General features: G+C 46.5%; 42 protein-coding genes, 1 pseudogene and 1 other annotated feature (1 of these 44 only partly in view). Of the genes and pseudogenes, 34 read left to right on the top strand and 9 right to left on the bottom strand.

The window, feature by feature from the left end:
• Window positions 1-100: 100 nt before the first annotated feature.
• The gene (locus IEX62_RS20085) at window positions 101-931 is read right to left on the bottom strand and encodes a ZIP family metal transporter (protein WP_188777599.1); all 831 of its coding nucleotides are present in this window, start codon (window positions 929-931) and stop codon (window positions 101-103) included.
• A 532-nt stretch (window positions 932-1,463) separates the two neighbouring features.
• Here IEX62_RS20085 and IEX62_RS20080 point away from each other — a divergent pair.
• The 5 genes from IEX62_RS20080 to IEX62_RS20060 all read left to right on the top strand — a co-directional run bounded on the left by IEX62_RS20080 (window position 1,464) and on the right by IEX62_RS20060 (window position 9,086).
• The gene (locus IEX62_RS20080; protein ID WP_188777595.1) at window positions 1,464-2,879 is read left to right on the top strand and encodes a cytochrome ubiquinol oxidase subunit I; all 1,416 of its coding nucleotides are present in this window, start codon (window positions 1,464-1,466) and stop codon (window positions 2,877-2,879) included.
• Complete coding sequence (gene cydB / locus IEX62_RS20075; protein ID WP_188777593.1) at window positions 2,866-3,882, top strand: cytochrome d ubiquinol oxidase subunit II; 1,017 nt, start codon at window positions 2,866-2,868, stop codon at window positions 3,880-3,882. Before IEX62_RS20080 ends, cydB begins: the two co-directional genes overlap by 14 nt.
• Before the next feature lie 271 nt (window positions 3,883-4,153).
• Window positions 4,154-6,088 carry an ABC transporter ATP-binding protein/permease gene (locus IEX62_RS20070; protein ID WP_188777591.1) on the top strand — a complete coding sequence of 645 codons (1,935 nt, stop codon included), beginning with the start codon at window positions 4,154-4,156 and terminating at the stop codon, window positions 6,086-6,088.
• The gene (cydC, locus tag IEX62_RS20065) at window positions 6,085-7,920 is read left to right on the top strand and encodes a thiol reductant ABC exporter subunit CydC (protein WP_188777589.1); all 1,836 of its coding nucleotides are present in this window, start codon (window positions 6,085-6,087) and stop codon (window positions 7,918-7,920) included. Before IEX62_RS20070 ends, cydC begins: the two co-directional genes overlap by 4 nt.
• A gap of 500 nt (window positions 7,921-8,420) precedes the next feature.
• Window positions 8,421-9,086 (top strand): spermidine synthase, encoded by a 666-nt coding sequence (locus IEX62_RS20060; RefSeq protein WP_188777587.1) that lies wholly within the window; start codon window positions 8,421-8,423, stop codon window positions 9,084-9,086.
• 411 nt (window positions 9,087-9,497) lie between these two features.
• Here IEX62_RS20060 and IEX62_RS20055 read toward each other — a convergent pair whose 3' ends face one another.
• Complete coding sequence (locus IEX62_RS20055) at window positions 9,498-9,962, bottom strand: hypothetical protein (RefSeq protein WP_188777585.1); 465 nt, start codon at window positions 9,960-9,962, stop codon at window positions 9,498-9,500.
• Between the two features lie 409 nt (window positions 9,963-10,371).
• Here IEX62_RS20055 and IEX62_RS20050 point away from each other — a divergent pair, with 409 nt between their 5' ends.
• Together IEX62_RS20050 and IEX62_RS20045 are read left to right on the top strand one after the other, a co-directional pair.
• Window positions 10,372-10,698 (top strand): hypothetical protein, encoded by a 327-nt coding sequence (locus tag IEX62_RS20050; RefSeq protein ID WP_188777583.1) that lies wholly within the window; start codon window positions 10,372-10,374, stop codon window positions 10,696-10,698.
• A 222-nt stretch (window positions 10,699-10,920) separates the two neighbouring features.
• A complete protein-coding gene (locus tag IEX62_RS20045; protein WP_188777659.1) occupies window positions 10,921-11,937 on the top strand; it encodes a cation diffusion facilitator family transporter in 1,017 nt (338 codons plus the stop codon).
• 111 nt (window positions 11,938-12,048) lie between these two features.
• On the opposite strand, the gene IEX62_RS20040 is transcribed toward IEX62_RS20045, so the two are convergent.
• Complete coding sequence (locus IEX62_RS20040; RefSeq protein ID WP_373289170.1) at window positions 12,049-12,408, bottom strand: ArsR/SmtB family transcription factor; 360 nt, start codon at window positions 12,406-12,408, stop codon at window positions 12,049-12,051.
• A gap of 517 nt (window positions 12,409-12,925) precedes the next feature.
• On the opposite strand from IEX62_RS20040, the gene IEX62_RS20035 reads away from it, so the two are divergent.
• From IEX62_RS20035 to IEX62_RS20010, 6 genes are all read left to right on the top strand, one after another.
• Window positions 12,926-13,282, top strand: a complete 357-nt coding sequence (locus IEX62_RS20035; RefSeq protein ID WP_188777654.1) for an ArsR/SmtB family transcription factor — start codon at window positions 12,926-12,928, stop codon at window positions 13,280-13,282.
• Between the two features lie 426 nt (window positions 13,283-13,708).
• Window positions 13,709-15,007 (top strand): arsenic transporter, encoded by a 1,299-nt coding sequence (locus IEX62_RS20030; protein WP_188777581.1) that lies wholly within the window; start codon window positions 13,709-13,711, stop codon window positions 15,005-15,007.
• A gap of 144 nt (window positions 15,008-15,151) precedes the next feature.
• Window positions 15,152-15,430 (top strand) — a binding site (T-box leader).
• Window positions 15,431-15,533: 103 nt separating this feature from the next.
• Window positions 15,534-17,264, top strand: a complete 1,731-nt coding sequence (locus IEX62_RS20025) for a glutamine--tRNA ligase/YqeY domain fusion protein (RefSeq protein ID WP_188777579.1) — start codon at window positions 15,534-15,536, stop codon at window positions 17,262-17,264.
• An 808-nt stretch (window positions 17,265-18,072) separates the two neighbouring features.
• Complete coding sequence (locus IEX62_RS20020; protein ID WP_188777577.1) at window positions 18,073-20,418, top strand: heavy metal translocating P-type ATPase; 2,346 nt, start codon at window positions 18,073-18,075, stop codon at window positions 20,416-20,418.
• Window positions 20,419-21,061: 643 nt separating this feature from the next.
• On the top strand, window positions 21,062-21,718 hold the full coding sequence (locus IEX62_RS20015; protein WP_188777575.1) for a flagellar brake protein: 657 nt from the start codon (window positions 21,062-21,064) through the stop codon (window positions 21,716-21,718).
• Between the two features lie 487 nt (window positions 21,719-22,205).
• A complete protein-coding gene (locus tag IEX62_RS20010; protein WP_188777573.1) occupies window positions 22,206-22,655 on the top strand; it encodes a C40 family peptidase in 450 nt (149 codons plus the stop codon).
• Between the two features lie 259 nt (window positions 22,656-22,914).
• Here the strand turns inward: IEX62_RS20010 and IEX62_RS20005 are convergent, their stop codons facing one another.
• Together IEX62_RS20005 and IEX62_RS20000 are read right to left on the bottom strand one after the other, a co-directional pair.
• Window positions 22,915-25,551 (bottom strand): FAD-dependent oxidoreductase, encoded by a 2,637-nt coding sequence (locus IEX62_RS20005; RefSeq protein ID WP_188777571.1) that lies wholly within the window; start codon window positions 25,549-25,551, stop codon window positions 22,915-22,917.
• Window positions 25,544-25,840, bottom strand: a complete 297-nt coding sequence (locus IEX62_RS20000) for an ArsR/SmtB family transcription factor (RefSeq protein ID WP_188777652.1) — start codon at window positions 25,838-25,840, stop codon at window positions 25,544-25,546. Before IEX62_RS20000 ends, IEX62_RS20005 begins: the two co-directional genes overlap by 8 nt.
• A 274-nt stretch (window positions 25,841-26,114) precedes the next feature.
• On the opposite strand from IEX62_RS20000, the gene IEX62_RS19995 reads away from it, so the two are divergent.
• The 10 genes from IEX62_RS19995 to IEX62_RS19945 all read left to right on the top strand — a co-directional run bounded on the left by IEX62_RS19995 (window position 26,115) and on the right by IEX62_RS19945 (window position 36,247).
• Window positions 26,115-26,345: a DUF896 domain-containing protein gene (locus IEX62_RS19995; RefSeq protein WP_188777650.1), complete on the top strand. Its 231-nt coding sequence runs from the start codon at window positions 26,115-26,117 to the stop codon at window positions 26,343-26,345.
• A 261-nt stretch (window positions 26,346-26,606) separates the two neighbouring features.
• Window positions 26,607-27,239, top strand: a complete 633-nt coding sequence (locus IEX62_RS19990; RefSeq protein ID WP_188777569.1) for a GNAT family N-acetyltransferase — start codon at window positions 26,607-26,609, stop codon at window positions 27,237-27,239.
• A 120-nt stretch (window positions 27,240-27,359) separates the two neighbouring features.
• On the top strand, window positions 27,360-28,409 hold the full coding sequence (locus IEX62_RS19985) for an LLM class flavin-dependent oxidoreductase (protein WP_188777567.1): 1,050 nt from the start codon (window positions 27,360-27,362) through the stop codon (window positions 28,407-28,409).
• A 146-nt stretch (window positions 28,410-28,555) separates the two neighbouring features.
• The gene (locus IEX62_RS19980) at window positions 28,556-28,855 is read left to right on the top strand and encodes a B-box zinc finger protein (RefSeq protein WP_188777565.1); all 300 of its coding nucleotides are present in this window, start codon (window positions 28,556-28,558) and stop codon (window positions 28,853-28,855) included.
• 77 nt (window positions 28,856-28,932) lie between these two features.
• Window positions 28,933-29,862 carry a prolipoprotein diacylglyceryl transferase gene (locus tag IEX62_RS23870; protein ID WP_229685970.1) on the top strand — a complete coding sequence of 310 codons (930 nt, stop codon included), beginning with the start codon at window positions 28,933-28,935 and terminating at the stop codon, window positions 29,860-29,862.
• 116 nt (window positions 29,863-29,978) lie between these two features.
• The gene (locus IEX62_RS19965; RefSeq protein WP_188777563.1) at window positions 29,979-31,391 is read left to right on the top strand and encodes a radical SAM protein; all 1,413 of its coding nucleotides are present in this window, start codon (window positions 29,979-29,981) and stop codon (window positions 31,389-31,391) included.
• Between the two features lie 669 nt (window positions 31,392-32,060).
• Window positions 32,061-32,588: an SMI1/KNR4 family protein gene (locus IEX62_RS19960; RefSeq protein ID WP_188777561.1), complete on the top strand. Its 528-nt coding sequence runs from the start codon at window positions 32,061-32,063 to the stop codon at window positions 32,586-32,588.
• 223 nt (window positions 32,589-32,811) lie between these two features.
• Window positions 32,812-34,008: a GTP-binding protein gene (locus IEX62_RS19955; RefSeq protein ID WP_188777559.1), complete on the top strand. Its 1,197-nt coding sequence runs from the start codon at window positions 32,812-32,814 to the stop codon at window positions 34,006-34,008.
• Window positions 34,009-34,143: 135 nt separating this feature from the next.
• Complete coding sequence (locus IEX62_RS19950) at window positions 34,144-35,343, top strand: GTP-binding protein (RefSeq protein WP_188777557.1); 1,200 nt, start codon at window positions 34,144-34,146, stop codon at window positions 35,341-35,343.
• A 76-nt stretch (window positions 35,344-35,419) separates the two neighbouring features.
• Window positions 35,420-36,247 carry an AAA family ATPase gene (locus IEX62_RS19945; protein ID WP_188777555.1) on the top strand — a complete coding sequence of 276 codons (828 nt, stop codon included), beginning with the start codon at window positions 35,420-35,422 and terminating at the stop codon, window positions 36,245-36,247.
• A gap of 194 nt (window positions 36,248-36,441) precedes the next feature.
• Here IEX62_RS19945 and IEX62_RS19940 read toward each other — a convergent pair whose 3' ends face one another.
• A complete protein-coding gene (locus IEX62_RS19940) occupies window positions 36,442-37,077 on the bottom strand; it encodes a hypothetical protein (protein WP_188777552.1) in 636 nt (211 codons plus the stop codon).
• A gap of 172 nt (window positions 37,078-37,249) precedes the next feature.
• On the opposite strand from IEX62_RS19940, the gene IEX62_RS19935 reads away from it, so the two are divergent.
• Window positions 37,250-37,717 carry a DUF6678 family protein gene (locus tag IEX62_RS19935; RefSeq protein WP_188777549.1) on the top strand — a complete coding sequence of 156 codons (468 nt, stop codon included), beginning with the start codon at window positions 37,250-37,252 and terminating at the stop codon, window positions 37,715-37,717.
• A gap of 484 nt (window positions 37,718-38,201) precedes the next feature.
• Here the strand turns inward: IEX62_RS19935 and IEX62_RS19930 are convergent.
• A pseudogene (locus tag IEX62_RS19930) lies at window positions 38,202-39,923 on the bottom strand (alpha-amylase family glycosyl hydrolase); the annotation flags it as partial.
• Between the two features lie 732 nt (window positions 39,924-40,655).
• Here IEX62_RS19930 and IEX62_RS19925 point away from each other — a divergent pair.
• From IEX62_RS19925 to IEX62_RS19895, 7 genes are all read left to right on the top strand, one after another.
• Entirely contained in the window at window positions 40,656-41,576 is a 921-nt protein-coding gene (locus IEX62_RS19925) for a helix-turn-helix domain-containing protein (protein ID WP_188777547.1), read from the top strand.
• Between the two features lie 113 nt (window positions 41,577-41,689).
• Window positions 41,690-42,574 carry a carbohydrate ABC transporter permease gene (locus tag IEX62_RS19920; protein WP_188777546.1) on the top strand — a complete coding sequence of 295 codons (885 nt, stop codon included), beginning with the start codon at window positions 41,690-41,692 and terminating at the stop codon, window positions 42,572-42,574.
• Window positions 42,575-42,595: 21 nt separating this feature from the next.
• Window positions 42,596-43,429 carry a carbohydrate ABC transporter permease gene (locus tag IEX62_RS19915; RefSeq protein WP_188777544.1) on the top strand — a complete coding sequence of 278 codons (834 nt, stop codon included), beginning with the start codon at window positions 42,596-42,598 and terminating at the stop codon, window positions 43,427-43,429.
• A 6-nt stretch (window positions 43,430-43,435) separates the two neighbouring features.
• A complete protein-coding gene (locus tag IEX62_RS19910; protein WP_188777542.1) occupies window positions 43,436-45,208 on the top strand; it encodes a cache domain-containing sensor histidine kinase in 1,773 nt (590 codons plus the stop codon).
• A gap of 2 nt (window positions 45,209-45,210) precedes the next feature.
• The gene (locus IEX62_RS19905) at window positions 45,211-46,812 is read left to right on the top strand and encodes a response regulator (RefSeq protein WP_229685985.1); all 1,602 of its coding nucleotides are present in this window, start codon (window positions 45,211-45,213) and stop codon (window positions 46,810-46,812) included.
• A gap of 119 nt (window positions 46,813-46,931) precedes the next feature.
• Complete coding sequence (locus IEX62_RS19900; protein ID WP_188777538.1) at window positions 46,932-48,326, top strand: ABC transporter substrate-binding protein; 1,395 nt, start codon at window positions 46,932-46,934, stop codon at window positions 48,324-48,326.
• A 121-nt stretch (window positions 48,327-48,447) separates the two neighbouring features.
• A complete protein-coding gene (locus IEX62_RS19895) occupies window positions 48,448-50,463 on the top strand; it encodes an alginate lyase family protein (RefSeq protein ID WP_188777536.1) in 2,016 nt (671 codons plus the stop codon).
• A 179-nt stretch (window positions 50,464-50,642) separates the two neighbouring features.
• Here the strand turns inward: IEX62_RS19895 and IEX62_RS19890 are convergent, their stop codons facing one another.
• Window positions 50,643-51,077 (bottom strand): hypothetical protein, encoded by a 435-nt coding sequence (locus tag IEX62_RS19890; RefSeq protein WP_188777534.1) that lies wholly within the window; start codon window positions 51,075-51,077, stop codon window positions 50,643-50,645.
• Between the two features lie 83 nt (window positions 51,078-51,160).
• A complete protein-coding gene (locus IEX62_RS19885) occupies window positions 51,161-51,595 on the bottom strand; it encodes a hypothetical protein (protein WP_188777532.1) in 435 nt (144 codons plus the stop codon).
• Window positions 51,596-52,159: 564 nt separating this feature from the next.
• Here IEX62_RS19885 and IEX62_RS19880 point away from each other — a divergent pair.
• The 3 genes in view from IEX62_RS19880 to narJ are tightly spaced (each overlapping or abutting the next) and all read left to right on the top strand, a layout consistent with a single transcriptional unit that may run on beyond the window.
• Window positions 52,160-55,834, top strand: coding sequence for a nitrate reductase subunit alpha (locus IEX62_RS19880; protein WP_188777530.1), 3,675 nt, complete (start codon window positions 52,160-52,162; stop codon window positions 55,832-55,834).
• Window positions 55,824-57,404 (top strand): nitrate reductase subunit beta, encoded by a 1,581-nt coding sequence (gene narH / locus IEX62_RS19875; protein ID WP_188777528.1) that lies wholly within the window; start codon window positions 55,824-55,826, stop codon window positions 57,402-57,404. The genes IEX62_RS19880 and narH overlap by 11 nt, the downstream gene beginning before the upstream one ends.
• Window positions 57,397-57,671, top strand: the start of a protein-coding gene (narJ, locus tag IEX62_RS19870) for a nitrate reductase molybdenum cofactor assembly chaperone (protein WP_188777646.1). 304 nt of this gene lie beyond the right edge of the window; 275 of the gene's 579 nt are visible here — the first part of the coding sequence; its start codon is at window positions 57,397-57,399; its stop codon lies beyond the right edge, outside the window. The genes narH and narJ overlap by 8 nt, the downstream gene beginning before the upstream one ends.

Below are 57,671 nucleotides of genomic sequence, written 5' to 3'. Positions count from 1 at the left end.
TATAGTTAATTCTGATTCACTACCGCGCTAAAACATACATAATTTGATACGAATACGTTTAAATTGTAATCACACTAAACTACAATTCCATATACTCGTCTTATCCCAACGCCACGTCCAATACCATCATCACGGTAAATCCGATCATCAAGCTCATGGAAGCGAGGTCTTTATTACCGTTTTCCTGAGAGCCTGGAATGACTTCTTCGGCAACGACGAAGATCATAGCACCAGCGGCAAAGCAGAGGGCATAAGGTAATAATGGGGTAACAAGTGTGACAGCGAGAACGCCGATCACGGCAGCGATCGGCTCGACCATACCGGATAGCTGACCGTAGAAAAAGGCTTTACGACGGCTCATGCCTTCGCCACGCAGAGGCATCGATACGGCAAGTCCTTCCGGAAAGTTTTGAATGCCGATACCGATAGCCAGCGCGATAGCTGCGGCCAGCGATTGACCGGAGGTGCCATTGGCGACAGCACCGAAGGCGACGCCAACCGCTAAGCCTTCCGGTATATTATGTAATGTAATCGCAAAGACGAGCAGGGTGCTACGGCGTCGATTACGCGTCCCCATACCTTCTGGTGCATGTCCATCAGTCGTCGGATGCAGTGTAGGGTGGAGGTGGGGAATCACTTTATCCGCTGTCCACAGAAACAACCCACCCAGCATAAAGCCGATCGCTGCCGGAATCCAGCCGGGAAGCGAGCTGTTTTGCTCTGCCATTTCCAGTGCAGGTGCGATGAGCGACCAGAAGCTAGCTGCGATCATCACACCTCCAGCAAAGCCGAGCATACTATCGAATACCTTCTGATTCAGCTTTTTCGATGTGAATACTAGCGCTGCTCCGAGTGCAGTCATTCCCCATGTGAACAGAGTGGCGAGAAAAGCTTGGAGCATCGGCGACATGCCTGTAAAAAATTCAACCATATGTACAATCACACCCCTGTCCTTTGGCTAAAAGTAATCACTTATTAGTAATAGATTGCTGTATCGAAAAGCAGTATGGCGGTCTATATCACAGTTATAATGAGCAATCGTTTTTTCAGCGACAAGTAATCTAATGTATCGTAGCTTCTCCAGTTTACCTGTTCCAGCCTATACTATGTATACATTGTAAAATAAAACCTCCATACCCATTACACCTCTCATTATACTCTGAAAACCTCTCATCACCGCAGTAGAGATTTAATCATTTATTGGCTGCGCCATTATGCTCCATCTCTTACACCGACATAACTGAAAGCGCCATCCAACGATAAATTTGTGACTTCAATCACTTTTTGTCACTTTTTGTTTGATTTTTAGATATATTTAGTGATAAAAATCACAATCGACGAGTAACATTTTTGCGAAACTAGGAATAGATTTTGGCGGGCGGCAGTATACATACAGGATTCATGCTTGCGACCGCAAACCAGATAGCTTACTCAATAATTTAGGGGAGAAAGGACGTATTCGTATGGATGTTATTATGTTGTCACGCATTCAATATGCGCTTACAACGGTGTTTCACTTTTTCTTCGTTCCGGTGTCGATCGGTCTTGTACTGCTCGTAGCCTTACTGGAAACGATGTATGTGATCACGAAGAATGAAGAGTACAAAGTATTGACAAAGTTTTGGGGGAAGCTGTTTTTAATTAACTTTGCCGTTGGGGTGGTCACCGGGATTTTACAAGAGTTCCAGTTTGGGATGAACTGGTCGAACTATTCACGCTTTGTCGGAGACGTGTTCGGCGCTCCGTTAGCGGTAGAAGCTTTGCTTGCTTTCTTTATGGAATCGACCTTTATTGGGCTATGGATTTTCGGCTGGGAGCGTTTATCGAAAAAGGTACATCTAGCGTGTATATGGCTCGTCGCACTTGGAACGATGCTGTCGGCGCTATGGATTCTAGCAGCCAATTCATTTATGCAGCATCCAGTCGGCTTCCAGATGAACAATGGACGTGCGGAAATGAATGATTTTCTGGCGCTACTGACTAACGGTCAGCTACTGGTGGAATTCCCGCATACCGTGTTTGGTGCGTATTTGACCGGTGCATTTCTTATGGCAGGAGTGAGTGCGTATAAGCTGCTGCGCCGTAAGGATGTACAGTTGTTCCGTAAATCGTTCAAAATCAGCATCATCGTGGGACTGATCTCCTCGCTGATCGTTGCTTTTAGCGGTCACGATCAAGCGCAATATCTGGTACAAACACAGCCGATGAAGATGGCAGCCGCCGAGGGCATCTGGCAAACGACACCGGAAAAGGCACCATGGATGTTATTTGGTGGTATCGATACGGACAGTCGGAGTAATAGCTATGAAGTGAATTTTCCACTCAACGGATTATTAAGCTATCTATCCTATGGCAAATTCACCGGCTCTGTTACGGGCATGAATGAGTTACAGGCACAATATGAGCAGAAATATGGAGCTGGTGATTATATTCCTCCGGTGAAAACGACCTTCTGGAGCTTCCGCTTTATGGTTGCAGGTGGTGGATTATTGATTCTGCTATCGCTGTATGGAGCATGGATGCTGGCGCGTCGCAAAATGGACAGCATGCCACGCTGGTATCTGTGGGCGATGACGTATGCAATTGCATTGCCGTTCATCTCCAATACGACAGGCTGGTTAATGACGGAGGTTGGACGTCAGCCGTGGTCAGTATTTGGTTTGATGACCACAGCGGATAGTATATCGCCGAACGTATCGGCGGGCTCGGTATTATTTTCGATCATTACATTTACGCTTATCTATTCAGTGCTTGGTGCGGTGATGGTGTACCTGTTCGTGAAGGTGATCAAAAAAGGGCCACGAGATGAGCAAACTCATCATGATCATCACGGAAATGATCCATTTGAAATGGAGGAATTGAAGCATGCTGTCTCTTAATGAGCTGTGGTTTGTATTAATCGCTGTGCTGTTTGTGGGCTTCTTCTTTTTGGAAGGCTTTGACTTTGGTGTAGGCATGTCCACACGCCTGCTGGCACGCACGGATGGGGAGAAGCGATTGCTGATCAATTCGATTGGCCCATTCTGGGATGGTAATGAGGTGTGGTTGCTGACTGCGGGTGGTGCCATGTTTGCGGCTTTTCCAAACTGGTATGCTACGCTGTTTAGCGGATTTTACATTCCATTTGTCGTGCTACTACTGGCACTGATCGCGCGCGGGGTTGCCTTTGAATTCCGTGGTAAAGTCGGCCACCGGACATGGACAGCGGTATGGGATTGGTGCATCTTCCTCGGAAGTCTGCTGCCGCCGCTCTTATTCGGCGTTGCCTTTGCAACGATGCTCAAAGGGCTACCTATTGATAGCGATATGCAGATGTACGCTGGCTTCTTCGATGTGATCAATCCGTATTCGCTCGTTGCTGGCTTAACAACGGTCGTGCTCTGTCTGCTGCATGGATTAATGTTCTCTGCATTACGCACAACAGGACAGCTGCGTGAGCGTGCTCATGCACTGGCACATAAGCTGATGATTCCGCTGGCGGTGTTATTCGTGCTAACGGCTGTGCTGACAGCGGTATATACAGATGCATTTCGTGTGCGTGGAGCGGTATTAATCGCGATGGCAGCGGTAGGCGTGGTGCTATTCGTACTGGCAGGCTATTTTATTTCCAAACGTCGTGAAGGCTGGGCATTTGGCATGACAGGTGGACTGATTGCGCTGGCGATCTCGGGTATCTTTGTTGCTCTGTTCCCACGCGTGATGGTGAGTTCACTTGGAGCAGCGTACGATCTGACGGTATACAATGCTGCTTCTGGGCCCTATTCACTCAAAGTCATGACGATCGTGGCGCTAACGCTGTTGCCATTCGTGCTTGGTTATCAGATTTGGAGTTATTTTGTTTTCCATAAGCGTCTGAATGAAAAGACACATCTGGAATACTAGGCAGTTAGAGATGGGAATGTAAGCAGGTTGGATTGTGAATGGTAAGGTATCGATAACCGTTGAATGATTGGAAAATGAGCAATTTTCATGCCAGTAGATCAATGGATGGAACCCTACTTCATGACTTGTCTATGCGCAATGTAGCTATAACGCGATGTACCACATGAATGAGGATATATCACAAGAATGAAAATGTACCACAAGAAATAAAGTGCTATATCAAGTGAAGATCAAACAGATAAAGCAAAAATATAGAGGGAGCTGGAGCGGTATGGGCAAGGATTTATGGAAGCTAGCGGGCATCAGACCGGTGATGGTCATAACCGCTGCGCTGACGATCGTACAGACGATTGTGATTGTGATGCAATCGGTGTGGCTGGCGCAGGCGGTAAGTGGGCTGTTTTCCGGTGATACGATTCAAAGCCAGCTCGGTCATATCGGTGGCTTTGGATGTGCGCTGATTGCTCGTCAGCTCTTGTCCATGCTGCTGCAAAAGCTCGCTTATGATTTTGCCGAGCGAACGGGACAGCAGCTACGGAGGGCGCTAATTGATAAGCTATTTGCGCTTGGCCCACGATATGCGATGGGACAGGGGACAGGCAATCTGGTCACACTCGTACGTGAAGGCATTGGTAAATATCGTACGTATTTGGAGCTGATCCTTCCACGGATGCTGTCCAATGGGCTAACACCGCTTTTAATCGGATTGTATGTGCTTCGGTTAGACTGGCTATCGGCAATCATTTTAGGACTGGTATTTCCAATTCTTATTGCGTTTATGATCCTGCTCGGGCTGGCAGCACAAAAGCAAATGGATCGGCAATGGGCAACCTATCGTGTATTATCGAATCATTTCGTTGATTCATTACGCGGGCTGGAGACGCTTCGCTTTCTCGGTCGCAGTCGTGCGCATGCAGCGACAATCGGGCGTACGAGTGAACAATATCGCAAAGCAACGATTGGTTCGATGCGTGTAGCCTTTCTATCTTCATTTGCACTCGATTTCTTCACGATGCTCTCGGTTGCATTTGTAGCTGTAAGTCTCGGCTTGAGACTTGTACATGGTGAAATGCTGCTGGAGCCAGCATTGACGATTCTGATTCTGGCACCTGAATTTTTCGTGCCGATTCGTTCATTAGGTGCTGATTATCATGCAACGATGGATGGTAAGGAGGCAGGCGAGGAAATTCAGCGTATTATGCAGCAGCCGATACCGGGGCAGTCGCTTGAGCATCCTATCACATGTAGTGAATCGACTGCTATCGTAAGGGATGCTTCATCAGGCGCTACCCTATGGAATGAGACAAGCACACTGGTCATTCAAGATGTATCGATCCACTATGGACAGGACTCAGATATGAGCTTAACAGAGGCTACGAATCGATCAGATCCTTCTATTTCGGCAAATAAAGCGCATCTTTATGAACAGCATCTTCCACAGCAAGCTGTACAAGCTACACATCAATCAGCTACTACAATCCAATCCGGTACTTTAGCTGTCTTAAAGGATCAATATACCGCATTATCAAATGTATCCTTCACCTGGCAGGGCTACGGCAAAATTGGCATTATCGGTGCAAGTGGAGCAGGTAAGTCAACACTGATCGATCTGCTGGCAGGCTTTCTTATCCCTGACGCGGGTACAGCTAGCTGGCATCCTACACAGGGATATGGAGGAGCGCTACATCATACAAGCTGGCGTACAGGAGCAGCCTATATTCCGCAGCATCCGTATCTATTCAGCGGTACATTACGCGATAATATTGCGCTATATGAACCGCAGGCGACAGATGAAGAAGTGCTTGAAGCCATGCAGCGTGCAGGTCTGGGTAAGCTGCTTCAATCGTTACCACAGGGTCTGGACGAGCAAGTCGGTGAAGGTGGACGCATGCTGAGTGGTGGGCAGGAGCAACGCGTTGCGCTCGCACGAGCTTTGCTTGGGCAGCGGCATGTACTTTTACTGGATGAGCCAACTGCACATCTGGATATCGAAACCGAGTATGAGCTGAAGCAGACGATGCTGCCTTTATTTGCGAATAAACTCGTCTTACTCGCTACGCATCGACTGCACTGGATGACCGATATGGATTGGATTATCGTGATGGATCAAGGACGGATCGTAGAGCAAGGCACGCATGCAGGATTATTGCAGCAGGGTGGCTTGTATTGTAGCTGGATGAACGAACAATGGGAGGGAAGCGCATGAGTCGTGGCGGCTGGATTATTCCGTATATCAAACAAAATAGCCTGCGTTTCGCTGGTATTATCGCGCTCGCAGCACTTACCTTATTATGTGCATCCATGCTGACGTTCACGTCGGGCTACCTGATCTCCAAAGCTTCATTACGTCCAGAAAATATACTGATGCTATATGTACCGATCGTAGGCGTGCGTACCTTCGGTATTGCTCGTTCCGTACTTCGTTATGTGGAGCGTCTGCTCGCTCACAGTGCGGTATTGCGCGTACTATCTGCTATGCGTGTACGCCTATATAATCAGCTAGAGCCGCATGCACTGCGATTACGCGGTCAATATCGTACAGGTGACTTACTTGGCGTTATGTCTGACGATCTGGAATCACTGCAAAATGTGTATGTACGCACCATTTTCCCAGCCATAGCGGCATTGATCGTTTATGGTGTACTGATTGGTCTGTTAGGCTGGTTTGATCCTGTCTTTGCAGGTATAATCGCGCTCTATGTATTGGTACTGGTAGCCGTTGTTCCTTTTGGCTCCTTATACATCAGTCGTAAATGGCAGCAGCAGCTCAAGCAGAAGCAAGCGAAGCTATACAGCCAGCTTACAGATAGCGTGATGGGGCTGGGCGATCTACTCATTAGCGGACGGCAGCATGAATTTGCCGAGCGCTACGCCGAACAAGAACGCGATGCAGCTCAGTATGAGCGCAAGCTGAGTCGACATAAACGGTATACTGCCCTCGTACTACAAACGGTCGTTGGCCTCATCGTTACACAAACGGCAGTCTGGGCAACCGGACAGGTGGCAGATCGCAGCATGGAGGCAACATTGCTGGCTGCCTGCGTACTCGTGATGCTACCGCTTACCGAAGCCTTTTTACCGATGACCGATGCGATTCAGCGTATTCCGTCATATGGTGAATCGGTAGCACGATTGGACAAGCTGAATGATGAGTGGAATGAAGGATCAGCAATGCCAGCAATGCGGAGCGATAGCGTTGCGTCTCCATCCGCTATAGGAGCGATCCAGCAAGTCCAATCTATAGCTTCAATATCAGCGCGATCTACATCTTCCATTCAAATGCAGCAGGTACAATACACGTATCCGGGTCAACATGAACCTGCCCTGCGTAATCTGAATCTAACGATTGAGCAAGGGAAAAAGATTGCGATTATCGGGCCAAGTGGTGCTGGCAAATCTACATTACTCAAGCTCATTCAAGGCGCCTACGAGCCAGCAAGCGGACAGGTACTGCTTCATGGTAAGCCGGTTGCTCAGTGGGCACAGGACATTCACCGATTCATCGCGGTACTGAATCAGAAGCCGTATCTGTTCGATACAACGCTACTTAACAATGTGCGTCTCAGTCGTCCAGAAGCTACAGCCGAGGAAGTTCAGCAGGCGATGCAGGCTGCCAAACTATCTAAGCTCATCGCAGCTCTGCCTCTTGGATACAACACACCGATGCAGGAAGCAGGGCGCCGCTTCTCCGGTGGAGAACGACAGCGGATTGCACTTGCTCGTGTATTGCTACAGCAGACACCTATCGTTATTCTGGATGAACCTACAGTGGGACTGGATTCAACTACAGAGCGTGAGCTACTGGATACGATATTAGGTAGTCTGGGCGACAAAACGATGATCTGGGTCACGCATCGATTGGTACGCGCGGAACAGATGGATGAGATTGTGTTTATCGATGAGGGTGAGATCATTATCCATGGATCACATCAGCAACTGTACGCGACATCTGAGCGGTATCGGCAGTTGTATCGTATGGATCATCCAATGATGGCAGACAGGGTGGAGCAGGAAGAGCGCTATGTGGTGCATGCTTGAGAGTACTTGAGAGTAGTGGTAATAGTAATGGAAGTCATGGATAAGTGATATTCCAGCTCTGGATATGAATCGGCTGGAAGCTAAGTAAGCATATCGTCTTCTGAACGATTATTAATTGTAGTTGTAGCATGTACAATATGATTCATGCTCATGATGATCAATAGTTCTATTTCGATGCGATATTATATTATGATTAATCAGCAGTATGTGTCGGATGAATAGGGCACATACTGCTGTTGCTATATAGGAATCAATCGCAGAAAATAATGCAGTATGAGTATGAGTATGAGTATGAGTATGAGTATGAGTATGAGTATGAGTATGAGTATGAGTATGAGTATGAGTATGAGTATGAGTATGAGTACACTTTTAAAAATGAAATATGGTCGCCCCTTTTTGAAACGTTTATGTGGGAGCTACTAGTAATTGGAGAAGCAACTGACATTTGTGCTACAATACATCCAATATATACACATTTCAAGCTAAGATGAGGTGGGAATATGTTGCATCTAAATCAACCGGAAATGATCGAGCGCTGTACTACGGCGCGTGGGGAATTGAAGTTGCAGCGTCGAAGTAACGATTATGAGATTATTAGCAATGGTACATTCCTTATGGCTACATATAATGGCGAGTCTGAGCGTCTGCTGGTAGACAGTGCAGTCGATGCATGTGCAAAAGAAGGCTGTCATGTGTTGATTGGTGGGCTGGGCGTCGGTTACTCGCTTGGTGCGGCAGTCCGTCATCCACTCGTTGGAGCGGTGACGGTAATTGAGATCGAAGAACGAATTATCGCATGGAACCAGCGCGAGCTTGCGCCCTTTTCTGGCAACGCGCTTGCTGACCGGAAAGCATCGGTGATTCATGCTGACTTGCTGGAATGGTTGCCACAGACAACCGAGCGCTTCGATGTAATCTGTCTTGATATCGATAATGGCCCGGATTGGACGGTATTCACTTCTAATAATGGCCTGTACGAGCAAAATGGTCTGGAGCTACTGCATGACCGATTAAAGCCCGGCGGTGTAATTTCATTTTGGAGTGCAGCTCATTCGGAAGCGTTTCAGACTCGTTTGGAAACTATATTTGATCATGTACAGATGATTGGTGTGAAGCAGCCTGATCGTCTGGAAGATGATGTGGTGTATATCGCTTCGCGGCGGTGAGGGGTTTGGATTAGATGTAGTATTGGCTTGGGATCGAAATAAAGGTTGGTAAACGGAAAGGTGCTTTTGCAATATGCATGTGGGGACGCCAATTATTGGCTTTAATAGCATTGTTTTAATGCAGGCAAACAGCCAATACAGCACCATCACGCAGGTCAAAGCATCTACAATAGCAATCATGGAGGCGGTCAAGCCCTCGCTCGACGGCTTCAACCGGAGCGTAAAAGATTTGAGATTCACACATAGTATCTTGTAATCAGAAAGCTTAGTATAGTCGATCTGCATTTTGACCCCTTTTACAAAAACATTAGTTCTTGTATGGGCTTAGATTATGTATTTTGTAGCTTAGATATTTATACATCAAAAAAGCGCTTGACAGTAAGACTATCAAAGCGCTTTTTTGTTTAACTATTAGTTTGCATAAACTTGAACAGTAGCACTTGCCTTTGAGGCTCCTACAACTTTAGCATAAACAGCATAGGTTCCTTCTCCAATAGAACCAAAATATAAGCTGCCTGTTGGAGAACTGCCTCCTCTTTTACCGCTTAAAGATTGTGTGGCTACAATTCTACCACTCTTTGTCTCTCTAATTTGATAAGTCATCGTAAAAGTTTGAGTACCACTAGCAGCATTTTGATCTACTGAAAAAGAAACAGGACCGTTAAGCGCTGTGAAAATGGCATACTGTCCACCTAATTGTGTATAGCTTGTACCAACATTACTAGAAGATAATGTTGGATATGCTTTTGCCACTATATTTTGCTCAGATTCTGTTGAAGCAGCTGACATAGAAGGAATGCTAAAAGAGAAAGCTAACACAGCAGCAGATGTAAACAAAGCAACTTTTTTTAAAGTTCTTAAAGATAACGTTTTCATAAATGCCTCCTAAGTAATTAATTAGTATGTACATGTACAACCCAATAATAACATATATAATCTATCTAATTCTAATTATTACAATAAAATACATATTATGTACACAATATATAAAAAAATAACCATACCAGATATATTGATATACTGCTTCAGCTTTAAATTTGTAAACTGTAATTTTATAATAGTAGATAGATTTGAGGATTAGTATTTTACTTGTCTTCAAGTTTTTCTTTTTAATCCTTCTTTTACACAATAGTGTAGGCCAGATATCCATTGCTATTTACGCCATAACAAGAAAAAAAGTAGAATAGCAAGTATAGATATACTTTCAACAGCATATATATATGGTAAATATCTATTAATTCATCATGGGACAATTTTATTCAAAAATCACTTAAAGGAGACTGTAATGGATTGGATATTGGATGTTACAACCTATGCTAAAATATATAGGGATCGAAAAGCACTTATCGAAGGTGTAATAGACACCTTGTTGTCTGAACTGATTGCACAATCTTCTGTATTTATAGATTATAATTTTAAACAAATCGAAGTTTCTCCTATGACTTGGCAAATAGAAGTAGAAGTTGATACGGTAGGTAAAATTCTTTTTGATATTTCCTATAGTGATATTAGAGACGAACAAACCGATAAATTCCCTGGATATATAAGATTACCTAATGTTCTAATTGAAGTTATTACCAATTCTATAAAGGAATCATTGAGACCATTTTAGTATTACTTCATTATGGTACTGGCTCATGGCTTAAAAGTCTGTGCTACTTACCATACAGAAGTGAATAGCCGTGCTGCTAAAAATAATCATTTTATTAAAATTAACAGTTAACTCTATTTATATCTCTACATAATTCATAGTTGCAGCCCTCTAACCTATCTTTTATACTAAACACATGAATAATTGCTCATATGTTAAAATAAAACACCTACAAAGGAGCTGATCCCCTTGTCATCCCATACCACGAACAACCACAACCATAATCACCCACACGATCAAGACAATGACCACAATCACACACACTCAGGCAAAGGCACACATAAGCACAGCCATAGCCACGGTCATGGCGGTCACAGCCATTCTCATGCCCACACAAGCAACAAAAAGTCGCTCACCCTTGCCTTTTTCCTGATCGCTGGCTTCATGATCGTGGAGGTTATCGGTGGCTTTGTTACGAACAGTCTTGCTTTGCTTTCTGATGCCGGGCATATGCTGAGCGATGCGGCGGCGCTGGGGCTTAGCTTGCTGGCAATGATCTGGGGACAGCGGAAGGCAAGTAATAGTAAAACGTACGGCTACAAGCGCTTTGAAGTGCTGGCTGCCTTTATTAACGGGATTGCCCTCGTTGTGATCTCACTGTACATTTTCTGGGAAGCTTTTCAGCGGTTTAGTCAGCCACCAGGTGTAGCCAGTACAGGGATGCTGATCATTGCGATCATCGGACTGCTTGTGAACATCGCGGCGGCGTATGTATTGATGAAGGGTGAGGGAGCGTCTAGCAATCTTAATATGCGCAGTGCGTTATTACACGTCATGGGCGATATGCTTGGCTCGGTAGGGGCAATCGCAGCAGCGCTACTCATTATGGCATTCGGCTGGAACTTGGCTGACCCGATTGCCAGTGTGATCGTTGCGGTACTCGTATTGATTAGCGCGTACCGGGTGACACGAGATTCAGTGCATATTTTGATGGAGGGTACGCCAGTCGATATCGATACCACACAGATGACAGCCGATCTGCAAGGCATCGAGCATGTGCTCGGTGTGCACGATCTGCATGTATGGTCGCTCACCTCGGAGCTTCCGCTGCTGAGCTGCCATCTGCGCATTAGCGATATGTCGCAAGGAACGGCTATTTTACAGGCAGCACGTACACTGCTGCAAGGACAATACGGCATTGGACATGTCACGATTCAGCTTGAAACGCCAGAGATCGCTTGTACCACCAATGAGCATTAGATGAGTGATCATCGACCACAAGAAAAGCTCCAAAGCATGGATGAACCGTGCTTTGGAGCTTTGTTGTGCATAACTATACTTTTTAGCGGCTATCCCTATAACATAAGCCGCTTAATTATGATTCAAATGCTGATACGTTTGCTTGAAAATCTCTTCTACATGATAATCATCCAGCGAATAAAATACCGTTTTGCCTACCTTACGTGGCTTCACGATACGCATATTGCGCAAATATCGCAGCTGATGGGAAACAGCGGATTGTGTCATATCCAGCACTTCGCATATATCGTGCACACACAGCTCCTGTTGGAGTAGCGCGTAGATCAAGCGCACCCGTGTCGGATCACCCAGTGCTTTGAACATTTCTGCCATCGATAAAGCCGTATTGTCGCTGACCAGCTCCTGCTTGATACGAGCAAGTTCCTGCTGTGAAGCTTCATTAGCATTCAGGCAGTGGCCACATTCTTCAATCAAGGCTTCCTGCTTCACGAAAATCACCTTCCTCGTATAACGTCGTAATGTAATTATACCAAAAATCGTTGTGATTACGAATAGCGGATTTTTTTAAAGTTTAATTTAAAATAAAAGAATAGGGAAGACGTTCAGTATTTCAAATGTTCACGAGCAAGGCTTACTGGATAAGCGAAGCTCGCCTGTTCTAAAAATAAAATGCCTTCAGCCCATCCCGTTCTAATTCTTGTCATTCATCTTGTAGCACTGATAATGATATCGGGCAAAATAACAGAAAATTAGGACATTGCTATCTTTTATCGAATTATAAGTATATTCTTATATTAAACTGTGACGATACGCCGCCAATTATGTACAATCAGATCATATTAGCCTGCGGCTGCTGTACGATATTCTTACAAATGACTGGAGTATCGACCTGGATCAGCAGTAGTAAATGGTTGATGATTGATCCTGCTCTGTAGCATCAGAGTAACTGGGAGGAAGCACAATGAAAATGGAAGTCGCCGCATCGGCAATGCATCATATAGAGGAAGTAGCCGAGCAAATGAAGCTACTCGGAGATAAAAATCGCCTGATGATGCTTGCGCTGTTACAGGAACGAGAATGGTGCGTGTGTGAGTTTGTAGAAATTTTTGATATTTCGCAGCCGGGTATCAGCCAGCATATGCGCAAGCTCAAATCCCATCGGATCGTAAAGGAAGAGCGTCGTGGTCAGTGGGTCTATTACTCGCTCAATATTGAGGATAAGCCACATATTCAAGCTGTGCTTCGTCATCTGCCTGCGCGAGAGGAGTTACTAAGTAACTTTGATAAGTTTGTCAGTTGCGGTCAGAGTGAACCGTCCTCGTCTGCGAATAATCCTACTGTCTAACGTATATGACAACCGGTTAACTTTTTGCTCTATCGTTTGTATTGTAGATCTCCGCAGGCACAGTCACAGGCTTGGTCTGTACGACTATGCCTGCTATATACTCGAAAATCATAATAATTTTAACATTGCTGATTCAAGGCAGTGCATTTAGGATGTAAATAATAGCATAGTGTATGAAGTGTGCAGTCTCCTTTAAACGGATAGACGCATTTCAAGCATTATGCGGTATACTTGAACTTGCCTGCATGATCGTTTGGATGATCGGGTAATTTCAGGCTGATAAAATAGCAAATAATAGCAGGTTTTGAGCATGAGGATTTGAAGCAACATGTCATACCCTATGCTTGCTGGATGACTAAGCTGGATGTACACAGTGTTAGCTAAAGCATACATGGAAGAGTGACAGATGATCTGGAGGATGTCAACGTGGTAGTAACTGTACTTGCAATTGTGATTTTTGTATTGACGCTAACGCTGGTGATCTGGCAGCCGCGTCAATTGTCGATCGGCTGGTCGGCGTGTGGCGGTGCCGCTGTGGCGCTATTGACCGGTGTGGTCGGCTGGCAGGATGTGATCGATGTAACCGACATCGTCTGGAATGCGACGCTTGCCTTTGTAGCGATTATTATGATCTCGCTCGTACTCGATCGGATCGGCTTTTTTGAATGGGCTGCTCTTCATATGGCGCGCTTGTCACATGGCAACGGGGTGCGGATGTTTATTTACATCTCGGTGCTTGGAGCGGTCGTATCGGCATTATTCGCGAATGATGGTGCCGCGCTTATTCTCACCCCAATCGTACTCGCTATGGTGAGAGCGTTAAAGCTGGAAGAAAAGTATGTGTTTCCATTTATTATCGCAGGTGGCTTTATTGCGGATACGACCTCATTGCCACTGACGGTGAGTAATCTGGTGAATATCGTATCGGCGGATTATTTTGGCGTGACGTTTATGCAGTATGCTAGCCGGATGCTGGTGCCGAATCTATTTGCACTGGCTGCAAGTATTGGCGTGCTGTATATATATTTCCGCAAAAGTATTCCACGTACCTTTGACGAAAGTCAGCTCAAGCCTCCGGTAGCGGCGATTCGTGATCCGAAGCTGTTTCGATTATCGTGGTGGGTGCTGGGCTTGCTGCTGATCGGATACTTTGTAAGTGAATTTTTGAAAATTCCGGTGTCGGTCGTGGCAGGTGCGATTGCGATTTTCTTCCTGATTATGGCGAATCGTAGTACGGTTGTACAGGCGCGTGAGGTTATTCGTAATGCACCGTGGGCGATTGTCTTTTTCTCCATTGGGATGTATGTCGTTGTGTATGGTCTGCGTAATGCTGGACTGACCGAGATTCTGGCAAACTGGATTCAGGCATTTTCGGCGCATGGACTATTTGCGACCACGATGGGTATGGGCTTCATGACAGCGATCCTGTCTTCGGTAATGAACAATTTGCCGACCGTGCTGATTGGGGCGCTCTCGATTCATTCGTCTGGCGCACAGGGCATCATTCAGGAGGGGCTAATCTATGCGAACGTGATCGGTTCCGATCTGGGGCCGAAAATCACACCAATCGGTTCACTCGCGACACTGCTATGGCTGCATGTGCTGGGCAATAAGGGCATTCGCATCTCATGGGGAACGTATTTCCGAATTGGCTTAATTTTGACGATACCGACGCTGTTCTTCACACTGCTAGGCCTGTATGTATGGCTACTGATAGTCGGGTAACAGTACACGGTTGATGGGATAGTCAGTGGGGGAACAACTTCGCAGGCATAAGATGATGCTAGCTATTAGCTTCAATCCTGAATTGCATCGTTGCGAATGAAAATATTGTCAAATGCAGGACAAGATGCTAAAATCAGTCCAATATCAAATGCGATGAAGAGAAGAGTAGAGCAACACGCGTCTTTCTAACAGAGAGCTCCGGTAGCTGAAAAGGAGCAAAGACCCCTTGCTTGAAACAAGCCTCTGAGCAGCGCATCGGAACCGTATAGCGGGGATGGTGCGACAGGAGCTCCTGTTACAGAGCCAGGGTATAACCGGCATAATTGCTTGTATCAATGGCATATGACGGCGTACTTGAAAAGACGGCTACAGTGATGTAGTCGTGAACTGGGGTGGCACCGCGATCATAATCTCGTCCCCAAGACATTCGTCTTGGGGGTGGGATTTTTTTGTTGCTTTGAACGAAACGGGCGAGCTACAACACGTCTGAATGAAAGCTCAATGATGATCACAGGAGGCTACGTCTATGACGACTATACACACCAATGAAAATTTTATAAGCCGAATCATTCGGGAGGATCTGGAGCAAGGCGTATTCAGTCGCGAAATGGCGACTCGCTTCCCACCTGAGCCGAATGGATATTTGCATCTTGGCAGTGCCTTTGCCATTACAACGAATGCCGGGCTTGCTGAGCAATTTGGCGGAACCTTTCATCTGCGGATGGATGATACGAATCCGCTCAAGGAGGATCAGGAGTATGTGGATGCTATTGTGCGCGATATGGAGTGGCTCGGCTATGAGCCACCACTGCATTACGGCTCCGATTATGGCGAGCAATATTATGCGGCTGCACAACGTTTGATTCGGAATGGCAAAGCGTATGTATGCGATCTGTCGCCAGATGAGATGGTTCGATATCGAGGCACTTTAACGGAAAAAGGGACGGATAGTCCGTATCGTGAGCGTAGTGCCGAACATAATCTGCAATTATTCGAAGACATGCGTAACGGAAAATACGAAGCAGGCGAAAAGGTACTGCGTGCGAAGATCGACATGGAATCATCGAACATAACGTTGCGCGATCCCGTATTGTACCGCATCATTCATGCCCCGCATTATCGTACAGGCACGATGTGGTGCATCTATCCGATGTATGATTTTGCCCATCCGATTCAAGATGCGATCGAGGGCATCACACATTCGCTCTGCTCGATTGAGTTCAAGGAGCATCGTCCACTCTATGAATGGGTGCTTACAGAGCTGGATGTGAGTGAGCCGCCGAAGCAACGCGAATTCGGTCGTCTGAATATTACAGGAGCGGTGACGAGCAAGCGTTATTTACGTGAATTAGTTAGTGGAGGGCATGTCGATGGTTGGGATGATCCACGGCTACCCACACTACAAGGCTTACGCCGCCGCGGCTATACACCGGAAAGTATTCGTACCTTTTTTGGTGAAATCGGTATGATCCGTACAAGCAGCACCGTCGATATCGGTATGCTGGAGCATGCTGTTCGTCAAAATCTTAAACCGCGTGCAATTAGCGCTATGGTCGTCCTCAAGCCACTCAAGGTAGTCATTACCAACTATCCTGAGCATCATATCGAATGGCTAAGCGTCGAAAATAATGCTGAAAACGAAAGTCTCGGAGAGCGTAGCCTCCCATTTGGACGTGAAATCTGGATTGAGCGAGAGGACTATATGGATGTTCCTGAACGCGGCTTTCACCGCCTTTCCCCAGGTGTGGAGGTAAGACTCAAAGGAGCCTATTTTATCGGCTGTGAGCATGCCATCTATAACGAAAAGGGCGAGCTTACTGAGCTACACTGCACGTATGATCCTGAAACGAAAAGTGGTAGTGGCTTTAACGCTCGTAAAGTAAAATCGACCATCCACTGGGTAGAAGCGACACATGCCGCTGCTGTTGAGGTACATCTGTATGACCGATTACTGCTAGATGAAGAAGCGGCTGATCCAACAACCGATACGATCAACTGGGCTAACCGAATCAATCCCCATTCACGCCAAATCATCACTCAAGCCTTTGCTGAGCCAGCCCTGAGCCAACCAGCAGCCAACACCCACTACCAATTTCTGCGGCATGGCTATTTTTACGAAGACAGCCGCTACAGTCAAGCAGACCATCCAGTCTATAATCTGGTCGTTTCGCTAAAGGATTCGTGGAAGGGGGGTAAAGGTAGTAAGGATGTTAAGAGCAGTAAAGGTAGTACGAATAGTGAAGGCAGTAAAGACTAATGATCATAAACTAATAACGATGATCAAACAGTAATGAATCATGTAGGAATGACACTATACAATGAACAACGCGAATAATGGAACTAGTAATCAAAATCGGACAAGCTGATGCTTATTGTCTATCGTGTAATGATTAATCGCAAGCACATTCCAATAGCACATAGGCGAGGTTCATTCCCAATAATTGGCTTATAAAATAGGGTTTAATAATACTATGCGATTTTGGATAGCTACTATTTTGTGTTGCATACCGCATGAAGTATAATAACTGTTTACCTATTTTAGAAACGATATTGCTCAGCTAATATTTTCATAAGCCGTTTGCAACCTATATTACTGGACTTGATACAAACAAACTAAAAAGCAAGCAAGCTTGAACCTCAAAAAGTCCTGTTCTCATTAGAACAGGACTTTTTTTAGATTCACAATGATACTTTAAGTCGTTATAAAGCACGAATTTGGAAATTTTAAAGGCTTTGAATTTGAAATACGGCAATCCGCTTCTAAAGAAGCGAGAATCTAGCTTCATTCCAAATCCAATAGATTCCTGCCGATTCACTTGGCTATCACTCCACTTGAATGATTCCTTTATTGCTTGCCAGAGCAGAGCGTCTCTCATACATACTTCACCCGTCACAATTTACAGAAATTCCTCACCGTATTCTTTTGACAACCAACTCCAACAAGACTATACTGGTAATAACATATGAACAATTACTCATGTATTAATTTTATAAATTACGTAATGTATAAACCTACTACATTCGTTTAATTCAATCCACTATCCAATCTAAAGGAGGTAACCACCATGAGCCAATCCACCGCATTAAGCAAGCGTGAACTTACACTAGATGGGCTACACTGTGCCAATTGCGCTATGAAAATAGAAAATGGTGTCGGCAAAATTAAAGGCGTGTCATCGTGCTCCGTCAATTTCGTCAACAAAACACTTACGCTTGAAGCCAACGAAACAGAGGCCGAGCATATTGCTGGTGAAGCGATGCGAACCGTGAATCGCATCGAGCCTCATATTCGTGTCCGTATCAAGCCAGTACCGGCAATCGGTAAAGTAGCCAGCACATCAACACAGGCTACTTCTGATTCAGCTCTCACAGGTCAAGCTGCCGCATCATCCGCAGCAGCTAGCGGATATACTTCAACATCGAATGCACACACAAAACATGCAGATCACCAGCATGAAGACGCCCACGAACACGACCATGCGGGTCACACGCACAGTCATGATGGAGGACATCAGCGCAAGCTACTGTTCCGTTTACTCGGTGGTGGAGTGTTCATGGCAGCAGGCTTGCTATTGCCGATGCCACCTGTATTAGAGCTATCTGTATTTCTACTCGCATATATTATCGCAGGTGGCGATATCGTATGGCAGGCGCTGCGTAATATTGCGCGCGGTCAGGTGTTTGACGAGTATTTCCTGATGTCCGTGGCGACGATTGGTGCTTTTGCGATCGGACAGTATCCAGAAGGTGTAGCGGTTATGCTCTTTTATCAGCTGGGTGAGATGTTTCAGGGCGCGGCGGTGGAGCGTTCACGTCGCTCGATTGCGGAGCTGATGAATATTCGCCCCGATTATGCCAATGTGCAAACGGCTGAAGGCATTCGTCAGGTATCGCCAGAGCAGATTCGTATCGGTGATCGGATCGTTATTCGTCCGGGGGAAAAGGTTCCTTTGGACGGGATTGTCGTTGAAGGCAGCTCGATGCTGGATACATCAGCATTGACGGGGGAGTCTGTACCGAGAGAAGCGAAGGAAGGCAGCGAGGTGCTGGCTGGCTTTGTTAATAAAAATGGCGTACTCACGCTGGAGGTTGAGCGTATTTTCAGCGAGTCGTCTGTATCGAAGATTTTGGAGCTTGTCCAAAATGCAAGCAGCAAAAAGGCACAGACAGAAAAGTTCATCACCCGTTTTGCCCGTTACTACACACCAGCAGTCGTTATTATTGCGACATTGCTGGCGATTGTTCCACCACTGCTTTTAAATGGAGCGACCTTTAGTGATTGGATTTATCGTGCGCTTGTGTTCCTGGTCATTTCCTGTCCATGTGCACTGGTTGTTTCGATTCCGCTGGGCTTTTTCGGTGGTATTGGTGCCGCATCCAAGAACGGTATTTTGATCAAGGGTAGTAACTATCTGGAAGCATTGAATCATGTAAAATACGTTGTATTTGATAAAACAGGTACGTTAACCAAAGGAACGTTTGCTGTTACGGCTATTCGTCCAGCGACAGGATTTACCGAGGCGCAACTGCTCGACATCGCTGCACATACCGAGCTGCATTCCAGTCACCCGATTGCGGAGTCGATTCGCAATGCGTATCAGGGAACATGGAATGAGGCGCGTGTGACGGAATATAGTGAAGCAGCAGGGTATGGGATTGAAGCGAAGCTGGATGGACAGCAGGTGCTAGCAGGGAATTATCGCCTGCTCGAACGCGAAGGCATTGAGGCAGTACCGGATTCGTCGGGTGGAACCGTGGTTTATGTGGCAGTGAATGGTACGTTTGCCGGTACGATCGTCATCTCTGATGAGGTGAAGGGCGATGCAGCAGCTGCCATTCATCAGCTCAAGCAGCAGGGCATCCGCCGTGTCATTATGCTGACTGGAGATACTCGTCAGACAGGTGAAGCGGTAGGTAGACAGCTTGGTGTAGATGAAGTACATGCCGAGCTGCTCCCTCAGGATAAGGTTATGCAGCTGGAGCGCCTGGACGCGCTACGGGCACGCGGTGAGAAGATTATTTTCGTAGGTGACGGTATTAATGATACACCGGTGCTAGCACGCGCGGATATCGGCGTAGCAATGGGAGGACTGGGCTCGGATGCTGCGATTGAAGCAGCCGATGTGGTCATTATGAATGATGAGCCATCACGCTTGCCTGTAGCGATTGAGATTGCTCGCCGCACACGGCGTATCGTATGGCAAAATATAATTTTCGCGCTCGGTGTGAAGGCTGTGTTTCTATTGCTCGGTGCGTTCGGAATTGCGACCATGTGGGAAGCAGTATTCTCCGACGTGGGTGTGACACTGCTTGCGGTATTGAATGCAATGCGTGTATTGCGGTTTGACAGCTCGCGTATGAATAGGCTTGTAACGTCGCCTGCGCGTGACAAACGAGCATCAGCTATATAAGAGTAATAAAAACAATAAAACAAGCTGATCTGCATCCAACCCGTGTACATTCAATGACCATGACTGGTTTGATGTACAATTCGACCTTCCAACATTCATATCTTCTATTTTAAAGAAAAGCTCCTACATCATTCATCGATGAAGGAGCTTTTCTTTATGGAAATATTTTATGAAAAAGCAGTACAATGTTACAACAGAATTGTAAACAAATACTTCCTGTAACGGCGAACCAATACCAGATAGAACTATTTTTTACACGGATCGATTAGTCCAATAGATGGGGATATCATCCTTTTTTAACAATATACACATATAAATAGAGCATAAAGACTATGAATGAGGAATTATTTTTAACATTTTACAAATATATCATGTCATATATACAATGAAATCAAATTTGAAACTGGTTCTTTTTAACCAAAATTCGACAATTTATATATTCGCTTATTAGGACTTTTGTGTTATTATTGGTTTAAAATATTCACTACCTTATATAAGTGATACAGAGGCGAAGCAATAGCATGTGTTCGCAATCGGACTTCATTTGTAGACGGCAATGCAGTTAATACGTTTTATAGATACAGTTGTCCGGGCGTATAAGATGGGGTCTTTCGGGCATGTTATAACTAGGGGGAATACAATAATGAAACTGCAAAATTATATTTTTGCTAATCAGTATCTGGATGTTCAGGATGACGAAGGCAATATGTTCGTCGGTCGCGTAGAAGCCTTCGATGAAGAGGCGATCACGTTAGCTGATATTACACGACTTGATCATATCTCCTCAGCGAACGAAAAGCTACCACTGAGCGAAATGATGAAAAAAGAAGTGTTTGCCTTTTTTATAGGCAATAATAAGATGAAATACCAGTTCCGCACGAAGATTACACGGGCGAACACCGATCAATTTCAGATTCATTTGAAAAGCCCGGCTGTAGAGGACATTATTAAAATTCAAAACCGTGATTATTTGCGAATCAGCTCGTCACTTCGCTGTGATCTCAACGTATCAGAGATGGACGAAGAGCTAAAATTGCAAATTTACACGCATGATATTAGCGGCGGTGGACTGTCCTTTTATAGCCGTCAGCCGATCGAATATAACAAGTATACAGGCACACTCTATCTGTATAAAGGGGATAACGAGCTGCCATTGCCTTTCAAGGCTGATCTCGTGTATATGAACCAGGTGGATGACCAGCGTTACAAGATTGCGCTCAAGTATAGTGATATTAAGGAGCAGCATCGTAACCATATTATTCGCTATGCGATTCAAGAGCAGGTTCGCTTCCGCAAATAAGCTTCTACGGCTATAAATGTGAGCCTTGGTAGCACACTCTATCCTTTTCACTCAATCTCATATTTTATTATATTATCCAGCTTTATCCTGTTATACCTTCCGGTGTAGCAGGATTTTTTGTGTTTAAAAAGGCATCGCAAATACGTAAAGTTGCGAAAGTGTAGAATGACTGGTAGTCTAAAATAGGTCTTATGTGCGCAAATACGGAAATGTACCTATATTCCATAGGGAATCCATTGCGACGATATTTGACAAACGTACCCAAAATGCTTTAAGGTGATAAAAGTTACAAAATTTTAATAAGTGTTTCATTTTCACTCAAGTCATATACCGACCAAATAAATGAAACGGATTCATGTTGACGTTCTGGACACGATATTATTTTTGCAGCGGGTGGTCACCTACGGGATTGGGCAATACATATTGATGTCAGTACCCTGGACTCCTTGAAATCAACTCCGCAAGCACCGAAGGGAGAAGTATTTTTTTGAAGAAAACGATATTGTCTCTGCTGGCTGCTGCTGTCATCTGTACGGCACAACCAACCGGCGCCTCAGCCAGCACAGCAACATTTAAAAGCGAAATTAAAACCCAGGCTTCCAAAGTAATGGGTACACCGTATGTAATGGGTGGAACAAGCACACGAGGCTTTGACTGCTCTGGCTTTACCCGCTATGTGTACAAAAAGATGAACAAAACATTACCGCGTACTGCTCGTCAGCAGGCTCATATCGGCAAGGCTGTATACAAAGGCAATCTGTCGATCGGCGATCTGGTCTTTTTTAACACGATGGGCTATGGCATCTCGCATGTCGGCATCTATATCGGGAATAACAAATTCATTCATGCAGCAAGCAGCTCCGGTGTAACGGTGAGCAGCCTGTCTGAATCGTATTACAAAAAGCGCTATGTCACCGCACGACGCGTTGTGAATTAAAGCAAGCATCAGATGAACAGGAAAATGAATGCAATCCTTTTTCCTTCATTAGTACAGGCATGTGAACCTGCTTGTTGAATTATGATTTGAAATAGTCTACTGAATTAAAATGACCAGTCGAAGGAGCATCATCGATCACCTTGAACATTATGGATTCAACCGTATAAAAGCGTGCAGAACTCTACAGGGGAGAGGCTGCACGCTTTATTTGTGTTGTATTGATGATCTGGTTATATGGCATCCGCGCCAGTAAAATTATTTAAATGAATAGATTATGACCTGCACGATCGGCTTGACCGAGATAGTAGCCGACACCGGCAATTTTGATACCATCGATCAATTCCTCATGGCGAATCCCCATCACATCCATCGACATCTGACATGCGACCATCTCGACGCCTTGCTCGGATGCACTGCGGATCAGATCCTCCAGTGAAGCGATATTTTGATTCCCCATAATGCCGCGAATAAGCTTTGGCCCGATGCCCAGCATATTCATTTTCGATAAACCGAGTCGCTGACTGCCACGAGGCATCATCATCCCAAACATGCGGCTGATCATATTTTTCTGGATCGGCATCGGCTCTGATTTGCGCAAAATATTCAAGCCCCAGAAGGTGAAGAACATCGTTACCTTACGACCGCTTGCAGCAGCGCCATTAGCGATGATAAAGGACGCAATAGCTTTATCCAGATCACCGCTAAACACAACCATGGTGCTAGCTGGATCTGCGGTAGGAAGCTGAGCTGCACTACCATCCGTTTGCTCCTTGGGCATCTTCGCCAGTGTCGCCTCAATCGTACCGCCCTTACCACGATCAAGTTGAACGAGAGTATGACCGGACATTTGCGACCATGCCTTCACATCCTCATAGAATCCAGGATCTGAAGCAACCACGTGTAACTGATCGCCATCGGTCAATCCATCCATCTTCTGCTTCACCTGAATGAGTGGACCCGGGCAGCTCAAGCCGCATACATTAAGCTCGTGTGTAGTAGCAGGTGTAGGTAATGAAGCTGGCTGGTTGTCTGTCATAGTGGTTGCAGAGCTAGTTGTCACTGATGATGTCGCTGTATTCGTTAGCGTTGCTGAATGGCTTGCCTCATCAGCAGTTAATACAGCAACTGATGAAGGGCTGCTGGTGAGCGTGTGCAGAGCTGTAGCTCCTGTCATCGGAGCAGCAGACAAGGCAGCACCCGCTGTAGCATTTGCTGAAGGTGTAGACGGATCAGAGTCTGGGAAGGAACTGACTGGTTGAAATTGTGCCTGCTTGTACGTTTTATAGCCACCGCTCAGATTTTTTACCTGATATCCATGCTGTGCCAAAATACGCGAAGCAGTATAACCACGCAGTCCTACCTGGCAGTACACCAGATATTCTTTATTGCGATCAAGCTCATGCAAGTGATCGCGAAGCTCATCAACTGGAATGGAGAGCGAGCCTGGAATATGTCCATTTTCATGCTCGATCGTACTGCGTACGTCTAACAATTGCTGGGTGGCTGGATCGTACTGTGCCACCTGATCATACGTAAATACGGATGTTCGTCCAGCAAGTACATTTTCCGCAGCATAGCCAGCAATATTCACCGGGTCCTTAGCTGAGGAATAAGGAGGGGCATAGCTTAGCTCCAGCTCGGTCAAATCCGAAACGGTGCCGCCAAAGCGAATCGCCACCGCAATATCATCAATTCGCTTATCCACGCCTTCATAGCCAACAGCCTGTGCTCCTAGAATCCGACCATCATTTGCAAATAGCAGCTTGAGCATCATCGAGCTTGCACCTGGATAATACGATGCATGAGAGCTAGGATGCACGATAATGGATTGATAGCCGATGTTATGGCGCTTTAGTGTTCGTTCATTGCTACCTGTAGAGGCGGCAGTCAGGTCGAATACTTTAATAATCGATGTGCCCTGAGTTCCTTTATAAGTAGAAGGAATGCCTGCGATCTGATCGGCAGCGATCCGTCCTTGTTTATTGGCAGGGCCAGCTAATGGAATGGCTGCTGGTGTATTGGTGATCAGGTCGAGTACTTCAATCGCATCACCAACCGCGTAAATATGAGGGATATTCGTCTGCATCGCTTCATTTACAATAATATGCCCGCGTGTACCAAGTGCAATTCCTGTTCCTTGCAGGAAAGCTGTATCTGGTGTAACGCCAATCGCCAGAATGACCATATCTGCTTCTAATACACCACTTCCAAGCTGAACACCAATGCCGTTGGCAGGCGATGTGAAGCCCTGTACGCGCTCAGATAGGACAAGCTTTACACCATGCTGCTCTAATTGTTGACCGAGTGCAGCCGCTAGCTCGGGATCATACGGAGTGAGCACCTGAGGATTGCCCTCAACAAGTGTCACATCAAGTCCGGCTTCACGCAGATTCTCTGCCATCTCTACACCGATAAAGCCACCACCGACGACGATAGCCGAACCGCCCGCGATACGCTGTACCTGTTCCTTCACACGATCAATATCTTTTACATTACGAACTGTATACAGTAAGGGATGATCATGACCTGCAACATCAGGAATGATCGGACGTGCACCCGGTGATAGGAGAAGCTCATCATAGGATTCGGTATATACGCCGCGTTCACTACTATTCACAGTGACTGTGCGTGCATTCGGGTCGATCGATACGACTTCACTTTCAGTGCGAACATCGATACGGAAGCGATCGGACATGCCCTGCGGAGTCTGTACGAGCAGACGTTCACGATCAGCGATCGAGCCGCCTACATAATAAGGTAGACCACAGTTGGCAAAGGAAATATGCGGACCTTTTTCAAACAAAATAATCTCTGCTTGCTCATCCAGACGACGTAGACGGGCAGCAGCAGACGCTCCGCCTGCTACACCGCCAACAATAACAACCTTTTTACTCATGCTCACAATCTTCCTCTCCTAATAAAATAGTAACAATATGTGCGATACGCTCATTAGCCAGAATATAATTGACCTCAAGACCATTGCGTTCGGTAGCAACAATGCCTGCGCTGCGTAGCTTTTGCAGGTGTTGGGATACGGTAGATTGCGGCATATCCAGACATTCCTGCATAAAGGATACATTGCATTTCTTCTTACGCATCAGCCCACGCACGATACAGAGTCGTACCGGATGAGATAAAGCTTTGAGTAGATTCGCAGGTTCGTCGTATTGCTTCATATTCTTCATATCAAAAATTTTAGTTTCCAAATGTAAAGCTCCTCTCTAAATCCTAATATCGTAATATTACGATATTAGGATTATGTAGTCAAATGTTTTGTTTTTTTGCTGTGAATCGTTTACGATAGATGTCTATCATGAGTAGCAGAATGCATCAAGTAGCAACTGGTTGCATTTCCCAAAAAGTGTGCTATACTAAAAATATCTTAAATTAATAATTATTTAATTCGAGATATTTACCAAGCAGTTGCCTCGGGCTCTCTGCGAAGGAGGAATAACAATGATGATCAAAAGCTTAACCCGTATTAATGAACTCGCTAAAAAACAACGTGAGCAGGGCCTGACCGATATCGAAAAAGAAGAACAGCATGTACTGCGTCAGGAATATCTGCGTGAAATCCGTGGCCAGGTGCTTCATACCTTCTCCCGTCTGACTGTAGTGGATGCGGAAGGTAATGATGTAACGCCAGAGAAGCTGAAAAACGATAAAGAAAATGGTTTTCTGATCGAATAATACAGGTTGAACCCTATAAAGTTGGTAAGGAGCACCTCTATTGCTAGGAATGGTGGCTTTTGAATGGACATCAGTTGCTTGTATGCGCTGGTGGACAGGGAAAGGCTATCGTTTAGGGCAGAGCGGTGCTTTTAGTTATGTGTAACGATTGAATGTTTCTATTAGTTTGTATAGAAAAGTTCGATTGGTCAGTAGGAATTTCTAATGATAAATTATATACATTAAATTTGATTGAAATAGTCGGAATAAGGAGTGGGAACGATGAGTGAAATTTATCGTCTGGCTGTACCGGAGGATGCACCTGTTGTACAGCGTATTATCCATGCTGCCTATGTAACGATTCGTGAGCTTGAATTACAGTGGCCTGCTGCACATGCGGATGTAGAGCAGATTCGCGATAATATTATAGCTAATAAATGCTATGTGCTGGAGCGTGATAGTGAGATTGTGGCGACCGTTACACTCGCTAATCCAGAGCGATTGAAGCTGCTAGCAGAGCAGATGGATTTGCCATTTGTGATGTGGTTTGCGGTTGATCCTGAGGTACAGGGAAGTGGATGGGGACGCAAGTTGCTCAATTGGGTCGAGCAGGAAGTCATCGATAAGGAGCTGGGAGCGCCAGCGGTAACACTTGCGACAGCAGAGAAACATCCGTGGTTATTACCAATGTATGAGCGCTGGGGCTATGAACGCTTGCTTGCCTTTGATAAAGGGACAGGCGATGGCGTGATGCATCTGCTACGCAAGCGTGTGAATGAAGAACGATTTGCTCGATATGAGCAGCTCAAGCAAGCGTCTACTCAGGAAGAGTCACAATCTGCTGAGCTGGTCAAAACGGCATCTGGTAATGGGCATGCTGTTCAGCAGTCAACGCTATCGTTTCGACGATTCTAATGTTGTACCGTTCTAAAGGAATAGCGGTATCGTGTAGCGGTTGATCGATCATCCGTGAAGCCACTGGTACTGTATCCATTCATCCCATCCGATCGATTATGATGCATAAAGGAGCAGCCTATGAAATTTGTCGTGTTTAGCCTGATGGCTAATCTTCCACATGCAATCACAGGCGAACGATTAACGGACAGCCAAAAGATCGCCGGTATATTACAGCAGGCACAATGGGTGGAGCAGCTCGGCTATGATGCCTATGGGATCGGAGAGCGACATGGAGAGCCTTTTCTGTCCTCATCCCCGGCTGTGATGCTTACCGCTATTGCGGCGCGTACGTCACGGATTCGTTTACTGACCACGGTGACGGTACTTAGCGTACTTGATCCGGTACGCGTAGCTGAGGATTATGCAACACTGGATCAGCTGTCCGGTGGACGCCTGGAGCTAATTATTGGCAAAGGCAATGATCCGCGCCATTATCCGCTATTTGGCTTAAAGGAAGAGGAGCAATGGGATTCATTACAGGAGCGTTATGAACTGTTGCGTCGATTATGGCGTGAGGAGAAGGTGGATTGGACAGGCAATTATCGTCCTGCCCTACAGCAATTCACGAGTCAGCCCCGTCCGCTGCAATCGACGATTCCCATCTGGCATGGTAGTGCATCCAGTGTGCGCTCAACTGAGCTTGCCGCACGATATGGCGAGCCGATCTTTTCATCGAATACGTTCCACCGTCCAGAAAAGTATAAACAGCTGATCGACCATTATCGCCAGCGTCTCCAGCATTATGGACATGATCCAGCACAAGCGGTCGTTGGTGCTGGTGCAGGAGCTTTATATATTGCGGATACAGGTGAGGAAGCAGTACGACGCTATCGACCGTATCATGATTCCTTCCAAGGTACAGATGCAGCGAAGCATAATGCTAGTCCGTTTGATGGACTGGACGATTATATTGCTAATGGCCCTGCCCTGGTGGGAAGTCCGGAGCAGGTCGCGGAGAAAATTTTACGGTATCAGCGGTTATTTGGGCATGAGGTGCTTGGGCTAAGTGTAGATGGTCTGACCGCGAGTGAGCAGCAGGAGCAATTGGAGCGGTTCGCTAAAGAGGTGGCACCGATTGTGAAGCGCGAGATAGCATCGAAGATTTGGGAGGAGAAGCAGCCGGTATAGGCTGCTTTTTTGTCGTACACTGAGAATGGAGTGATAACAGTACGATTTCCCATTAACTAGAAGGTAAACCCTTACATATAGCGAATATGTAAATGAAATCAATTTCTGTTCGCTCATCGGCAGAAAAAAAATAAGGAGGTGAGATCATGGAGACGTTTCATTGTGTCAATCATCCAGATCGAGCTGCGGTGTATCAATGCAGACAATGTGGTAAGGCGCTCTGCGAGGAATGCTATGATCCTGCGACACTCGGTTGCCGGGATGGCATGCACGCAGTAACGCCTAGAGTTAACAACACGTTTCAAACGATCCAGCCACCGCCACCACCGAAGCAGGATAGTGGAGGAATGATTGCGTGGAAGATCATCGTATCCATTCTGGCAGTCATTGGTGGGGCAACGGTATTGTTTCTGGCGATCTGTGGAGCAATGATCTTCTCGTACTGATGCTAGAACAGGATTAAGGTTTGGTGCTGCCTGTTCTAGAAAGCTCATTATCATACAACGGCGAAAGGAGGAACGCTGTGGAATTTCCGGTTTATATTCATGTGGGATCACTGCGGATTCACCCGCATGTACTGTTTGAGGCATTATCTTATTTTATCGGCTTTCGCATTTATCTCTGGACACGCAGGCCGAGCGGCATGTCCAAGCTGGTCAGCCTGCAAATTCTTGCCGGCACGATTCTAGGGGCGGCGATTGGCTCGAAGGTATTATTTTGGTTCGAGGATCCAGCGGCGACCTGGGCAGCGTTCAGTCAGGGACATGTGCTATGGGGCGGCAAAACGATTGTGGGCGGTCTACTCGGCGGCTTGATCGGTGTAGAGCTAGCGAAAAAGTGGGCGGGCTGGAAAAGCTCAACCGGAGACGATTTTGCCTATCCGCTCTTAATCGGCATTGCGATTGGGCGCATCGGTTGTTTCTTAACTGGATTGGATGATCATACGTATGGAACAGCGACAACGCTGTTTACGGGTGTGGACTTTGGTGACGGTATTATGCGTCATCCGACACAGCTATATGAAATGGCCTTTCTGATCGTACTGGGGATTGTCTTATATCCGCTATATCGTCAAAGTCGAGCAAGCTGGAAAAAGGAAGCTGCTGTGAAAGTGACGGAAGCATCAGCGAGCAGCACAGTGACCACATCACCAGCTATCGCAAACGAGTCTTCTACACAACAGCCGAAAGTATCGCCAGATCAAGCTCCATTGCAGAACGACCCAGCTGACGGTTATGTATCTGGACGACTATTTCAATGGTTTATGTTCGGTTATCTGGGCTTCCGCTTGCTGATCGAATTCATCAAGCCTACGCTGCATCCATACTGGGGCTTGAACAATATTCAGCTTGCCTGTATCGCCGGGCTGCTCTATTATGGCTGGCTTCTGCTGAAAGGACGTGGCGATCTGCTTCGTCGTCAGACGACAGGTGCCGATATAGCGAAATCATAGCTATGTTCGACATGTATCATGTGTATACGTAGGAATATGCAGGTACTCGATTGTATAGCCCCTGCGCGAATCTACTCATTCAACACGTACAGACTTGCTTAAAGGAGGAATACATAATGCCTAAAAACCGTCCATATCTCTACCATGAATTAACGAATAGTATCTGCTCCACCTGCTACCGTAAGGTGGAGGCGAAGATTATTGAAGAAAACGGTCGGATCTATATGCAAAAGCGCTGTCTGATTCACGGCCCTGAAAAGGTACTGATCTCTACTGATGTCGATTATTATCACCGTACACGCGAGTTTATTAAGCCATCCGAAATGCCACAAATATGGAATACACCGATCAAATACGGCTGCCCATACGATTGCGGTCTGTGCCCGGATCATGAGCAGCATAGCTGTCTAACTCTGCTGGAGATCACGGATCATTGTAATTTGCAATGTCCGATCTGCTTTGCTGAGTCATCGCCACATCGTACATCCTATCGTTCGCTGGAGCAGATCGCCTTCATGCTGGATCGCATTGTGGAAAATGAAGGCGAGCCAGATATCGTACAGATTAGCGGTGGCGAGCCAACAACGCATCCTGATTTTTTTGAAATTTTGGATATGTGTAAGGCGCGTCCGATCAAGCATATTATGGTCAATACGAACGGTATTCGGATTGCCAAGGATCGGGAGTTTGTGCGCCGAATGGCAGACTATATGCCGGGGTTCGAGATTTATTTGCAATTCGATAGTATGGAGGCTTCGGTACTAAAAGAACTGCGTGGCGCTGATCTGCGCTCCATCCGCGAACAGGCGATTGCTCATTTAAATGAGTTCAATCTGTCGACTACACTCGTAGTTACGTTGAAAAAAGGTCTGAATGATCAGGAGATTGGCACGATTATTCAATATGGTCTGGAGCAGCCAGCGGTGCGAGGGGTAACGATTCAGCCAATTCAGGCGGCAGGACGACTGGAAGGCTATGACCCATCAACCGATCGTCTGACAGTGAGTGAAGTGCGCCAGATGATTATCGATCAATCGGGTGTGTTCAATTCGGACGATATTTTACCTGTACCGTGTCACCCTGATTCGTTAGCGATGGGCTATGCGCTCAAGCTGGATGGAGAAGTGCTGCCGCTCACGCGTATGATCGACCCGCAGATTTTGCTGGAAGGGGATAGTAATACGATCGTATTTGAAAATGATCCCATCATTCGCGGCAAGCTGTTCGAGTTGCTGTCGACCGGACATTCACCCGTATCGTCCGCATTATCGCTGAAAAGTCTGCTTTGCTGCTTGCCGCTCGCAGCTGTACCTGAGCACATCGTCTATGATAATGTATTCCGCGTCATTATTATGCAGTTTCTGGATGCGTATAACTTTGATGTACGCTCGGTTAAAAAGTCCTGTGTACACATCGCCCATCCCGACGGACGCATTATTCCTTTTGACACGTACAATATGTTTTACCGTGATGATAAGGAGAAGATTCTGGAGGATCTGAAGCAGGAGATTACAACGGCGTGGCAGTAAGTAGAACACCCGTCGATGACCAGAGGTAGATGTAGAAGAATATAAAAAGAAGTCATATAAAGTGACAGGAATAGATTAGAAGATCCGATGAAATCGTAAGGGAAATGAGCAATTGAAGGGACTTCGGCTGCATCTATGGATGCGTCGAAGTCCTTTTTTGCTTTAGATTGGGAGTTGTTGGCGAGGTGTAATTATTTTCTGTAAGATCAACACATGAAAAATTCACAATAAAGAATGCATAATGAATTAACATACCTTGACTTTATAAAAAGCCCTTTACAATTGGAGCAGAGAGCAGAGGAAGGTGGATTTGCAAAAGTAAGAACTTAAATACTAGCGTAAACTGGGAAGAAAGCATTATTTCGCTAGTCTGGAGAAGACGAAGCTACCTATCAAGCAAATCATAAGAGGAAAGAAAATACAACCAAATAATTCTCCAAGCCTCGCAAATTAAAACCTACCTACAATTGGTAAACCTCAATCCAGATAAATGAAAATTGCACTACATGAAAAATTCATAATAATAAAATCAAAACCCAGAAAAAAAGAAATTCTAAACCCCTCCGAGGTAGCTGTCAAAATCTTTTTTTGCTGATATGCTTGAGAGGAGCAATATGACATCCAGAGTACGGATAATGAGCCAAACAACACCAAACAAGGAGGCAAGTTATGATCAATCATCAATTTGCAGAGCATCTATGGAAGGCGGTGCAGCAGCATGCGATGAAAATGAACAAGTGCAAGCTGGAGCAGCTCTGTTTGCGAGGTGGAGTACGCAAGTATGAGCTGGATGAGTTGGAGGAACGCTTGAATATAGAGCTTCCAGATCAACTACGAGAATGGTATCGAGTGCATGACGGGCAAAATGATCGGCTGGAGACGATGCCATTGCTGCGGAACCTGACCTTTTCACCGATTCGGAAAATTATCGAGACATGGACTTTTTTGCAGGAGGAATATGACCCGGATGGGGAGCAAGCAGAAAATGATACGGCGATCAAGCCGATGCTGTGGAATCCAGCGTGGATTCCGTTTGCGACCAATGGTTCAGGTGATTATGTGTGTATCGATATGGACCCTGCTGAAGATGGGAAATATGGACAGATTCTGTACTTCTGGCATGATTGGAATAATCGCTCGGTTGAGGCAGAGAGCTTGAATGCTTTTATCCAGATGTGTCTGCATGAGAAGGAATAAATGATAACTCTGCATATGCTATCAGTTTAAGCATAGCTGTTCATTCGTTGAAGATAACTAGCGAAGATTCGTCAATGCAGAACCTACACTCAACATAGCCAATAGCAAGCGCCTAATCCACTACATATGCCTGTGTGAAGCAACCGATGAGGTTGACAAAAGATTCAAACAGGCATATATTGTTACATATTAATCGTAATATTTACTATTAAGGAGAATGAATATGGCTGGGAAAAGATTACCGGTGACGGTACTGAGCGGATACTTAGGTGCAGGTAAGACGACTGTATTGAATCATATTTTGAACAATCGGCAGGGGATTAAAGTTGCTGTGATCGTGAATGATATGAGTGAAATTAATATTGATGCAGCGATTGTGAAGGAGCAGGGAGCGCTATCGCGTACGGAGGAAAAGCTCGTTGAGATGTCTAATGGCTGCATTTGCTGTACACTACGAGATGATCTGCTACAGGAAGTGCAGAAGCTGGCGCTTGAAGGCAGATTCGATTATATATTGATCGAATCGACAGGAATTAGTGAACCTGTGCCTGTCGCACAGACGTTCACGTATGCGGATGAACAATCGGGGATTGATCTGACGGGACTTGCTTATCTGGATTGCATGGTAACGGTGGTGGATGCGAATCGGTTCTGGCATGATTATGAATCGGGTGAGACGTTATTACAGCGTGGTCAGGCAACAGGGACGGATGATACACGCGATGTGGTTGATCTGCTGATTGATCAGATTGAAACCTGTGATGTATTACTGCTGAACAAATGTGATCTAATCGAGCCACAGGAGCTAGAGCGCCTGGAGCAGGTGATTCGTCAGCTTCAGCCAGCGGCTAAGATCATTCGCACTACACATGGACAGATCGATCCAGCGGAAATTTTGAACACAGGCTTATTCGATTTTGAGAAGACGAGTCAGTCGGCAGGCTGGATTCGAGAGCTGGAGCTGGATGAGCATACACCGGAGACGGAAGAGTATGGAATTGGTTCTTTTGTATATCGTCGTCGTCGTCCATTTCACCCCGAGCGTCTTGCACAGTATATGAGTGAATGGCCAGAAGAGGTTGTACGCGCGAAAGGGTTGGTGTGGCTGGCAGCAGAAGGCGACCTTGCAGCAAGTCTCAGTCAGGCAGGGCCGTCGATTCAATTTGGACCAGCTGGGCTGTGGGTTGCGGCATTGCCGATCGATGAACAGCAGACGATTCTGGAAGAAGAGCCTGATGTACGTGAACGCTGGGATGAGCGCTGGGGTGATCGTCTGACAGAGCTGGTTATGATCGGAATCGGGATGGAGCGAGAGCAGCTGGAAGCCGAGCTGGATGAGTGTCTATTAACAGATGGAGAGCTGGAGCAGAATTGGGCTGCATTCTCGAATCCATTACCATGGCCTGTGCATTCGGCTTGAGCTTGTTTATCTTCAGTTCATAATCGTAATAATTACGCTTTTTGTGAATATAAATGACTAGCAGGTACAACAAAACAATTAGAAGCTAGAAATGATTAGAAAATAGAACTCCTCCGAAAGGAAAGGTGGATGTACATGACAGCGATGAAGCAGGATCGTAGAATTCCCGTTACGGTATTGAGTGGTTATCTAGGAGCTGGGAAAACAACGATTATGAATCATGTGCTCAATAATCGGCAAGGACTGCGTGTTGCTGTGATCGTTAATGATCTGGGCGAGGTGAATATCGATGCGGATCTGATTCGTGATGGCGGTGGATTATCACGAACAGATGAGAAGCTCGTGGAGATGTCGAATGGATGCATCTGCTGTACGTTGCGTGAAGACCTGCTACTAGAGGTAGAGAAGCTTGCTCGTGAGGAAAAATTCGATTATATCCTGATCGAATCGACAGGTATCGGCGAGCCCGTTCCTGTCGCACAGACATTTACGTATGTAGATGAAGAAAATGGGGTCGATCTAACTCGCTTGACCCGACTCGATACGATGGTAACCGTTGTCGATGCGGCTCAATTCTGGAAGGATTATTACTCACGTGAAAGTCTAATGGATCGCGGACAGGCAGCAGGCGAGGAGGATACAAGAGGCATTGTGCATTTGCTTACCGATCAGGTGGAGTTTTGCGATGTGCTTATACTAAATAAAGTTGATCTGGTGACACCAGCGGAGCTGGAGCGTCTGGAAAAGGCATTGCGTGCGATGCAGCCCGAAGCACGTCTCATACATGCTACACATGGACAGATTGATCCGACAGCAATTTTAAATACAGGTCTGTTCGACTTTGAAAAGGCAAGCCAATCGGCGGGTTGGATTCAGGAACTGCTCAAGGAGGAGCATACGCCAGAGACAGAGGAATATGGCATCAGTTCATTTGTATATCGTCGTAAAATTCCTTTTCACCCCGAGCGATTATTGAAATGGGTGCAGAACTATCCAAACTCCATCGTTCGCTCCAAGGGGCTGATGTGGCTGGCAACACGTAATCATATGGCTGTTTCCTTTAGCCATGCGGGAACGTCGAAGCAGCTATCGCCAGCAGGACTATGGGTGGCGGCACTCAGTCAGGAGGAGCTGGATTATCATTTTGGCGGCGAGGTGCCGCGTACGCCAGATTGGGACGAGAAGTGGGGAGATCGCGTAACGAAGCTCGTATTTATCGGAATCGATATGGATCGGGAGCAGATTGAGAGTAGTCTGGATGAAGTCTTACTCACACGAGAGGAATTAGCCGGCAACTGGCGCGAGTTGAATGATCCATTGCCTTTCTTCGGGTGAGTGCGATCGTTCAGCGTCAATATAGCTATCGTATCGAAAAGTTATGGTATAGCAAAGAAAAAGGAGAACAGCATCCATGAGTAAAAATCGCCGCAATTACGGCAAGATGCCGCTAACCAAAGGGATTGAAATGGCATCGGTATATAGTGTAAAAGAGTGCGGACAGCGTGCGCGGCATATTGTGCTGTCACCGGAAAATCGTATCATTACTGAAGAATTTCTGAAAATTGTGAACATGAAGGACAAATTCGCTCTGCATGATGTGCCTGTACCGAACAAAATCATGATGTTCGGGCCTCCTGGTACAGGGAAAACATTAACTGCTTTTCATCTGGCACATGAGCTAGAGCTACCGCTCGTAACGGTGCGATTGGATGCGTTAATTCATGCTCATCTCGGTGAGACAGGCAGTAATGTGCGCAAAATCTTTGAATATGCACGGATGGAGCCTTGTGTATTGTTTATGGATGAATTCGATGCCGTTGCCCGTACGCGAGATAACAATGATGAAGTAAAAGAAATGGCGCGTGTTGTGAATACGCTGCTGCAATGTCTGGATGAGTTTCCCGAACATTGTATCTTTATCGCTGCAACCAATCTGGAAACGGAGCTGGATAACGCGATCTGGCGTCGATTCGATACGAAGATGATCTACGGTAACCCAGCCTTCGAATTGCGTTTGGAATACATTGCTCGCCTGTGCGGCGATTTCCCACGTCAGCAAGGTTTGGATCAGTGGGCAGCCGAATGGATGGATGGTTGCAGTTATGCGGATATCGAACAGATTATTTTAAAAGCGAAACGTAAAGCGATTATCGATGATATGCCGATGTCGCAGTTGCTAATTGAAATGTCATTTCATGAATATCGTCCGTATCATTTGCTAGTGGCAGAGCGTGTATAGACGTTGGTTTTACAGCGTCGTCAACTTTGTTTTCGTCCAGAATGTCTTGTTAAATGATCCTACAGATCGTACATGTAGCAGATTGCTATTTAGCATATGGTATATAAAAGATAAAAATCCCTCTTGCTTCTGGCAATGAGGGATTTAGTATGATCATTAGTTGCTGGTGGGGCGTTTACTGATTGAGCATTATATTATGCCAGACTAAAATTCACAACATCGTGCTGGAGCAACTTTCCCTGTGCAGACAAATACTTTAGCAATGTACAGAATGATTGAAAATCGGCTGGAGCAATCGCTGTGATCAGCTTCTGTGCAAGCTCGCTATATGGATGGCTGGTAGCTTGTGAGATACTTTTTACAAAATTATTAAAAAAGCCAGCGTCAATCCAGCGGTAATCATAAATATGTACCTCAATTGAAATGCCCGAGCTGCTTACAAACAGGCAATGTTCACCGTGAGGAAAAATGAACCAATTCTCGTTTTTATAAAAGAGATCCGGGTCGGTATCGTACTCCTGCTCATCCATCAGATCGAATAGCGCTTCAAACGAAGTGCAATCTGGTAGGTATGGCAGTTTGGCGATTGTGGATTGTTCGGGATATGATGCAGCAAGAGTGTTACAAAGCTCTTGAGCCATTTGTGTATACAGCCGAAGTAATGTGTAGGCAGCTTGAATCGTAGATTCAGTGTACGTCGAGCGAATTGTATGATGTGTGGATGGATTGACGTTTAGAGATGCAGGGGGAGCAGGTGTACTTTTTATGCTATCTTCTGTGTCGTTAGATTTGTGGGAGTTGTTGTCGTGTTCGGAATGATTGGAGTTCATAGTAAGTTCCTTTCTTTTGCTCGTAGGGAATAACTGGTATAGTAAAATTAAAATAACATAATATCGCGAGCAGTTGATCTCTAGCTATAATGTACAATCAAATCCCTAGCTTCTATATTAACATACATTCAGAGCTAAGCATCAAATGAGCACATAGAAAGGAGCACAGCAGATGGATTACATACGTTACAAAAAGAAAGTGATGCAGGAAGTTGAGCGCCGTGGATTAACGTCGGTGATGAACGATACACGCTGGGAACAGCTAAAATCCGGTGTATACAGTCGATTACCATTCCCACCCGCATTTCAGGTGAAAAAAGTATTGTCGCCAAAGCCTGAACCGGAGCGATTTGAACAGGATGTAAGCTATCTTGGTGATTGGCTCGCTATACTTGGCGATGATTCAGACGATGCACAATTTTGCGATTGGCAGCATCCGGCATTTGATGTGGAGTGGATTCGGATTAAGCCGAGACGATTGGAAGCTCGCGGGCGTCTTGTAGCAGATGAGCTGATCGATATTGAAGCTGCATTTGTCGCTTTGTTGCAGGAATGCGGTATTCCTTATACGTCTGAGCAGGGAGATTACTGGATTTACGGCTATGCGACCGCTACTGAGTTTGCACAATTGCATAAGTAGAGTTGGTGTGGAATAACTGTAGATTTTCAAAGTGCTTAATCTGGAAACAGCGACATATTGTGCTGTGCAAAAATCACCTGTTGTTGAAACTGGTGTTAGGAATCCACGCACACTAGGAGCAGTAAGAGACTCTGCTTTGCAAAAATCCTTTCATATTGAACTGCGTATTAGGGGGTCGCTCACACAGGAGATTGCTAATACCGGAAGCGTAAGGTAATACGTAGACTTATGCGATACGCGCAAGATCAGTTCAAGTTAATCAAAATAACCTGCCTGTCGCTAATGCGTACAAGCAGGTTATTTTGATAAGACCATAGTGCAGATATTCCAACATTGGTAGTTCAATTGGCAATATAAGCGGAAATCGAATGGAGACAAATCCAGCAAAACTTCTATATGAAGTCTGAGGTCTTATGCAAAGCTTCTATACAAAGTCGCTAGTATGCAGCCTCTATATTCAGCCTATACAGAACAGCTCGCTCCATTACTTGGTCAAAATTTTAACTTCTTTGGGTGCGAGTGTAATCGTGATCGAACCCCCATTTACCGTTACCGAATCGGTACCAAGTTGGTTTTTCAGTGCAGTGCCATTACCGAAGTTATCAAGGTTTGGAATGGTGCGTGTTTCACTGTTCCACGAATTGTTGATCAGTACAACAACATCGTCAGAGCCGTTCGTACGCTGGAAGCCGTATACGGTATTGTCTGACCATTTTTCCTTTTGCGTGCCGTTTTGTAGTGCTGGGTGAGCATTACGAACAGCATTCAATTTGGCAATATACTTGTACAGCTCATTGTTCGTGTCAAAAGTCATGTCTTCACGGTTCGCTGGATCATCGCCACCGCTAAAGCCCTGTTCTGTACCTTGATACACAATCGGAATCCCACGCGAGGTGAGCAGGAAGCCAAGTGCTGCTTTTAGCTGAGGCCATTTATCATAGGATGCACCTGGCTTGCCGGATGCTTCGTTCAAGAAACGCTTCACATCATGGTTATCGATAAATGTACCGTTCAGATTAGCGTTTTTGTAGCGATTATCCTGTGCATAGCGATCCTTGATCAGATTCATCGATCCATCCTTGGCAAATACGTCACGAATTGTATAGTACATTGGGAAGTCGAGTGCGGCATCCAGATAGTTGGTGTAATCGCCGACATAGGCTGGGTCGCCGTTGAATACTTCACCGATGGTGAAGGTGTTCACTGCGCTATCGAAGTCCTTCAGGAACCACTTGGGTACATGCTTCGCGGTATCAACGCGCAATCCATCCACACCAGATTGCTGGATGATCCATTTGCCCCAGTTTTTCAGCTCGGTCGCTACGGCTGGATTCTCTTGCTTGAGATCGTCCAGACTCGCTACATCGCCATTTTCGATACGGGACTGATTGTTGGTATTATAGTCATTTTGTGTAATATCACCAGCGTTATGGTACCAATCTGCCTGATCAAATGGCGCTTTGGCTGTACCATTGTTCGGACGGAAGTCGCCTGTATGGTTCACAACTACATCGAGCATAACAGCGATATTTTTGCTATGTGCAGTACGCACCAGCTCCTGGAACTTCGCCATATTGCCGAGGTGACCATCGACAGAGTAGAAGTCATACGTGTGATAGCCGTGGTAGGCATACGTACTCTTTTGCATCGTTACGGGTGTGATCCAGATGGCAGTGAAGCCCATATTTTTGATGTAATCGAGCTTGTTAATAATGCCCTGGAAGTCACCACCGTGCCATTGACCCGGATTGCTCTTGTTAGAATTAAAGCCGCCATAGTTATCGTTGCTCGTATCGCCATTGCTGAAGCGATCGGTCATGATGAAATAAATGCTACGTTTGCTCCAATCGACCGGTCCAAAATTATCGGAAGGAGGAGTGGACGGATCGGTTGGTGTCGTAGAGCCAGATGGAGCACCAGCAGTAATCGTACCTGCTGCACCATTTGCACCAGGTGTGAAGGTCGATGTGCCTGTGTTGAACAGATAGTTCTTGGAGCTATTGTTATCCCATGTGCCATTGCCATTGTTGAATACAGCTTCGAGCTGAGTATAGGTGCCAATATTGATCGTTGCCTTCGTATAGCCACTTACCTCAGCATCTGCCATTTTCACGCCGGGCGCTGTTGTCCAGTTGCCATCGGCTTGCCGATAATGTATGTACGGCGAAGCAAAGCCTTTTTTATAATAGACGGTCACAGAATTATCCGCTGCATGTGTAGTCGGACCAAAGCCCCCAAACAGTACAGCCATCACCATCAATAGTGCAATCCAAGCTGCTACGGACCGCTTCATATGTTGACCCAATCTTACGTGCATCATTCGTCCTCCTCAAGTGGTATGAAATTGTGCAAACGTTTACGCAATTGATTATAAGATAGCGCTTACAAAAATAAAAGGAGGTAAATATATGAAATTATGGAACGAATCCTGTGCTGCAATATTCTGTTAAAATACGACTTTAATAAGTGAATCGATCCGACTGTCCCCATCTATGAAGTCAAGCAACCTGTAGTTGTTTGACTACTCAACTACAGGTTGTTGTACATCTTTGCCTATGGCCGCTAAAATAAAAATAAGTGATGGGCGGCTATGTACATGGCGATGCTACTAACGCAGCAAGAGGTAGGAAACGGATCTATTTTGCCTCTGGTACATGATAGATTTGTATAGGAATATAAGGTAGATGGTTAGTTTCCAAAATAGACAGTCATTTATGCTGGATAGCGATATTATTTTCAGTCGTATCTCCTACTAAATGTTCACTAACACCGTAAGCAGTAAGCCATTTTACGTTGCTCAAATGCCTGTTTATTTAACCTGTATTCAAAAATCACTCATACAATAAGTTGCCCCATTTCCTTAATCACTTCGTTTATTATGGCTTACATCCATACAAATATTCACATATTCCAATGTAATGGAAAGGAGTTTATTATCATGCTGGATTCAATATTAATCGGTGCGACAATCGCTAACTATCGTAAGCAACAGAATCTTACTCAACTGGAGCTTGCCGACTATATGCACGTCACACCTCAGGCGGTCTCCAAATGGGAAACCGGCAAATCGCTGCCCGATATCTATACAATGATCAAACTTGCCAAATTACTACATATTGACATCGCTATGTTACTTGGCGAGAATACGGAACTTTCCGACGAATTACTACACCAATTCGCACCCGGACAAACTACTGAAATGCCTCTCCACACATCAGCAAATTCAGTGCAAATCGATGCAATTATTGCACTGGAAGATGAAAAATCATCTTCTCCTGATGACCTACAGGCGCTAACTGTAGCACAAATTATTCAATTGGCACCGTTAGTAGATCAGGAAACACTCATCCATATCACGGGACTCCATGCCGATTCACTGGCGGAGAACGCCAAAGCTCTAACCGAACTCGCCCCATTCCTAACTGAAGATGCTTTGTATGCAATCGTTTGCGGAGATGATCCACTAACTATCGATCACATCCTAACCGTCATCCGTATCGCTCCATACTATGATGAGCGACTGCATCAATATGTCAACGAACATCACCACCAGATTACCATCGGGCAAATGTCCACCATCGCACCATTTATAGCACCCGAGCAGCTCCAGTCATTCGTCACAAAACACTGGCAAGAATACACTAACCAGCAAAAACTAGCCGAAATCCTCTCGTTATTGCCCGAACAAGCAGTAGCAGAACTGCTAATAACACAAGAAATAACCTATGAACTGTTACTATTCGTCATCCCATTTATCGATCAAGCGCTGGTCGACCATGTGATTGAACATAAAATGTCCACATTGCAACCCGAACAACTCGCCATCATCCGTGTTCTCGTCAATGTCAATTCGTTGTAATTTCCCCTCATCAAAGTCAGATTATCCTACACCATAAAGTTGATTTTCCTATCTCACTGCCTTTGTATGCTCCCGTATACTTTCTTCAACAGACATAAAGGGGGAAGGTTACAGTGAATAAGAGAACGGCATATCTGTTTATTTTTCCTAGCGTATTTCTGACGCTTGTGCTGGGTGTATATCCGCTACTGTGGGCGCTACGTTATATGTTCTACAACTATCAGGGGTATGGTGATCCGATCTTTGTCGGATTCGGTAACTTTGCCCGCTTGTTGCGTGATGCGGAGTTCTGGCAATCCGTTGTGAATACCGGTATTTATGCAGCAGGTAAGTTGATTGTAACCATTCCACTATCATTGATTCTGGCATTTATTCTGAATCGTAAGCTGAGAGGACGTACGGTGCTAAGAGCAATCTACTATCTACCGACCGTATTTAGTGCCTCGGTAATGTCGATTGTTTTCTTCATTATTTTCAACTCGTATAACGGTGTGTTAAATCAATTTCTATTAAAATTCCATATTATCGGGGCACCGATCAGCTGGCTGGGGCCTGATTATGCGATGCTGACGACGATTATGATCGCCATCTGGGGTGCTGTCGGGAACTATATGCTATTATTCCTTGCCGGACTTCAAGGTATTCCAGAGGATCTGTATGAAGCGGCTTCACTAGATGGAGCAAGTGAGGTTCGTAAGCTATGGAGCATTACGATTCCACTGCTTGGCCCGGTGATGCAGATGATTATTATGCTCGCGATTACGATCTCGCTCAAGGGCTACGAAAGTATTATGGTATTGACCGAGGGCGGCCCGTATGGCAAGACTGAGGTCATGTATCTGTACCTGTTCAAGCTGCTGTTCCCGGTTTCACCAGAGGCACCGGTTCAGCAGCAGCTTGGCTATGGAAGTGCAGTCGGCTTTGTGACCGCCATTATCGTCGGTATCGTGACCATTCTGTACTTCTATCTGTCGCGTAAGCTGAATAAAATGTACTAAACGATCAGGAGGGGAATCGACATGGTCATCAAATATACGGGCAAAACCCTTCTGTGGGTGTTTCTGCTAATTACAGCTGCTGTAACGCTATTTCCGATTGTTATCGTCGTCTCGGGTTCGTTTATGACCAATCTAGAGCTGACGAGTGGCGCACATATTTTGCCGGACGTATGGCAGTTTAGCAATTACGTGACCGCCTGGACGAAAGCTAACTTTTCACGCTTTACCTGGAATAGCCTGTTTGTCAGTGTGATGACGACGATTGGAACACTGCTTGTATCCTCGATGGCTGCCTATGCGGTCGATCGGGCGAAGTTTCCGGGCAAAGGGATCTATACAGGTCTGATGGCGAGCACATTATTCATTTCGATTGGCGCGGTTGTCCTGCGTCCGCAGTTCGATCTGATGGTTGTGTTAGGGTTGCAAAAATCCCTATGGGGTGTCATTCTTATTCTTATTAGCGCCCATGCGGCGACGTATTTCATTATGATCGGCTTCCTGAGAAACATTCCTCGTGAACTGGATGAAGCAGCATGGATTGATGGATGTCACCCTGCATCGGTGTTCTGGCGTATTATTTTGCCACTGCTGCGTCCAGCACTGGCTGTCGCAGGACTGGGTGTGTTCCAGAACTCATGGAATGAATACATTTTGCCGCTCGTGTTCACGCTCAGTAATCCAGACCTGCAAACGCTACCGGTTGGCTTGTCCAATCTACGCTATGGCTTTGGTGCAGCGTCCGAATCACAGCTCATGCTGACCGGTGCGTGTATATCTATCCTGCCACTGCTTGTCGTGTATGTATTTGCGAATAAGTCCTTCATGCAGGTCACTCTTGGAGCAGTAAAAGGATGATGAGGAATGAGCAAGGGGTTTTACAAGCTATCGCTCAAAAGTCGCATTCATATTTTGTATATATTGCTCACCTTTTTGTGTATCAGTGCCACCGGAGGCTTTGCTTATAATTTTGCTGCCAAGGTGATCGAGCAAAATGCCTTGCAGCTCAAGCAGACGATGCTGAATAAAACGGTACAAACGCTGGATGAGAGCATGCGTCATATGATTGTAGCGAGCTACTCGCTCATGATGAGTGAAACGTATAGCCGGGTGATGACCGATGTGCGTAATAAAGACGGCTCGCGATTTTATACCGATCTGTCGCTGATGCAGACACCCTTCGCCCAGCTCAAGCAAATCGAGCCAGCAGTCGATTCCGTGCTGCTGGCTACGCCAATTGGTGACTTTTATTCCACTCAGGATGCATTAATGGGCGATTCTTCATTTCGACAGCTGTATGGGAAGGATATGGAGGATCGTTCATGGAATGTGCGCTGGATATCCGGTCATGAGGATGGAATATTTCAGGGGGAAAAGCAAGTCGTAACTCTACTTGTGCGTCCGCTACGGAACTCGATTACGAATAGCTATAATCTGTCCGATGTATATCTTATCGTTAACTTTAGTGAGGACTATTTTAATCATATTATTCGGGAAAATCTGCTGGATGATCAGATTCGATTATTTTTAGTGAATCAGCATGGTCAGAGCATATTGCCAGGTGTGAGTCCGGCACCGACCGATTTTAGCACCACTGCTTTTCTGGAGGATTTTGGACGCCAGCAGCAGGGTGCCTTTTCATATCATAATGATGAAGACGAGCAGCTGGTCAACCATGCTCGCCTGAATCTGGATGAGAACTGGTCACTTGTCGCCGTACAGTCCAAAGGGAATCTGCTAGGAGAGATGCGTGAGATTCGCTGGCTCATTCTGGTGATTATGATCGTCTGTATGATCATCGCGCTTATGTTCTCCAGTCTGTTGACCCGGCTATTGCTAAGTCCCTTGAATAAGCTGTATCGCATTATCCAGCGTGTGGAAAATAATGATCTGGATGCGCGCTTCACTAGTAAGTATGAGGATGAAGTGAGTGTGATCGGATATCGCTTCAATCGGATGATGGGGCAGATTGAGAATCTGATCGAGGAAAATACGATCAGCGAGCAGGAGCGACTTCGGTATGAGATCAAGGCGCTACAGGCGCAGATTAACCCTCACTTTTTGTACAATACGCTCAATACGATTTTATGGAAAAGTCAGTTTGGTCAAAGTGAGCAGGTAGGAGAGATGATCGTCTCGCTGTCGCTTCTGTTCAAGCTTGGACTGAATAACGGTCAGGAAATGACATCGCTCAAGCAGGAGCTGAACCATGTCGAGCAATATATGCTGCTTCAGCAGCAGTGCTACGAGGACATGTTCACCTATACGATCCAGATGGATGAAGCGGTACAGGATGCTCTATTACCGAAAATTATGCTACAGCCACTTGTTGAGAATTCCATTCTGCACGGCTTTAAAAATCTGGAGCGGCCCTGTCATATTGATATTGAAGCGATGATAACAGGCAATGATCTTAAAATTAGCGTGTCGGATAACGGGCATGGGCTGGATGCAGATGTCATGAATCAGACGCTGGAACAGCCACTGCAAAAGCATGCGAGCTATGCGCTGTACAATATTTATAGTCGCTTGCGTCTGAATTACGGGGATGAAGCATCGATGTCTTTTGAAAGTACGCCGGATGTGCGGACAACGGTAATGATCACGATTCCATTTCACGGGGAGGAAGGTCTGTGAGTATGCTGACGATGTGTGTGATGGACGATATTAAGATGGTTGTTAACGGGATTGCTTACCAGATTCCCTGGGAGAAGCATGGCATTCAGATTGTAGGAACGGCAGAGGATGGGCAGCGCGGATTGGAGATGATCCGCGAGCTACGTCCAGATATCGTCCTGACTGACATCTGTATGCCTCATCTAGGCGGCTGTGATATGATCCGCAAAATGATAGAGGAACACCTGCCGAGCAAGGTGATTTTCATGAGCGGGTTTAACGATTTTGCCTATGCGCAGGAGGCTGTACGTCTCGGCGCTTTTGATTATTTATCGAAGCCTTTTACACCAGCGCAGGTGGTTGAGAGTGTGGTGAAGGTGCGTGAAGCGATCATTGAGGAATCGGAGAAGGCAACCAAAATGCGTCTGCTAGAAATGGAGATACTGCAAAATCGTCGCCATCAGCGCGATGATTTCCTGCGTAAGCTGCTTCATCGAGCGCCTTCGGTTGACACCGAGCAGCAGTGGAACAACTGGCAGCTACACAAAATGCTTCCAGACTATCGCACGCTTATTTTGGATGCCGAGCCAGGTGGCAACAAGGAGAAATCACCTGCCAAGATTAGTGAGCATACGATCACAGCCCTGCGTGAGATATTAGAGGAACGAGAGGAAGGGATCGTACTGCATGATGGTAGTCAGCGCATCGTCGTGCTGATTCCCTCCTCTCGCTCGCTCGATATGGAAGCGCTATGGCAGGAAGCAGCCGCCTGTATCGAGGGCGATGGCGCAGGCCCAATTTCGCTTGGCTATAGCACTGTGCAGGAAGGCCCGGCGCAGCTAGCCTATGCGTATCAGGAGGCAGATCGCGCGCTTGGCTACCGTTTCTACAGCTCTACTGGTGGCTGTTACAGCTATGAACGTACACAGCAGACAAGCGATATCCCACGCTATGCACCGGAGAAGGAAAAGGCACTGCTCTATTCGCTGCGCTCTGGCAATACCGAGCAAACCGAATACAGGCTGGATGAGCTGTTTTTAGAATGGATGTCGCAGTCAGATTATTGCCGCCCTGAGCTGATGGTGCAGCAATTCAAAACGCTTTGTATGACCGTCTACCGGACGATGCTTGAGGTGCTGGAGGGCATGCCATGTGACGGGCTGGCAGAGCGCCTGTCAGATATCCAAGGCTTGCCACTGTTGACCTTTGCCGAATGGATGAATCGTACGACTGAATTTTGCTCCTTTTGCTGTGAATGTATTCGCGGTCAGCAAAACAAAGAATATTCGCGCGTCATTCATCAGGTGAAGCAGTATATTGAGGATCATCTGGACAGTGATTTGACGGTAAATAGCTGTGCACGGGCAGTGCATTTGAGTCCAAGCTATCTGGCAAATCTGTTCAAGCGCGAGACATCGATGACACTGGCGAACTATGTGACTACTCTGCGTATTGAGAAAGCCAAAGAGTGGCTGTTAGAAGGCATGCAGGTGCAGCTCATTTCCTCCAAGCTCGGGTATGAGGATCGGCCGTATTTTAGCGAAATGTTCAAAAAGCATTGCGGCATGACGCCATCGATGTTCCGTCAGCATTATTTTGAACAGCAGAATGCCAAGAAAAGATGAATTTCCCACCCCACTGTAGTCGATATACCATACTCACATGTGAGATTTTACCCGTTATTCTTAGTAGCAAGAGGTGAATGACTCATCTCCCAAAAAAACATAATCCGGGGGGACTGCAAATGCAGAAGAGATGGTTACAAGTCGTGGGAAGTACAATGCTCGTCGTAGCACTGGCTGCCTGTTCTTCTAATTCGAGTTCAACAGACAGTAGCACTTCTTCATCATCCGCATCAAGTGGTGGCAAAACTAAAATTGTATACTGGACTCCGGATCGTCATGATGCTGAGTTTATGCAGAGCAAGGTAGACGAGTTTAACAAGACGAACAAGGATAACATCGAAGTCGATATGAATGTGATGGGTGACAACTACCCGCAGGCGGTCGATATCGCCTTTGCAAGTAAGCAAGCACCGGACGTACTGCAAATTGATGATTTTGAAACGTATGTGAAGAAAGGCTATCTGACACCGATTAACGATTACATGAGCGATGAAATGAAGCAAACGTTCAAGGACGTTATTATTGATCATAAAAATGAAATTGACGGCAAAATTTATACCCTGCCAAACACAGGGCAAACATGGCGCCTGATCTACAACGAAGACCTGTTCAAACAGGCGGGCATCTCGGCTCCACCAAAAACACTGGATGAAATGGTTCAGGATGCGAAGAAAATTACCGACATGGGTAAAGCTCAAGGCATCTATGGCTTCGCAAGTCCCCTGAAAGGTGTAAGCGGATTCGGACGTCCGGCAAACACCGTAGGGCCTGCTGGTGTAACGACTGGCGTGGACGGATATAATTATGTGACAGGTGAATTCGACTTCAGCATGTACAAGGATATCGCGCTGGCTATGCGTCAGATGATGACGGATGGTAGCATGCTGCCAGGCGTAGAAAGTCTGGATATCGATCCGCTGCGTGCACAATTCGCACAGGGTAAGATCGGCATGTACTTCAACCACTCAGGCGAGCCGGGCGTATACAAAGATCAGTTCCCAACTCAGGTCAAATGGGCTGCGGCTCCACCGCCAACCAAGGATGGCAAAATTGTAGGTGCAGTACAGGTGATCGGTGGTTCCTATATCGGTATTAGCGCAGATTCACCGAACAAAGATGCAGCATGGAAATTCATGAACTATGTGTACAGCACAGACCTGCAAACGAAATATTATGAAAATGGGTATGGTGTATCGCTGATCCCTACGGTACTGGAGCATGCAACCAAACCGACGATTCCGGGTATTGCTGGCTTCCTGCCTCGTAAATACGATGCACTGTATCCTGCGAACCCATTGTCTGCTACCGAAAGTCAGGTCGAAGGGCCAAAATGGACAGAAGACTTTGTTAAATATGTACTGACTGGTGGCGATGTGGATGGAATTATTAATGATCTTAATACACGCTACAATGCAGCACTCAAGCAAGCTAGAGATTCCGGCTTGACTACGATTAAGGCAGACCCAAGCTTTAGCTCCGCGAAGCTGGAAGGCAAGCTGTCCAAGGACGAATAAGCCAACTTAGAAGTACGAATACGTTTACGAATGAAAATGGAATTGGACTGGCCTACAGCTCTATGCTTGGGGTCAGTCCTTTGCACGTCAATCTGGCAAATCGGAAGGGGACGACTACGCGATGAGTGCAAGAACATACTATTTGAACGCAGACGAGTTAGAACAGGCAGCTTCGGCTTATCGAACATACTATCCACAGCAAGCTACGGATACGCTACAAATTGCTGATCAGGCGTGTCTTGATCTGTTTATGGTGCCCTATACGAATGATCTGACACGCTGGATTCCGATGGGCGATCCGGTAGACTGGCTGTATAATCCATCGCTTGATCCTGAATTTACATGGGGAATCAATCGTCACTGGCATATGCTGGATCTAGGCAAAGCATACCTGATGACAGGCGACGAAAAATATGTAGAGACGTACATTCGCCATTTTCGCAGCTGGTGTGTGCAGAATCCACCGCCTCAGCCATCGATGCCATACGAGGAAGCGACATTTTTCCAATTACCTGGGCCGTGGCGGCTGCTGGAAACGGGCTTGCGTGTACAGTCGTGGATATCCGCGTATGCGTATATGCAGCGCAGTGAGCAGATCGACGAAGCATTTACGGCTGAGTTGTTAGTCGCGCTGGAGCAGCATGCTGTATATTTGACCTCTTATCTCGGGCAAACGGAAATTAACCATGCGATGATGCATATGCAGGGATTGTTCATGATCGGTGTCTTCTATAGTGAACATCCGAGAGCACCCTACTGGCGTCAGCTGGCAACAGAGCGTTTACAGCTCTGTCAGTACCATCAGATCGGTGAGGAGGGGATTCAAAGCGAGCTGACGACGCATTACCATGATGCGAGCATCGAGATGTTTGGTACGCCGTATTTGTTAGGAAGACTGGCAGGCTTTCCTTTTCCAACCGCTTATGGGCAGCAGCTGCATCGTATGACTACATTCACACTGGCGATGATTCGTCCGGATAATCGTTCGACTGCGATCGGGGATTCGGAATGGGTGAGTAATGGTAGAGCGCGGGTCGCCATGCTGGGCGGTATTCTGGATGATGAGCATCTACTCGTGCGTGGTGAAGTGAGTCCAGATTTTTTATGGATGTTTGGTGCGGAGACCTTTGAGAAGTATAAGGCGCTACAGCAGACGGAGCTGGTGGACGTAGAAAGTATTGATTTTCCGAAAACGGGCTATTATATGATGAAGTCACCGGGTCAGCATTTATTTTTTGATGCGGCGCCGATGGGGGGAGCGCATGGACATGCGGATGCGCTGAACTTTGAATGGTACTGGCAGCGGCAGCTGCTTTTCGTCGATCCGGGTCGTTATACGTATGAGGAAGGCTACTGGCGACATTATTTTAAAAGCACAGCTGCACATAATACGATTATGATTGATGGTGTCGATCAGACAGCCTATATTTCTACACAAGCATGGGCAGAGCCAGCAGCTGCCTGTCAGACGTTACGACGAGAGAAGCATACGAACTATGAGCTGGTCGATGCGATTCATGATGGGTATATGCGTCTGGATGATCCGGTTCAGCATCGTCGCTGGCTGGTGATGGGCAAGCAGGTTCCACTGCTTATCGTCGTCGATTGGATGGACGCGCAGGCAGAACATGAGGTACACCAGCGCTTCCAGCTACATCCTGATGCTGTAGCTCGCGTGATGACTACGACTGATTCAAATGCTGAATACCCATCCGACGTAAACGTAGAAGTAACAGATGTCCATGATATGAGTATCGTACCGGCAGTACAGCTCGATTATCCGCAAAATGAACTGTCAGCACGAATGTATTGGGCGCTAGCAACATCAGGTGAACAGCCATCCATGGAGCAACTAGATCATAAGCTGCACATTGTATCCGAAGAAGGCTGGGTATCCCCAATCTATGGACAAAAGCAGCCGACCTCCATTATCGATGCAGGTATTCGTAGTTATGGAGCGATTGGCATCGCTACCGTAGTTATTCCAGATGATCATCGATCTGATCCAGCCAATGTATGGGTAGTCGATAAGCTGCAATTTAATAGGGATCAAGGTCTGGAGCTTGTACTGTATAACGATACATCACAGCTACAGGTTCGAGTGGATGAGCAGCAGATCAGCTGGAATTTATCCTGAGTCTACTAGCTATTAGATAGGATCGTTGTGCGCAAAATCAGAAAGAGGAATCGAAAAGAGCAATCGCAAAGAGGGTTAGCATCGGTATCGGTGCTAGCCCTCTTTTTGTGATATATGAAACGCTGACTATGTGCTACTACAATGCTACAATCTCAGGAATGGAATGATACGAAGCCCCATTACCATGCCATGTATTCGCCGTACAGATATACTTCTATCGGTTCCGTTACGTTGGCGGTAAAGACAAGACGATAGACGCCGAGCTGGTCATATCCAGGATCATTCGTAGTGAAAAAGTATTGTGAATAAGGACCGGTCACACTGGAGCTGTTCACCACCTGCCACGTATCAGTCTCTTCATTGTAACGCTCATACTTGTAGCTCAGACTTTCACCTGCCGCCAGCGGAAATGTAAGCCACACATTCACATAACCAGTCGAAGCGAGAGGCCCAACGCGATGGGTCTCGTTATTACCAATAGTAAAAGTGTCTTCGACTTCGCCAAATAACCTTGCTTGCCGATTGGTATCGGAGGAAGAGGCTGCATAGGTAGATAGGGGAGCAATGGTCAAACTGAACAACATCGCCAGCACTGCCAACATCATGGGTACCATTTTGATCTTCATCCTACATTCTCCTTTGTCATGCCAAAGTATGAAACGATGAAACCATGGATAGGACAAGACGATCACGGCGGTTACCAGGCAACAAACTCGGCATGATAATACCCGGAGGGCATATACTCATACGTCGAGCTGATAGCAATACGGAAATAGCCAAGTTCAAAATCAGATTTTAGTGTGCCTTCAAATCCGCCTGATGGGCCATGGATAATACGGACATCGCGCGGCTCCCAGATTCCTTTTTGATAATTGAAGCATTCATACGACAAAATAACACTCTCCCCCTCAGGAACGGGAAGATCCAGCGACAAGTTCGTATTCCCGGTCGAGCCGATGCCTGTAATATAACCAATATTATCGGGGCCTCTTAAACGGACAAATCCGTCCATTTCCCCCATGAGTGTTGGATGAACCGCATTTGTTTGCTCCTCGGCATGGATAGCAGACGGTACACAAGTCAGAACAAGCATTAAACTGCACATACAAGCAAGCAGTCGCTTAACCTTCATAAATGTAGCTCCTTTGCGATGAAGTGGCTTTGCCCTAGCCAACCAGAATCGTACGACCGATCAACCTCGCTCACCATCATTTCCTATTCAAAAGATAACGCTTACAAAACTCCCTTCCGATCCCCGTCTAAAACTACTACCTGCTGAGCTACATCCTTTATGAAGGTATCGTGGCTATCGCGGATAGAGATTTGGGATATCAATTATAATTTACCATTTATTGCTAGAAAAAGATATTATATTTTGGAACTTTATTACGATCATTCATCTATTTATTTGGATACCTCTGTAATTATGGTACATAACTCTGCAACAGATAGAAGAAGATAGAAGATCGAGTCACATTCGACATATCAGGACATTTCCCGACCGGAACAGGGAATTCCCTAATGTCCGCCAATGCACCATCGGATCATAATGAAAACATAGAGCTTGTTCATAGCACCAGGTGATTTGCGAACCATAGCCTTTACGGAACACATACCGGAATAGGCTTCAGACTGCCACTTTTCATTGAACTCCATGTTTGTTGATTCGAACATGGGAAAAGGAGTGTTCATTTATATGAAACGGAAATACAAATTGAATTTCTTCAAGCCGATTGAGAGCTATTCTGGCAACTGGTCGGTATTGGAGGAGAAAAATAGAGACTGGGAAAATATGTACCGCCAGCGCTGGTCACATGACAAGGTCGTGCGTACGACCCATGGTGTGAACTGCACCGGCTCTTGCAGCTGGAAAGTATTCGTCAAAAATGGCATTATCACCTGGGAAAATCAGCAGATCGATTATCCATCCTGCGGTGCGGATATGCCAGAATTCGAACCGCGCGGTTGTCCACGCGGCGCTACCTTCTCGTGGTATGAATATAGTCCGCTACGGATCAAATATCCATATATGCGCGGCAAGCTAATGCGACTATGGAAGGAAGCACTTGCCCAGCACAGCGATCCGATTGAAGCATGGGCAAGCATTGTGGAGAATCCAGACAAGGCACGTCAATACAAAAAAGCACGCGGCAAAGGCGGTCATGTGCGTGTGAACTGGGATGATGCGCTGTATCTGATCTCTGCACAGCTAATCTATACGATTCGCAAATATGGCCCTGATCGTATCGCAGGCTTTACACCGATTCCAGCGATGTCAATGGTCAGCTACGCGTCTGGAGCACGCTTTATCTCGCTACTCGGTGGGCAGATGCTGAGCTTCTACGATTGGTATGCCGATTTGCCACCTGCATCACCGCAAATCTGGGGCGAGCAAACGGATGTACCGGAATCGTCAGACTGGTACAATGCCGGCTATCTGATCATGTGGGGGTCGAATGTACCGTTAACTCGTACACCAGATGCCCATTTTATGACTGAGGTTCGCTACAAAGGAACGAAGGTCGTCTCTGTCGCTCCCGATCTAGCGGAAAATGTGAAGTTTGCCGACAACTGGCTGGCGCCGCATCCAGGTACAGACGCCGCGATTGCGCAGGCGATGACGCATGTGATTTTGGATGAATTTTATCATCAGCGGCAGGAACCGCTATTTATAAATTATGCGAAGCAGTATACGGATATGCCGTTTGTTATTTTATTAGAGCCGCATGGCGATGGATTGAAAGGTGGACGCTTCCTACGTGCCAGCGATATTGGACAGGATAGTGAGCATGCGGAGTGGAAGCCTGTTATCTATGATGAAGCTGCTGCGGAATTGCTTGTGCCAAATGGCACAATGGGTCAACGCTGGGAAAAGGATGTAAAGTGGAATCTTATTTTAGAGCGTGAGGATGGAACAGTGATCGAGCCTGCGCTCAGTATGACAAGCCAGCAGCATGAGTGGCTGGAGATCGTATTCCCTTATTTTGATAACAGTGGTAATGGTACGTTTACACGGACGCTTCCTGCACGCCGAATCACGCTGGCGGATGGCAGTGAGCGTTATATCGCCACAGTCTATGATCTGATGATGAGTCAATATGGTGTACCACGGATTGACAGCCCATATAATGCACGAGGCTATGATGATGCTGAATCGCTGTACACACCCGCCTGGCAGGAAAAAGTGACAGGCGTGAAGGCTTCGGTAGTCGTACAGGTCGCACGTGAATTTGCGCAAAATGCCCTTGATACAGGTGGGCGCTCGATGATTATTATGGGCGCAGGCATTAATCACTGGTTCAATAGTGATACGATCTACCGTTCGATTCTGAATCTGGTTGTACTGACCGCTTCACAGGGTGTAAATGGCGGCGGCTGGGCGCATTATGTTGGACAGGAAAAATGCCGTCCGATCGAAGGCTGGTCAACAGTGGCATTTGCTAAGGACTGGCAGGGTCCAGCACGGCTGCAAAATGCGACTTCGTTCTTCTATTTTGCTACCGAGCAGTGGCGGTATGAGGAAAGTGGTACGGATTCACTTCAATCACCGACGAGCGATGAAGTGCATTATCGTCATCCTGCTGATTACAATGTGCTAGCTGCGCGTCTGGGCTGGTTGCCATCATATCCGCAATTTGATAAAAATAGTCTTTTATTCGCAGAGGAAGCGGCGCGCACTGGCAAGACCTCGAACGAAGAGATTGTTAAGCATGCGGTTGAGCAGGTGACTTCACGTCAGACAAAGTTTGCTATAGAAGATCCCGGCGCACCAGAGAACTTCCCACGCTCTCTGTTCATCTGGCGCTCGAATCTGATCTCTAGTTCGGCAAAGGGTCAGGAATACTTTATGAAGCATCTGCTCGGTGCATCGGATGATCTGATCGCTCGTCCCAATGAAGAGCAGAAGCCAGAGGAAATCGTATGGCGTGAGGATGTAGAGGGCAAGCTTGATCTCATGATAGCGCTCGACTTCCGTATGACAACGACACCACTGTATGCCGATATCGTCCTGCCAGCAGCCACCTGGTATGAGAAGACCGATCTGTCCTCTACGGATATGCATCCATTTGTACATCCGTTCAATCCGGCGGTGAATCCGCTCTGGGAAGCACGTTCGGATTGGGACATTTACCGTAGTCTGTCCGAAACGTTCTCAGAGATGGCGAAGACGCATCTGCCAGGCGTGTACAAAGACCTTGTAACCGCACCGCTTGGGCATGATTCGATGGGTGAGATTTCACAGCCGATGGGCATAGTGAAGGACTGGGTGAAAGGTGAGATTGAACCGAAGCCAGGTAAAACAATGCCGAACTTTAGCATCGTTGAACGCGATTATACCAAAATTCACGATAAATTCACCTCGCTCGGCCCGAACCTGCTAACAGGTAAAGCAGGCGCGCACGGTGTGAACTTCTCCGTAGCCGAGGAATACGAAGAGCTGAAGCTGCTCAACGGCGTGCATTATGATGAAACGATCAAGAATGGTCTGCCCAAGCTACAAACAGCACGTCAGGCAGCCGATACGATTCTGCATCTATCGTCAGCAACGAATGGTCGGGTATCGCAAAAGGCATACCTGCAAGCCGAAGCTGATCATGGGGTGGAGCTACGCGACATTTCTGCCGATCGTGCAGCAGAAAAGATTACATTCCAGAGTATTACGTCACAGCCGCGTGAAGTGATTCCAACGCCGGTATTCAGTGGCTCGAACAAGCAGGGCAGACGGTATTCTCCATTTACAACGAATATTGAGCGTCTGGTTCCATTCCGTACACTGACGGGCAGACAGCATTTTTATATTGATCATGAGATTTTTGAGCAATTTGGTGAATCGTTGCCAGTGTACAAGCCGACATTGCCACCGATGGTATTCGGCCCACGTGATCGTGAGATCAAGGGCGGTCAGGATTCGCTCGTACTGCGTTACCTAACACCGCATGGCAAATGGAATATTCACTCCACCTATCAGGATAATCAGCATATGCTCACCTTGTTCCGCGGCGGGCCTACCGTCTGGATTAACAATGAAGATGCAGCATCCAGCGATATTAACGACAACGACTGGCTGGAAGTGTACAACCGCAATGGAGTGGTAACCGCACGCGCAGTGGTCAGTCATCGGATGCCACGCGGCACGATGTTCATGTATCATGCGCAGGACAAGCATATCAACGTGCCTGGCTCGGAAATTACCGATACACGTGGTGGCAGTCATAATGCGCCGACTCGCATTCATATGAAACCGACGCAAATGGTAGGCGGCTACGCACAGCTCAGCTATGGATTCAACTACTATGGCCCGATCGGTAACCAGCGTGACGTATACGTCGCTGTTCGCAAAATGAAGGAGGTAAACTGGCTTGAAGATTAAAGCACAAATCGCCATGGTCATGAATCTGGACAAATGTATCGGCTGTCATACCTGTAGTGTGACGTGCAAAACGACCTGGACCAACCGCAAGGGCGCCGAATATATGTGGTTTAACAATGTAGAGACCAAGCCCGGTATCGGCTATCCGAAGCGCTGGGAAGACCAGAGCATTTATAAGGGTGGCTGGCAGCTTCGTAAAGGCAAGCTGGAGCTAAAATCCGGCAATAAGCTGTCCAAAGTCGCACTCGGTAAAATTTTCTATAACCCGGATATGCCAGAAATGAAGGACTACTACGAGCCATGGACATATAACTATGAGAACTTGACCCAAGCGCCGGAGAAAAAGCATTCTCCGGTAGCACGTCCACATTCCGCTGTGACGGGCGAAAAGATGGAAGTGAACTGGGGCCCGAACTGGGAGGATGATCTGGCAGGAGCGCATATTACCGGCCCGCTTGATCCAAATATCGAGAAGATTGAGGAAGAGATCAAGTTTAACTTTGAAAAATCATTTATGGTGTACCTGCCTCGTCTGTGCGAGCATTGCCTAAATCCAAGCTGTGTCGCCTCATGCCCATCCGGTGCGATGTACAAACGCGATGAGGATGGTATCGTGCTCGTCGATCAGGAGGCTTGCCGCGGCTGGCGCTATTGCATGACCGGATGTCCGTACAAAAAGGTCTATTTTAACTGGCAGACGAACAAAGCCGAAAAATGTACATTCTGCTTCCCACGTGTCGAGGCTGGCTTACCAACAGTCTGCTCAGAAACCTGTACCGGACGTATTCGTTATCTCGGCGTGCTGCTGTATGATGCGGATCGTGTACAGGAGGTCGCATCGATTCAGGATGAGCAAGCCTTGTATGAAGCACAATGCGGGCTGTTCCTGAACCCGAATGATCCTGACATTATCGCACAGGCGAAAAAGGATGGTATCACTGCCGACTGGATTGAAGCAGCACAGAATTCGCCAGTGTATAAGCTAGCGATTGAATACAAGCTGGCGTTCCCACTTCATCCGGAGTATCGCACACTGCCAATGGTCTGGTATGTACCGCCGCTGAGCCCGATTATGAATTATTTTGAAGGTAAAGATTCGATTGAACATCCCGATCTGATTTTCCCGGCGATTGAGGAGATGCGTACACCGATTCAATATCTTGCCAATATGCTGACCGCAGGAGATAGTCAATCGGTTAAAGAAGCACTGCAACGGATGGCAATGATGCGTTCATACATGCGCGCTAAGCTGACCGGAGATCGTTTTGATGAACAGCGTTTGGAGCGTGTTGGGCTTACCGCACGTCAAACCGAGCAAATGTACCGTCTACTGGCGATTGCAAAATATGATGATCGGTTCGTCATTCCGACCTCGCACAAGGAAGGGCATATGAATCCATACCGTGCTCAAGGCTCAGCTGGCTTTGGCGATATTATGGGCAATATGGGGACGGGTATGGATGGTGGCTGTAGCGGCTGTAGTGCTGTTGATTCGTTTAGCCCGGGACGCGATAAGGATGGGAAAACGATCTATGAAGAGAATTTCTACGGAGGGATCTGGCGTGATTAATCTGGAGCAGCTATATACGTATTATAAGCCGTCGTTTCACTTTTTTGCACGTCAGCTGATGTACCCGGAGAAGCTGGATTTTCATCCACAGCTGCTGGAAGAATCCTTTGCACCGGATCATCCGGGTGCGGAGGAGGCGAAGCGATACTGGAAGCTTATGCAGGAGCGCAGTATGGAGCAGATTCAGGAGATGTATACAGAGACGTTTGATTTTCAGAAGGACTGTGCGCTGTATATGACGTATTTCAAATTCGAAGAAGCGCGTGA

Source organism: Paenibacillus hunanensis (assembly GCF_014645615.1).
Classification (GTDB): Bacteria; Bacillota; Bacilli; order Paenibacillales; family Paenibacillaceae; genus Saccharibacillus; species Saccharibacillus hunanensis.
The sequence above is the reverse complement of the archived record's forward strand: the minus strand, read 5'-3'. Positions and strand labels throughout refer to the sequence as shown.

What these genes read in the sequence shown, in the direction of transcription:
- IEX62_RS20085 (WP_188777599.1), bottom strand. Translation starts at nt 931, where the DNA reads ATGGTTGAATTTTTTACAGGCATGTCGCCGATGCTCCAAGCTTTTCTC.
- IEX62_RS20080 (WP_188777595.1), top strand. Translation starts at nt 1,464, where the DNA reads ATGGATGTTATTATGTTGTCACGCATTCAATATGCGCTTACAACGGTG.
- cydB (WP_188777593.1), top strand. Translation starts at nt 2,866, where the DNA reads ATGCTGTCTCTTAATGAGCTGTGGTTTGTATTAATCGCTGTGCTGTTT.
- IEX62_RS20070 (WP_188777591.1), top strand. Translation starts at nt 4,154, where the DNA reads ATGGGCAAGGATTTATGGAAGCTAGCGGGCATCAGACCGGTGATGGTC.
- cydC (WP_188777589.1), top strand. Translation starts at nt 6,085, where the DNA reads ATGAGTCGTGGCGGCTGGATTATTCCGTATATCAAACAAAATAGCCTG.
- IEX62_RS20060 (WP_188777587.1), top strand. Translation starts at nt 8,421, where the DNA reads ATGTTGCATCTAAATCAACCGGAAATGATCGAGCGCTGTACTACGGCG.
- IEX62_RS20055 (WP_188777585.1), bottom strand. Translation starts at nt 9,962, where the DNA reads ATGAAAACGTTATCTTTAAGAACTTTAAAAAAAGTTGCTTTGTTTACA.
- IEX62_RS20050 (WP_188777583.1), top strand. Translation starts at nt 10,372, where the DNA reads ATGGATTGGATATTGGATGTTACAACCTATGCTAAAATATATAGGGAT.
- IEX62_RS20035 (WP_188777654.1), top strand. Translation starts at nt 12,926, where the DNA reads ATGCATCATATAGAGGAAGTAGCCGAGCAAATGAAGCTACTCGGAGAT.
- IEX62_RS20025 (WP_188777579.1), top strand. Translation starts at nt 15,534, where the DNA reads ATGACGACTATACACACCAATGAAAATTTTATAAGCCGAATCATTCGG.
- IEX62_RS20020 (WP_188777577.1), top strand. Translation starts at nt 18,073, where the DNA reads ATGAGCCAATCCACCGCATTAAGCAAGCGTGAACTTACACTAGATGGG.
- IEX62_RS20015 (WP_188777575.1), top strand. Translation starts at nt 21,062, where the DNA reads ATGAAACTGCAAAATTATATTTTTGCTAATCAGTATCTGGATGTTCAG.
- IEX62_RS20005 (WP_188777571.1), bottom strand. Translation starts at nt 25,551, where the DNA reads ATGAGTAAAAAGGTTGTTATTGTTGGCGGTGTAGCAGGCGGAGCGTCT.
- IEX62_RS20000 (WP_188777652.1), bottom strand. Translation starts at nt 25,840, where the DNA reads ATGAAGAATATGAAGCAATACGACGAACCTGCGAATCTACTCAAAGCT.
- IEX62_RS19995 (WP_188777650.1), top strand. Translation starts at nt 26,115, where the DNA reads ATGATCAAAAGCTTAACCCGTATTAATGAACTCGCTAAAAAACAACGT.
- IEX62_RS19990 (WP_188777569.1), top strand. Translation starts at nt 26,607, where the DNA reads ATGAGTGAAATTTATCGTCTGGCTGTACCGGAGGATGCACCTGTTGTA.
- IEX62_RS19985 (WP_188777567.1), top strand. Translation starts at nt 27,360, where the DNA reads ATGAAATTTGTCGTGTTTAGCCTGATGGCTAATCTTCCACATGCAATC.
- IEX62_RS19980 (WP_188777565.1), top strand. Translation starts at nt 28,556, where the DNA reads ATGGAGACGTTTCATTGTGTCAATCATCCAGATCGAGCTGCGGTGTAT.
- IEX62_RS19965 (WP_188777563.1), top strand. Translation starts at nt 29,979, where the DNA reads ATGCCTAAAAACCGTCCATATCTCTACCATGAATTAACGAATAGTATC.
- IEX62_RS19960 (WP_188777561.1), top strand. Translation starts at nt 32,061, where the DNA reads ATGATCAATCATCAATTTGCAGAGCATCTATGGAAGGCGGTGCAGCAG.
- IEX62_RS19955 (WP_188777559.1), top strand. Translation starts at nt 32,812, where the DNA reads ATGGCTGGGAAAAGATTACCGGTGACGGTACTGAGCGGATACTTAGGT.
- IEX62_RS19950 (WP_188777557.1), top strand. Translation starts at nt 34,144, where the DNA reads ATGACAGCGATGAAGCAGGATCGTAGAATTCCCGTTACGGTATTGAGT.
- IEX62_RS19945 (WP_188777555.1), top strand. Translation starts at nt 35,420, where the DNA reads ATGAGTAAAAATCGCCGCAATTACGGCAAGATGCCGCTAACCAAAGGG.
- IEX62_RS19940 (WP_188777552.1), bottom strand. Translation starts at nt 37,077, where the DNA reads ATGAACTCCAATCATTCCGAACACGACAACAACTCCCACAAATCTAAC.
- IEX62_RS19935 (WP_188777549.1), top strand. Translation starts at nt 37,250, where the DNA reads ATGGATTACATACGTTACAAAAAGAAAGTGATGCAGGAAGTTGAGCGC.
- IEX62_RS19925 (WP_188777547.1), top strand. Translation starts at nt 40,656, where the DNA reads ATGCTGGATTCAATATTAATCGGTGCGACAATCGCTAACTATCGTAAG.
- IEX62_RS19915 (WP_188777544.1), top strand. Translation starts at nt 42,596, where the DNA reads ATGGTCATCAAATATACGGGCAAAACCCTTCTGTGGGTGTTTCTGCTA.
- IEX62_RS19910 (WP_188777542.1), top strand. Translation starts at nt 43,436, where the DNA reads ATGAGCAAGGGGTTTTACAAGCTATCGCTCAAAAGTCGCATTCATATT.
- IEX62_RS19905 (WP_229685985.1), top strand. Translation starts at nt 45,211, where the DNA reads ATGCTGACGATGTGTGTGATGGACGATATTAAGATGGTTGTTAACGGG.
- IEX62_RS19900 (WP_188777538.1), top strand. Translation starts at nt 46,932, where the DNA reads ATGCAGAAGAGATGGTTACAAGTCGTGGGAAGTACAATGCTCGTCGTA.
- IEX62_RS19895 (WP_188777536.1), top strand. Translation starts at nt 48,448, where the DNA reads ATGAGTGCAAGAACATACTATTTGAACGCAGACGAGTTAGAACAGGCA.
- IEX62_RS19890 (WP_188777534.1), bottom strand. Translation starts at nt 51,077, where the DNA reads ATGGTACCCATGATGTTGGCAGTGCTGGCGATGTTGTTCAGTTTGACC.
- IEX62_RS19885 (WP_188777532.1), bottom strand. Translation starts at nt 51,595, where the DNA reads ATGAAGGTTAAGCGACTGCTTGCTTGTATGTGCAGTTTAATGCTTGTT.
- IEX62_RS19880 (WP_188777530.1), top strand. Translation starts at nt 52,160, where the DNA reads ATGAAACGGAAATACAAATTGAATTTCTTCAAGCCGATTGAGAGCTAT.